The 55486-nt window shown below is 64.1% G+C and carries 56 protein-coding genes (1 of these 56 cut by a window edge); 44 read left to right on the top strand and 12 right to left on the bottom strand.

The features are described from left to right. Nucleotides 1-793 carry the 5' portion of an MBL fold metallo-hydrolase gene (locus NKG60_RS25725; protein ID WP_352867833.1) on the bottom strand. 218 nt of this gene lie to the left of the window's left edge, so the window shows 793 of its 1011 coding nt (coding positions 1-793); the start codon lies at nt 791-793; the stop codon falls past the left edge of the window. 304 nt (nt 794-1097) lie between these two features. Between NKG60_RS25725 and NKG60_RS25720 the strand changes: the two genes are divergently transcribed. Beyond that, nucleotides 1098-1637, top strand: coding sequence for a protease inhibitor Inh/omp19 family protein (locus NKG60_RS25720; RefSeq protein WP_352450179.1), 540 nt, complete (start codon nt 1098-1100; stop codon nt 1635-1637). 83 nt (nt 1638-1720) lie between these two features. Further along, entirely contained in the window at nt 1721-2923 is a 1203-nt protein-coding gene (gene zapE, locus NKG60_RS25715) for a cell division protein ZapE (RefSeq protein WP_352867837.1), read from the top strand. A 31-nt stretch (nt 2924-2954) separates the two neighbouring features. On the opposite strand, the gene NKG60_RS25710 is transcribed toward zapE, so the two are convergent. Next, nucleotides 2955-3383 carry a GNAT family N-acetyltransferase gene (locus NKG60_RS25710; protein ID WP_352867840.1) on the bottom strand — a complete coding sequence of 143 codons (429 nt, stop codon included), beginning with the start codon at nt 3381-3383 and terminating at the stop codon, nt 2955-2957. Between the two features lie 232 nt (nt 3384-3615). On the opposite strand from NKG60_RS25710, the gene mdh reads away from it, so the two are divergent. The 11 genes from mdh (at nt 3616) to lpdA (ending at nt 15298) form a co-directional block, all read left to right on the top strand. Further along, nucleotides 3616-4584, top strand: a complete 969-nt coding sequence (gene mdh / locus NKG60_RS25705; RefSeq protein WP_352668043.1) for a malate dehydrogenase — start codon at nt 3616-3618, stop codon at nt 4582-4584. Nucleotides 4585-4625: 41 nt separating this feature from the next. Next, on the top strand, nt 4626-5822 hold the full coding sequence (gene sucC / locus NKG60_RS25700; protein WP_352867844.1) for an ADP-forming succinate--CoA ligase subunit beta: 1197 nt from the start codon (nt 4626-4628) through the stop codon (nt 5820-5822). A gap of 8 nt (nt 5823-5830) precedes the next feature. Further along, nucleotides 5831-6313 carry a hypothetical protein gene (locus NKG60_RS25695; RefSeq protein ID WP_352975903.1) on the top strand — a complete coding sequence of 161 codons (483 nt, stop codon included), beginning with the start codon at nt 5831-5833 and terminating at the stop codon, nt 6311-6313. A 32-nt stretch (nt 6314-6345) separates the two neighbouring features. Next, entirely contained in the window at nt 6346-6717 is a 372-nt protein-coding gene (locus NKG60_RS25690; RefSeq protein ID WP_352975900.1) for a cupin domain-containing protein, read from the top strand. Between the two features lie 2 nt (nt 6718-6719). Then, nucleotides 6720-7217, top strand: a complete 498-nt coding sequence (locus NKG60_RS25685; RefSeq protein ID WP_352975898.1) for a DUF1579 family protein — start codon at nt 6720-6722, stop codon at nt 7215-7217. A 12-nt stretch (nt 7218-7229) separates the two neighbouring features. Further along, the gene (gene sucD / locus NKG60_RS25680; protein WP_352975897.1) at nt 7230-8132 is read left to right on the top strand and encodes a succinate--CoA ligase subunit alpha; all 903 of its coding nucleotides are present in this window, start codon (nt 7230-7232) and stop codon (nt 8130-8132) included. A gap of 125 nt (nt 8133-8257) precedes the next feature. Then, nucleotides 8258-11245, top strand: coding sequence for a 2-oxoglutarate dehydrogenase E1 component (locus NKG60_RS25675; protein ID WP_352975894.1), 2988 nt, complete (start codon nt 8258-8260; stop codon nt 11243-11245). Between the two features lie 29 nt (nt 11246-11274). Beyond that, the gene (gene odhB, locus NKG60_RS25670; RefSeq protein WP_352867858.1) at nt 11275-12570 is read left to right on the top strand and encodes a 2-oxoglutarate dehydrogenase complex dihydrolipoyllysine-residue succinyltransferase; all 1296 of its coding nucleotides are present in this window, start codon (nt 11275-11277) and stop codon (nt 12568-12570) included. A gap of 23 nt (nt 12571-12593) precedes the next feature. Then, nucleotides 12594-13121, top strand: a complete 528-nt coding sequence (locus tag NKG60_RS25665) for a hypothetical protein (protein ID WP_352867861.1) — start codon at nt 12594-12596, stop codon at nt 13119-13121. Then, nucleotides 13118-13873: an SDR family oxidoreductase gene (locus NKG60_RS25660; RefSeq protein ID WP_352867863.1), complete on the top strand. Its 756-nt coding sequence runs from the start codon at nt 13118-13120 to the stop codon at nt 13871-13873. The genes NKG60_RS25665 and NKG60_RS25660 overlap by 4 nt, the downstream gene beginning before the upstream one ends. 18 nt (nt 13874-13891) lie before the next feature. Next, nucleotides 13892-15298 (top strand): dihydrolipoyl dehydrogenase, encoded by a 1407-nt coding sequence (gene lpdA, locus NKG60_RS25655; RefSeq protein WP_352668058.1) that lies wholly within the window; start codon nt 13892-13894, stop codon nt 15296-15298. Between the two features lie 744 nt (nt 15299-16042). On the opposite strand, the gene NKG60_RS25650 is transcribed toward lpdA, so the two are convergent. Both NKG60_RS25650 and NKG60_RS25645 read right to left on the bottom strand, forming a co-directional pair. Further along, nucleotides 16043-17110, bottom strand: coding sequence for a TraB/GumN family protein (locus tag NKG60_RS25650; RefSeq protein WP_352668060.1), 1068 nt, complete (start codon nt 17108-17110; stop codon nt 16043-16045). A gap of 85 nt (nt 17111-17195) precedes the next feature. Continuing rightward, complete coding sequence (locus NKG60_RS25645; RefSeq protein ID WP_352668062.1) at nt 17196-18134, bottom strand: tyrosine recombinase XerC; 939 nt, start codon at nt 18132-18134, stop codon at nt 17196-17198. Between the two features lie 129 nt (nt 18135-18263). Here NKG60_RS25645 and rimM point away from each other — a divergent pair, with 129 nt between their 5' ends. Together rimM and trmD are read left to right on the top strand one after the other, a co-directional pair. Beyond that, nucleotides 18264-18863 carry a ribosome maturation factor RimM gene (gene rimM / locus NKG60_RS25640; protein ID WP_352668063.1) on the top strand — a complete coding sequence of 200 codons (600 nt, stop codon included), beginning with the start codon at nt 18264-18266 and terminating at the stop codon, nt 18861-18863. Continuing rightward, the gene (gene trmD, locus NKG60_RS25635; RefSeq protein WP_352668066.1) at nt 18860-19558 is read left to right on the top strand and encodes a tRNA (guanosine(37)-N1)-methyltransferase TrmD; all 699 of its coding nucleotides are present in this window, start codon (nt 18860-18862) and stop codon (nt 19556-19558) included. The genes rimM and trmD overlap by 4 nt, the downstream gene beginning before the upstream one ends. Here trmD and NKG60_RS25630 read toward each other — a convergent pair. Continuing rightward, nucleotides 19540-20292, bottom strand: coding sequence for a sulfite exporter TauE/SafE family protein (locus NKG60_RS25630; RefSeq protein WP_352668068.1), 753 nt, complete (start codon nt 20290-20292; stop codon nt 19540-19542). The two genes, trmD and NKG60_RS25630, sit on opposite strands and share 19 nt — an antisense overlap. A 368-nt stretch (nt 20293-20660) precedes the next feature. On the opposite strand from NKG60_RS25630, the gene rplS reads away from it, so the two are divergent. From rplS to leuC, 6 genes are all read left to right on the top strand, one after another. Next, nucleotides 20661-21200: a 50S ribosomal protein L19 gene (gene rplS / locus NKG60_RS25625; RefSeq protein WP_254817835.1), complete on the top strand. Its 540-nt coding sequence runs from the start codon at nt 20661-20663 to the stop codon at nt 21198-21200. Between the two features lie 263 nt (nt 21201-21463). Beyond that, a complete protein-coding gene (locus NKG60_RS25620) occupies nt 21464-22261 on the top strand; it encodes a transporter substrate-binding domain-containing protein (RefSeq protein ID WP_352468079.1) in 798 nt (265 codons plus the stop codon). 266 nt (nt 22262-22527) lie between these two features. Next, nucleotides 22528-23340 carry an amino acid ABC transporter permease gene (locus NKG60_RS25615; RefSeq protein ID WP_352867874.1) on the top strand — a complete coding sequence of 271 codons (813 nt, stop codon included), beginning with the start codon at nt 22528-22530 and terminating at the stop codon, nt 23338-23340. A gap of 50 nt (nt 23341-23390) precedes the next feature. Beyond that, entirely contained in the window at nt 23391-24026 is a 636-nt protein-coding gene (locus NKG60_RS25610) for a class I SAM-dependent DNA methyltransferase (RefSeq protein WP_352975890.1), read from the top strand. Nucleotides 24027-24275: 249 nt separating this feature from the next. Continuing rightward, nucleotides 24276-24428, top strand: a complete 153-nt coding sequence (locus NKG60_RS25605) for a hypothetical protein (protein ID WP_352867929.1) — start codon at nt 24276-24278, stop codon at nt 24426-24428. Between the two features lie 73 nt (nt 24429-24501). Next, on the top strand, nt 24502-25911 hold the full coding sequence (gene leuC, locus NKG60_RS25600) for a 3-isopropylmalate dehydratase large subunit (protein WP_352493165.1): 1410 nt from the start codon (nt 24502-24504) through the stop codon (nt 25909-25911). Between the two features lie 62 nt (nt 25912-25973). On the opposite strand, the gene NKG60_RS25595 is transcribed toward leuC, so the two are convergent. Further along, nucleotides 25974-26285: a hypothetical protein gene (locus NKG60_RS25595; protein ID WP_352493166.1), complete on the bottom strand. Its 312-nt coding sequence runs from the start codon at nt 26283-26285 to the stop codon at nt 25974-25976. Nucleotides 26286-26445: 160 nt separating this feature from the next. Here NKG60_RS25595 and NKG60_RS25590 point away from each other — a divergent pair, with 160 nt between their 5' ends. Together NKG60_RS25590 and NKG60_RS25585 are read left to right on the top strand one after the other, a co-directional pair. Then, the gene (locus NKG60_RS25590; RefSeq protein WP_352867884.1) at nt 26446-27642 is read left to right on the top strand and encodes a GGDEF domain-containing protein; all 1197 of its coding nucleotides are present in this window, start codon (nt 26446-26448) and stop codon (nt 27640-27642) included. A gap of 78 nt (nt 27643-27720) precedes the next feature. Further along, entirely contained in the window at nt 27721-28941 is a 1221-nt protein-coding gene (locus NKG60_RS25585) for a GGDEF domain-containing protein (RefSeq protein ID WP_352668077.1), read from the top strand. On the opposite strand, the gene NKG60_RS25580 is transcribed toward NKG60_RS25585, so the two are convergent. Further along, a complete protein-coding gene (locus tag NKG60_RS25580) occupies nt 28925-29284 on the bottom strand; it encodes a hypothetical protein (RefSeq protein ID WP_352668080.1) in 360 nt (119 codons plus the stop codon). The genes NKG60_RS25585 and NKG60_RS25580 overlap by 17 nt on opposite strands. A gap of 252 nt (nt 29285-29536) precedes the next feature. Here NKG60_RS25580 and NKG60_RS25575 point away from each other — a divergent pair, with 252 nt between their 5' ends. The 7 genes from NKG60_RS25575 to NKG60_RS25545 all read left to right on the top strand — a co-directional run bounded on the left by NKG60_RS25575 (nt 29537) and on the right by NKG60_RS25545 (nt 34909). After that, nucleotides 29537-29917, top strand: a complete 381-nt coding sequence (locus NKG60_RS25575) for an RAD23 family protein (RefSeq protein WP_352867888.1) — start codon at nt 29537-29539, stop codon at nt 29915-29917. A 243-nt stretch (nt 29918-30160) separates the two neighbouring features. Beyond that, nucleotides 30161-30580 carry a succinate dehydrogenase, cytochrome b556 subunit gene (gene sdhC / locus NKG60_RS25570; protein WP_292663224.1) on the top strand — a complete coding sequence of 140 codons (420 nt, stop codon included), beginning with the start codon at nt 30161-30163 and terminating at the stop codon, nt 30578-30580. A 1-nt stretch (nt 30581) separates the two neighbouring features. Next, nucleotides 30582-30977, top strand: coding sequence for a succinate dehydrogenase, hydrophobic membrane anchor protein (gene sdhD / locus NKG60_RS25565; RefSeq protein ID WP_352468070.1), 396 nt, complete (start codon nt 30582-30584; stop codon nt 30975-30977). A 3-nt stretch (nt 30978-30980) separates the two neighbouring features. Next, complete coding sequence (gene sdhA / locus NKG60_RS25560) at nt 30981-32819, top strand: succinate dehydrogenase flavoprotein subunit (protein ID WP_352668083.1); 1839 nt, start codon at nt 30981-30983, stop codon at nt 32817-32819. A 2-nt stretch (nt 32820-32821) separates the two neighbouring features. Further along, entirely contained in the window at nt 32822-33259 is a 438-nt protein-coding gene (locus NKG60_RS25555) for a DUF3052 domain-containing protein (RefSeq protein WP_352668085.1), read from the top strand. Next, the gene (locus NKG60_RS25550) at nt 33259-34038 is read left to right on the top strand and encodes a succinate dehydrogenase iron-sulfur subunit (RefSeq protein WP_292663232.1); all 780 of its coding nucleotides are present in this window, start codon (nt 33259-33261) and stop codon (nt 34036-34038) included. Before NKG60_RS25555 ends, NKG60_RS25550 begins: the two co-directional genes overlap by 1 nt. 232 nt (nt 34039-34270) lie before the next feature. Beyond that, the gene (locus NKG60_RS25545; protein WP_352975888.1) at nt 34271-34909 is read left to right on the top strand and encodes a YceH family protein; all 639 of its coding nucleotides are present in this window, start codon (nt 34271-34273) and stop codon (nt 34907-34909) included. A 252-nt stretch (nt 34910-35161) separates the two neighbouring features. Here NKG60_RS25545 and NKG60_RS25540 read toward each other — a convergent pair whose 3' ends face one another. Beyond that, on the bottom strand, nt 35162-35587 hold the full coding sequence (locus NKG60_RS25540; protein WP_352643715.1) for an OsmC family protein: 426 nt from the start codon (nt 35585-35587) through the stop codon (nt 35162-35164). Nucleotides 35588-35812: 225 nt separating this feature from the next. Between NKG60_RS25540 and NKG60_RS25535 the strand changes: the two genes are divergently transcribed. From NKG60_RS25535 to NKG60_RS25525, 3 genes are all read left to right on the top strand, one after another. Continuing rightward, a complete protein-coding gene (locus NKG60_RS25535; RefSeq protein ID WP_352668090.1) occupies nt 35813-36049 on the top strand; it encodes a hypothetical protein in 237 nt (78 codons plus the stop codon). Between the two features lie 2 nt (nt 36050-36051). Further along, entirely contained in the window at nt 36052-36408 is a 357-nt protein-coding gene (locus tag NKG60_RS25530) for a YciI family protein (RefSeq protein WP_352668092.1), read from the top strand. A 119-nt stretch (nt 36409-36527) separates the two neighbouring features. Then, nucleotides 36528-37055 carry a hypothetical protein gene (locus NKG60_RS25525; protein ID WP_352540843.1) on the top strand — a complete coding sequence of 176 codons (528 nt, stop codon included), beginning with the start codon at nt 36528-36530 and terminating at the stop codon, nt 37053-37055. A 263-nt stretch (nt 37056-37318) separates the two neighbouring features. On the opposite strand, the gene NKG60_RS25520 is transcribed toward NKG60_RS25525, so the two are convergent. Further along, nucleotides 37319-38563 (bottom strand): ubiquinone biosynthesis hydroxylase, encoded by a 1245-nt coding sequence (locus NKG60_RS25520; RefSeq protein ID WP_352668116.1) that lies wholly within the window; start codon nt 38561-38563, stop codon nt 37319-37321. Between the two features lie 100 nt (nt 38564-38663). On the opposite strand from NKG60_RS25520, the gene tesB reads away from it, so the two are divergent. The 6 genes from tesB to NKG60_RS25490 all read left to right on the top strand — a co-directional run bounded on the left by tesB (nt 38664) and on the right by NKG60_RS25490 (nt 46182). Beyond that, nucleotides 38664-39539 carry an acyl-CoA thioesterase II gene (gene tesB / locus NKG60_RS25515; RefSeq protein WP_031212697.1) on the top strand — a complete coding sequence of 292 codons (876 nt, stop codon included), beginning with the start codon at nt 38664-38666 and terminating at the stop codon, nt 39537-39539. Between the two features lie 219 nt (nt 39540-39758). Further along, on the top strand, nt 39759-40097 hold the full coding sequence (locus tag NKG60_RS25510) for a P-II family nitrogen regulator (protein WP_023679755.1): 339 nt from the start codon (nt 39759-39761) through the stop codon (nt 40095-40097). A 49-nt stretch (nt 40098-40146) separates the two neighbouring features. Further along, nucleotides 40147-41469 carry an ammonium transporter gene (locus NKG60_RS25505; protein WP_352668118.1) on the top strand — a complete coding sequence of 441 codons (1323 nt, stop codon included), beginning with the start codon at nt 40147-40149 and terminating at the stop codon, nt 41467-41469. 313 nt (nt 41470-41782) lie between these two features. Then, nucleotides 41783-44431, top strand: coding sequence for an FtsK/SpoIIIE family DNA translocase (locus NKG60_RS25500; protein WP_352668093.1), 2649 nt, complete (start codon nt 41783-41785; stop codon nt 44429-44431). 130 nt (nt 44432-44561) lie between these two features. Continuing rightward, nucleotides 44562-45245, top strand: coding sequence for an outer membrane lipoprotein carrier protein LolA (locus NKG60_RS25495; protein WP_352668094.1), 684 nt, complete (start codon nt 44562-44564; stop codon nt 45243-45245). A gap of 130 nt (nt 45246-45375) precedes the next feature. Beyond that, the gene (locus tag NKG60_RS25490; protein WP_352975885.1) at nt 45376-46182 is read left to right on the top strand and encodes an exodeoxyribonuclease III; all 807 of its coding nucleotides are present in this window, start codon (nt 45376-45378) and stop codon (nt 46180-46182) included. Between the two features lie 20 nt (nt 46183-46202). Here NKG60_RS25490 and NKG60_RS25485 read toward each other — a convergent pair whose 3' ends face one another. From NKG60_RS25485 to NKG60_RS25475, 3 genes are read right to left on the bottom strand one after another with little or no spacing between them, the layout of a single operon-like run. Continuing rightward, on the bottom strand, nt 46203-47054 hold the full coding sequence (locus tag NKG60_RS25485; protein WP_352867912.1) for a TIGR01459 family HAD-type hydrolase: 852 nt from the start codon (nt 47052-47054) through the stop codon (nt 46203-46205). Next, nucleotides 47051-48337 (bottom strand): FGGY-family carbohydrate kinase, encoded by a 1287-nt coding sequence (locus tag NKG60_RS25480; RefSeq protein WP_352867915.1) that lies wholly within the window; start codon nt 48335-48337, stop codon nt 47051-47053. The genes NKG60_RS25485 and NKG60_RS25480 overlap by 4 nt, the downstream gene beginning before the upstream one ends. Nucleotide 48338: 1 nt before the next feature. After that, nucleotides 48339-49382 carry a class II aldolase/adducin family protein gene (locus NKG60_RS25475; RefSeq protein WP_352867918.1) on the bottom strand — a complete coding sequence of 348 codons (1044 nt, stop codon included), beginning with the start codon at nt 49380-49382 and terminating at the stop codon, nt 48339-48341. Between the two features lie 227 nt (nt 49383-49609). Here NKG60_RS25475 and NKG60_RS25470 point away from each other — a divergent pair, with 227 nt between their 5' ends. The 5 genes from NKG60_RS25470 to NKG60_RS25450 all read left to right on the top strand — a co-directional run bounded on the left by NKG60_RS25470 (nt 49610) and on the right by NKG60_RS25450 (nt 55332). Then, nucleotides 49610-50389, top strand: a complete 780-nt coding sequence (locus NKG60_RS25470) for a DeoR/GlpR family DNA-binding transcription regulator (RefSeq protein ID WP_352668102.1) — start codon at nt 49610-49612, stop codon at nt 50387-50389. Then, nucleotides 50389-51768 (top strand): FGGY-family carbohydrate kinase, encoded by a 1380-nt coding sequence (locus tag NKG60_RS25465; RefSeq protein ID WP_352668104.1) that lies wholly within the window; start codon nt 50389-50391, stop codon nt 51766-51768. The genes NKG60_RS25470 and NKG60_RS25465 overlap by 1 nt, the downstream gene beginning before the upstream one ends. Next, complete coding sequence (locus NKG60_RS25460) at nt 51765-53309, top strand: sugar ABC transporter ATP-binding protein (protein ID WP_352867922.1); 1545 nt, start codon at nt 51765-51767, stop codon at nt 53307-53309. The genes NKG60_RS25465 and NKG60_RS25460 overlap by 4 nt, the downstream gene beginning before the upstream one ends. Before the next feature lie 20 nt (nt 53310-53329). Then, nucleotides 53330-54307: an ABC transporter permease subunit gene (locus tag NKG60_RS25455; protein WP_502903445.1), complete on the top strand. Its 978-nt coding sequence runs from the start codon at nt 53330-53332 to the stop codon at nt 54305-54307. An 86-nt stretch (nt 54308-54393) separates the two neighbouring features. Next, on the top strand, nt 54394-55332 hold the full coding sequence (locus NKG60_RS25450; protein ID WP_352668109.1) for an ABC transporter substrate-binding protein: 939 nt from the start codon (nt 54394-54396) through the stop codon (nt 55330-55332). Nucleotides 55333-55486 lie beyond the last annotated feature (154 nt).

The following is a 55486-nucleotide window of genomic DNA, read 5'->3' as shown; positions in this document are numbered from 1 at the left end:
CCATGAACCAGCGCGGCTCGTAGGCGCCGATCGGCAGGATGGCGAGGCGGAAGCCGCCGTGCTTTTGCGCCATCAGCCGGTAGTTGATGCCGCCGTGGAAGCCGGTATCGCCGGCGAAATAGATCTTTGCGCCGGGTGTCTCGACGACGAAACCCGCCCACAGCGCCATGCGCCGGTCGCGGGTACCGCGGGCCGACCAGTGGTGCACCGGCTCGACATGGACGGTGACGCCATCGCCAATATCGACCCGGTCGCCCCAGTCATGCGCGGAAAGCCGCATACGGGGCACGGCAGCGTCGATGATCGTGTCGTTGCCGAGCGGCGTCAGCAGCAGCGGGTCGTGTCTTGTCTTCAGGCGCTTCAGCGTGGCGAGGTCGAGATGGTCGTAATGGTTGTGGCTGACCAGCACGAGGTCGATGGGCGGCAAATGCGAAAAGGCGATGCCCGGTGGATTGACGCGTTTCGGACCGGCGAAGGAGAGCGGCGAGACGCGTCGCGACCAGACCGGGTCGGTCAGGATGTTCAGGCCGGCTGTCTGGACGAGCAGCGAGGAATGACCGACCATGGTGAGGCGCAGCGTAGAACCATCGATGCGCTCGACCGGTCTTGCCGGTGGAAACGGGCTCGGATCCGCCGCCGGCCATTTCGAGCGTTCGCGGCTCAATTGCCATTTCAACAGATCGGCAAAGCGACCCGGCGGCCGTCCGTCGGGATTGAAGAACAAGGTGCCGTCGAAATGATCGCTGGGCGGCCCGCTGTAATAGCGGTTGGCGGCTCTCTTTCTCGCGGCCAAGAAATCGGCTCCCTGCAGTTTGCTGATCGCCAAGAGATAATGCCGGAGCCGGCCCGCACAAGCATTTGAGGTGAACGCCAGGGATTTGGCGCCAGCGCGCCGTATCGCATCAACCGGAGGTGCCGGCCAAACGGCCGAGGCGTAACGCAATTCAGGCAATGTGCATTTTGCGACAAATTTACAACATTAGCGGCGCAAACCGTATTTTAACCATATCGGGTTGAAATTTCGCCACCTTCTCCATCTTGGTGAGGGGGACATTGCGCGGACGGCATCCCCAGCCGGATCCGACGGAGGTTGAAGAATGAAATTTTCGAAAACCGGCCTGCTGGCCGTATCGTTGGCCGCGCTCGTTGCGAGCGGCTGTTCAACCTCACGGTTCACATCAATGGACGAGCAGCAGCCGGCGCCGCTGGAAGCCGCGCCCGCCGGCAAGGTGACCGCAAACCAGCTGCCGCCGCCGGCGACACCCGGCCCGGCCGATCCGTCGAAGTTCCCGACCGCGCCGCAGAACACCCAGGTCGCCTCGCTGCCGCCCGACGGGACGGCGCCGGCCGGTGCGGCCGACCTTACCGCGTCAAGCGTCGCCGGTGTGTGGAAGGCAAGCGTGTCCGGCCAGAGCTGTCAGGTGGCGACGCCGCAGACCAAATTCGGGTCGGGCTACCGCGCCGGACCGCTGCATTGCCCGGCGCCGCTCGATGGCATCAAATCCTGGAACGTCGCCGGCAAACAGCTGACGCTCTTTGACGAGAACGGCGGCACGCTGGCACGGCTTTATTCCTCGGGCGGCGAGAAATTCGACGGCCAGACTTCCAACGGCCTGCCGATCTCGCTTACAAGGTAAGAGAACGGCCCCCATTGTTACGCAATTCCGGACAGAAAACCGCTACACACTTTTCTTGGGATTGCTCCGGAACGACGTGACCGATGCATCTGCGTGACGGCCTCCAGATCCATGCGACCGTCAAGCAGCGCTACGACCATCTGGTCGAGACGGGCGCCATCGGGCGCGACCCGGCGCAGGAGCGAATAGCCGCTGCGCTCGACCGGCTGATCGAAGAGATATCGGCAAAGCGGCTGGCGCAGAAATCAAGCGCGCTGGGGTGGTTGTTCGCCCGCAAGCGCGAGGTGCACGAGGCGGTCAAGGGCCTCTACATCCATGGCGGCGTCGGCCGCGGCAAGACCATGCTGATGGACATGTTCTTCGAGCTGCTCCCGGCGAGGCGCAAGCGCCGGGTGCATTTCAACGACTTCATGGCCGACGTGCAGGACCGCATCCAGAAGCACCGGCAGGCTCGCAAGAACGGCACGGCCAAGGAGGACGACCCGATCCCGCCGGTGGCGCGCGCGCTGGCCGAGCAAGCCTGGGTGCTGTGCTTCGACGAGTTCTCCGTCACCGACATCGCCGATGCGATGATCCTGTCCAGGTTGTTTTCGGCGTTGTTTGCCAATGGCGTGGTGCTGGTCGCCACCTCCAATGTCGCGCCGCAGGATCTCTACCGCGACGGCCTGAACCGCCAGTTGTTCTTGCCGTTTGTCGCTATCCTGGAGCGCCACGCGCAGGTGCTGGCGCTTGACGCCGACAAGGATTACCGCCTCGACAAGCTCAGCCGCATGCCGGTCTACGTCACCCCGGCCGATGCCGCCGCCGACCATGCGCTCGACGACGCGTGGGCGGTGATGACGCATGGCAGGCCGACGGCCGAGGCGATGCTGACGGTGAAGGGCCGGCACGTCGTGGTGCCGCGTGCTGCCGGCGAGGCGGCGCGGTTTTCGTTCGCCGATCTCTGCGAGAGGCCGCTCGGCGCCCGCGACTATCTTGCCATTGCCAGCCGTTTCTCGACCATCTTCATCGACCATGTGCCGGTGCTCGGCGAAGGCAAGCGCAACGAAGCCAAGCGCTTCATCCTGCTGGTCGATACGCTCTACGATCATCATGTACGGCTGGTGATGAGCGCCGCGGCACCGCCGGCGCAGCTCTATACGGCCAAGCGCGGCAACGAAGTCTTCGAGTTCGAGCGGACCGCATCGCGGCTGATCGAGATGCAGAGCCACGACTGGCTGGAGGACTGGGCGGAGAGGCAGAGGGCGCAGGGATCATCGGCGGAGGCACGGCAGGCTCAGGCGTGAGGGATAGTACAGAAGGGGGCGCTGCCGGCGCCTATAATCGATAAACATACATGACGAACCCCTCCGCCGGCCCATGCGGCTCTCTTCGCGACTCGTAAAGTGCGCGAGCAGCAACATTGTCCGGCTCGGTGCCGACCCACGCCTCCTCACAGCCATGCTCGCGACCGAGTGCGAACATGGCGCCGAGCATCCTCGTCGCAATGCCCTGGCGTTGAAAGGCCGGCGCCACGCCGACTTCGTCTATGTAGAGTTCGCTCACCTTGTCCGGGTGGCGGTGGACGACGGCTGCGCATTGGCCGACGACGATGCCGTCGGCGAGGGCCACGACCATGAAATGACCGGCCTCCATGAGATAGGCGGAGAGCCGATCCGGCCTGACCGGCTCGTCGAAGACTTCGTCGACGACCCGCATCACAAGGGCGTCATCGCCAGGAAACAGCCTTCTGATTTCCAGTGCCATTGTGTAGAATTCCTCTAGCCGGCTTCAGAACTTTGACGTTTACGTAAGTCCCAATGTTTCTAACCGATTGAAATTACTCACTCCAAAATAATCGTTTGAATTTTTGTGCGGCCAAGGCTATTGCGAGCGGCGAATTTCGCGGTTCCGCAGCATTCCGGCCTCTTCCTCCGACGCCGTCATCAAATCGTCAAGGATTTGGGCGCCGTCATAGTCAAAGGGAAAACATCCTGACATGGCACGCAACAAGATAGCGCTCATCGGCTCGGGCATGATCGGCGGCACCCTCGCCCACATGGTCGGCCTCAAGGATCTCGGTGACGTCGTGCTGTTCGATATCGCCGAAGGCATCCCGCAAGGCAAGGGGCTGGACATCGCGCAGTCGTCGCCGGTCGATGGGTTCGACTCCAGACTGACCGGCGTCAACGACTATGCCGGCATCGAGGGCGCCGACGTCTGCATCGTCACCGCCGGCGTGCCGCGCAAGCCCGGCATGAGCCGCGACGATCTTCTGGGCATCAATCTGAAGGTGATGGAGCAGGTCGGCGCCGGCCTCAAGAAATACGCGCCGAAAGCCTTCGTCATCTGCATCACCAATCCGCTGGACGCCATGGTCTGGGCGCTGCAGAAGTTTTCCGGCCTGCCGAAGAGCCATGTCGTCGGCATGGCCGGCGTGCTCGACAGCTCGCGCTTCCGCTATTTCCTCGCGGAAGAATTCAAAGTCTCTGTCGAGGACGTCACTGCCTTCGTGCTCGGCGGCCACGGCGATTCCATGGTGCCGATGATCCGCTATTCGACGGTTGCCGGCATCCCGCTGCCCGACCTCATCAAGATGGGCTGGACCTCGAAGGAGCGGCTCGACCAGATCGTGCAGCGTACCCGCGACGGCGGCGCCGAGATCGTCGGCCTGCTCAAGACGGGCTCTGCCTTCTACGCGCCGGCCGCCTCGGCCATCGCCATGGCCGAAGCCTATCTCAAGGACAAGAAGCGGGTGCTGCCCTGTGCGGCGTATCTTTCGGGCCAATATGGCGTCAAGAACACCTATGTCGGCGTTCCCGTGGTAATCGGCGCCGGCGGCGTCGAGCGGATCATCGAGATCGAGCTCTCGAAAAGCGAGCAGAAGATGTTCGACAGTTCGGTCGCGGCGGTGCAGGGCCTCTGCGACGCCTGCGTCAAGATCGCTCCGCATCTCGCGGCCAAGTAAGCCGGCAACCAAGCCCGCCAAGCAAGCTGGAGACATAGCGCATGAACATCCATGAATATCAGGGCAAGGCGCTGCTGAAAGGTTTTGGCGCACCCGTGGCCGAGGGCGTGCCGGTGTTCAAGGCGAACGAGGCGGAAGCCGCCGCCAAGGCGCTGCCCGGCCCGCTCTATGTGGTCAAGAGCCAGATCCATGCCGGCGGCCGCGGCAAGGGCAAGTTCAAGGAGCTCGGCCTCGATGCCAAGGGCGGCGTCAGGCTGGCGAAGTCGGTGGCCGAGGTCGTCGCCAACGCCAAGGAGATGCTCGGCCATACGCTGGTCACCAAGCAGACCGGCCCGGCCGGCAAGCAGGTCAACCGGCTCTATATCGAGGACGGCGCCGACATCGAGCGCGAACTCTATCTGTCGATCCTGGTCGACCGTTCGGTCGGGCGCGTCGCCTTCGTCGTCTCGACCGAGGGCGGCATGGACATCGAGGCGGTCGCCCACGACACGCCGGAAAAGATCATTACCGTCGCCATCGACCCGGAAAAGGGCGTGACGGCCGACGATGTGAAGAAGCTCAACGCCGCACTGAGGCTCGACGGCGACGCCGCCAAGGATGGCGCGACCCTGTTTCCGATCCTCTACAAGGCGTTTGTCGAGAAGGACATGAGCCTGCTCGAGGTCAACCCGTTGATCGTCATGAAGAGCGGCCGGCTGCGCGTGCTCGACGCAAAAGTGTCGTTCGACAACAATGCGCTGTTCCGTCACCCGGACGTGCTCGAATTGCGTGACACCACCGAAGAGGACGAGAAGGAGATCGAGGCGTCGAAATACGACCTCGCCTATGTCGCGCTCGACGGCAATATCGGCTGCATGGTCAACGGCGCCGGCCTCGCCATGGCGACGATGGACATCATCAAGCTTTATGGCGCCGAGCCCGCCAACTTCCTCGATGTCGGCGGCGGCGCGTCGAAAGAGAAGGTGACGGCGGCGTTCAAGATCATCACCAAGGATCCGGCGGTCAAAGGCATTCTGATCAACATCTTCGGCGGCATCATGAAGTGCGACATCATCGCCGAGGGCGTCATCGCCGCGGTCAAGGAGGTTGGCCTGCAGGTGCCGCTGGTGGTGCGGCTGGAAGGCACCAATGCCGAGCTCGGCAAGAAAATCATCAACGACAGCGGGCTGAACGTGGTGTCGGCCGATGACCTCGATGACGCAGCCAAGAAGATTGTCGCGGCGGTGAAGGGCGGCTGATGCGGCGCATGCTGGCCATAGCGTTCTGCGGCATGGCCTTTTGGGCCAGCGCGGCTGAGGCTGCGGATAGTTCGACGTCGCCCGCCTGGATCGGCAAGAGGGTCAATCTCTTCATGAATTTATGTCCGGCGACAGCACCCAGCTTTGGCAGGTTCGACGCCGTTGCCCGTGAGAGCGGGTTCAAGGCCGGATCCGACGGACTCCAAGTCTACAAGGCTACAGAGATCGTTGCCTCGATCAAAAATTGGAGCGGTCGCTGCGACTGCCTTGTCTCCTTCGGCACCAACGATCCAAAGCGGGCTGCCAACATGATCCTGAGAACGCTTCTGACCAAATACGGCAGCAAGTTCCAGGCCGATGATGATCCCAAGTCCCTTGGCAAATTGAGAACGTCTGGCGGCAATCTATCGGTGCAGGTCGTAACGACGCGGCGCGCCGGTAGCCAATGGATCGGTGCTGTCGTTCACGGAAACCAAAGATGCCCAGCTTGAAAACTGAACTTCATGGTCAGGGTCGCTAGGCGATGCCTCCGCGCAAGATAAACCTCGTCGAAGCGGCGGACGCGAAGATCAAAAAGGTCTTCGATCCGCACATTGCCGGTGACGTTAACGATTCCCAGGTCAAGATCGCCAAGTTCGGCGATGTCTTCGACTGGCACGCGCATGACAATGAGGATGAAGCCTTCCTGGTGCTGCGCGGCCGCATCGCCATCGACTTCCGCGACGGCACGGTGGAGCTTGGCAGCGGCGATTTCATCGTCGTGCCGCGCGCCGTCGAGCACTGTCCGCGCTCGCTGAGCGAAGAACCTGTCGTGCTGATGTTCGAGCCGGCGACGACGCTCAACACCGGCAACGCCAAGAGCGACCTCACCGTCACCGAGCTGAAGCGGCTCTGACCATGAACGCGGCACCGTTCTCCTCCCTCTCGGCCGATCACCAGCGCCTGCAGGCGCTGGTCGGTGCCTGGCGTGGCGAGGAAGAGATTTCGGGCACTCAGTGGGCCGACGCCGGTACGGCGACTTCGGAAGTGCTGGCCGAGGCGCAATTCGGCGGCCTGTTCGTGGTGCAGCGCTATCGCCAGCGCCGCGACGGCACGGTTTCGTTCGGCTCGCACAATGTGTTCGGCTTCGATCAGCAGAACAGCCTCGTCACCCTGCATCAGTTCGACTCGATGGGGTTCGTGCCGGCATCGCCCGCCACCGGCACTTGGAACGGCAGCGAGCTGGTTCTGGATCGGTCGTCGCCGCGCGACGCGGCGCGCGTGACGTATATTTTTGACGACGCCGACACCTACCGCATGCGACTGCATTTCAAACCTGCCGGCAGCGATAGCTGGCAAGACATGGTGAGCGGCGTCTACCGGCGCGTCTCGCCGTCCTCGATCAACGGTTTTTAGAAAAGGGCTCCGATGTCCATTCTCGTCGACAAGAACACCAAGGTGCTGGTGCAGGGCCTGACCGGCAAGACCGGCACGTTCCACACCGAACAGGCGCTGGCCTATCACGGCACCAAAATGGTCGGCGGCATCCACCCCAAGAAGGGCGGCGAGACCTGGACGGGCGCCAAGGGCGAGGCACTGCCGATCTTCGCCACCGTAGCCGAAGGCAAGGCCAGGACCGGTGCCAACGCCTCCGTCGTCTACGTGCCGCCGACGGGTGCTGCGGAAGCGATCCTGGAAGCGATCGAGGCCGAGATCCCGCTGATCGTCTGCATCACCGAGGGCATACCGGTGATGGACATGATCAAGGTCAAGGCGAGGCTCGACCGCTCGACATCGCGGCTTATCGGCCCCAACTGTCCCGGCGTCCTGACTCCGGACGAATGCAAGATCGGCATCATGCCCGGCAACATCTTCCGCAAGGGCTCGGTCGGCGTTGTTTCGCGCTCGGGAACGCTTACCTATGAGGCGGTGTTCCAGACCACCAATGTCGGCCTCGGCCAGACCACCGCCGTCGGCATCGGCGGCGATCCAGTCAAAGGCACGGAGTTCATCGACGTGCTGGAGATGTTCCTCGCCGACGACGAGACCAAGTCGATCATCATGATCGGCGAGATCGGCGGCTCGGCCGAGGAAGACGCCGCGCAGTTCCTCAAGGACGAGGCAAAGCGCGGCCGCAGCAAGCCGATGGCCGGCTTCATCGCCGGGCGCACCGCGCCGGCGGGCCGCACCATGGGCCATGCGGGCGCGGTCATCTCCGGCGGCAAGGGCGGCGCGGAAGACAAGATCGCGGCGATGGAATCGGCCGGCATCAAGGTTTCGCCGTCGCCAGCCCGGCTCGGCACGACGCTGGTCGAGGCGATCAAAGGTTAGGGGAGTAAGGGAGTACGGGAATAGGGGAGTAGGGAACAACACGAGGGCGTTTGCCCTACTCCCTTACTCCCTATTCCCTTACTCCCCTCCAACAAAGGAGACGAAGCAAAGGCTTCGACAGTGACATGGCAAGACAAGATCAGGCCAACGACCAGTTTTCGCTTACCTCTTTCCTCTATGGCGGCAATGCCGATTATATCGACGCGCTCTATGCCGCCTATGAGGACGATCCCGCGTCGGTCGATCCCGAATGGCAGGACTTCTTCGCGGCGCTGAAGGACGACGCCGGCGACGTGCGCAAGAATGCCAAGGGCGCGTCATGGGCCAAGCCCTCCTGGCCGATGCAGGCCAATGGCGAACTGGTCTCGGCGCTGGACGGCAATTGGGGCCTGGTCGAAAAGCACATCGAAAAGAAGGTCAAGGACAGGGCAGCCGGCAACGGCGCAGCGCTTTCCGACGCCGACGTGCATCAGGCGACGCGCGATTCCGTCCGCGCCATCATGATGATCCGCGCCTTCCGCATGCGCGGCCACCTGCACGCCAATCTCGATCCGCTCGGCATTGCCAAGCCGCTCGAGGATTACAACGAGCTGTCGCCGGAAAATTATGGCTTCACCGAAGCCGACTACGACCGGCCGATCTTCCTCGACAATGTGCTCGGGCTGGAATTCGGCACCATCCGGCAGATGCTCGACATCTTGACCCGGACCTATTGCTCGACGCTCGGCGTCGAATTCATGCATATTTCCGATCCTGAGGAGAAGGCCTGGATCCAGGCGCGCATCGAGGGTGCCGACAAGGAAATCTCCTTCACCGCCGTCGGCAAGAAGGCGATCCTGCAGAAGCTGGTCGAGGCGGAAGGCTTCGAGCAGTTCATCGACGTCAAGTACAAGGGTACCAAGCGCTTCGGCCTCGATGGCGGCGAATCGCTGATCCCGGCGCTGGAGCAGATCATCAAGCGCGGCGGCCAGCTCGGCATGAAGGAGATCGTGCTCGGCATGGCGCATCGCGGCCGGCTGAACGTGCTGTCGCAGGTGATGGCCAAGCCGCATCGCGCCATTTTCCATGAGTTCAAGGGCGGCTCGGCCGCGCCCGACGAGGTCGAAGGCTCGGGCGACGTGAAGTACCATCTCGGTGCCTCGTCGGATCGCGAGTTCGACGGCAACAAGGTGCATCTGTCGCTGACTGCCAATCCCTCGCATCTGGAAATCGTCGACCCGGTGGTGATGGGCAAGGCGCGCGCCAAGCAGGACTATCTGTTCGGTCGCAGCCGCGAGGAGATCGTTCCGCTGGAAGAGCGCGCCAAGGTGCTGCCGCTGCTGTTGCATGGCGATGCCGCCTTTGCCGGCCAGGGCGTGATTGCCGAAATCCTCGGCCTGTCGGGCCTGCGCGGCCACCGCGTCGCCGGCACGCTGCATTTCATCATCAACAACCAGATCGGCTTCACCACCAACCCGCGCTTTTCGCGCTCGTCGCCCTATCCGTCCGATGTGGCCAAGATGATCGAGGCGCCTATCTTTCACGTCAATGGCGACGATCCGGAAGCTGTGGTCCATGCGACCAAGGTGGCGATCGAATTCCGCATGAAGTTCCACAAGCCTGTCGTGGTGGACATGTTCTGTTACCGCCGCTTCGGCCACAATGAGGGCGACGAGCCCGCCTTCACCCAGCCGATCATGTATCGCAAGATCCGCAACCAGAAGACGACGGTGCAGATCTATGCCGACCGGCTGATTTCCGAAAGCCACATCACCCAGGTCGAGTTCGAAAAGATGAAGGCCGATTGGCGGGCGCATCTCGAGCAGGAATTCGAGGTCGGCCAGCATTACAAGCCGAACAAGGCGGATTGGCTGGACGGCGCGTGGTCCGGCCTGCGCTCGGCCGACAACCAGGACGAACAGCGGCGCGGCAAGACCGCCGTGCCGGTCAAGACGCTGAAGGAGATCGGCAAGAAACTGACCGAGGTGCCGAAGGATTTCGAGGCGCACAGGACGATCATCCGCTTCCTCGACAACCGCCGCCAGGCGATCGAGTCCGGTGAAGGCATCGATTGGTCGACGGCCGAGGCACTGGCCTTCGGCGCCATCCTGCTCGACGGCAATCCGATCCGGCTGTCCGGACAGGATTCGGAGCGCGGCACCTTCTCGCAGCGCCATTCCGTGCTCTATGACCAGCGCGACGAGACACGCTACATCCCGCTCAACAATCTGTCCGCGGCGCAGGCCGGTTTCGAGGTCATCAACTCGATGCTGTCGGAAGAGGCCGTGCTCGGCTTCGAATATGGCTACTCGCTGGCCGAGCCGAAGGCGCTGACGCTGTGGGAAGCGCAGTTCGGCGACTTCGCCAACGGCGCCCAGGTGGTGTTCGACCAGTTCATCTCGTCGGGCGAGCGCAAATGGCTCAGAATGTCGGGCCTCGTCTGCCTGCTGCCGCACGGCTATGAAGGCCAGGGGCCTGAGCATTCGTCGGCCCGGCTCGAGCGCTTCCTGCAGCTTTGCGCCGAAGACAACATGCAGGTCGCCAACGTCACGACGCCGGCCAATTACTTCCACATCTTGCGCCGGCAATTGAAGCGGGACTTCCGCAAGCCTCTGATCCTGATGACGCCGAAGTCGCTGCTGCGCCACAAGCGGGCGGTATCGACGCTGCCGGAGATGTCGGGCGAAAGCGCCTTTCACCGGCTGTTGTGGGACGATGCCCAGCTGCTGTCGGGCCAGGCCATCAAGCTCACCAAGGATTCGAAGATCCGCCGTGTCGTGCTCTGTTCGGGCAAGGTCTATTACGACCTCTACGAGGAGCGCGAGAAGCGCGGCATCAACGACATCTATTTGCTGCGCGTCGAGCAGCTCTATCCGTTCCCGGCCAAGGCGCTGATCACCGAACTGTCGCGCTTCCGCAATGCCGAGATGGTGTGGTGCCAGGAAGAGCCCAAGAACATGGGCGCCTGGTCGTTCATCGATCCGTATCTCGAATGGGTGCTGGCGCATATCGACGCCAAGCATCAGCGGGTGCGCTATACCGGCCGGCCGGCCGCCGCTTCGCCCGCGACCGGATTGATGTCGAAGCATCTCGCCCAGCTTGCCGCCTTGCTCGACGACGCGCTTGGTGAATAGAACAGAACCGAAAGAAACGGACAGGCACAATGGCAACCGAAATCCGCGTCCCGACACTTGGTGAATCCGTCACCGAGGCGACTATCGGCAAATGGTTCAAGAAGGTCGGCGACGCGATCACCGCCGATGAGCCGCTGGTCGAGCTCGAAACCGACAAGGTGACGGTGGAAGTGCCGGCCGCCGCCGCGGGCACGCTCGCCGAGATCGCCGTCAAGGAAGGCGAGACGGTCGGCGTCGGCGCACTGCTCGGCACGATTTCGGCAGGCGGAGCAGCCGATGCTGCCGCCGCCCCGGCAACGAAGCAGGAGGCGGTGTCGCAGGCCTCGGCTCCGACTGCGGCCTCGAGCGTCAAGCAGGCCGCCGCCGAGACGGCCAAGATCGCCGGCGACGCCGGCGCCATCGAGACACGCACCATGCCGCCGGCGCCGTCGGCGGCAAAGCTGCTGGCCGAGCACAATCTCGCGGTCGACCAGGTGTCGGGCTCGGGCAAGCGCGGCCAGGTGCTGAAAGGCGACGTGCTCGACCTGATCGCCAGGGGCGCGCCGTCGCAGCCGGCAGAAATGCCGAAGGCCGCCCCTGTACCGGCACCTGTCGCAGCGCGTGCGCCGTCCTCGGCCGACGATGCGTCGCGCGAGGAGCGCGTGCGCATGACCAAGCTGCGCCAGACCATCGCGCGCCGCCTCAAGGAAGCGCAATCGACCGCCGCCATGCTGACCACCTTCAACGAGGTCGACATGAGCGCGGTGATGGCGCTGAGGAGCAAATACAAGGACGTGTTCGAGAAGAAGCACGGGGTGAAGCTCGGCTTCATGGGCTTCTTCACCAAGGCGGTCACCCATGCGCTGAAGGAGATACCGTCGGTCAATGCCGAGATCGACGGCACCGACATCATCTTCAAGAACTACGCCCATATCGGCGTTGCCGTCGGCACCGAGAAAGGTCTCGTCGTGCCGGTTGTGCGCAATGCCGACCAGATGTCCATCGCCGAAATCGAAAAGGAAATCGGCAGGCTGGGGCTTGCGGCGCGCGACGGCAAGCTGTCGGTTGCGGATATGCAAGGCGGCACGTTCACGATTTCCAACGGTGGCGTTTACGGGTCGCTGATGTCGACGCCGATCCTCAATGCGCCGCAGTCGGGCATTTTGGGCATGCACAAGATCCAGGAGCGGCCGATGGTGGTCGGCGGCCAGATCGTCATCCGTCCGATGATGTATCTGGCGCTGTCCTACGACCACCGCATCGTCGACGGCAAGGAAGCGGTGACGTTCCTGGTGCGGGTCAAGGAAAGCCTGGAGGATCCTGAGCGGCTGGTGCTCGACCTCTAGGGGCGGCCGACGTGAGCCGGAGCATGGATCTGCGCCGCCGGATGAATTCCCCTCGTTTCCGGTCCGGTTTGTTTGTCACGATCTGCGCACTCGGCGTGCAGACGGTCTCCGCGGCCCTCGCCGCCTGTCCCATCGAGCTCGCCGTCTATGGCGAACCTGAGAACGCCGCCGAGATCGATTTCAGGCCGACCGGGGAGTCGGCCGCCGTCACCAACAGCTTCAAGATGGTGCTCGACAAGGGCGTCGTGCTCGACGGCATCGTCATGTGGACCGAGGGCGTGGCGCGGCCGCATGGCTCGCTGATGTACAAATGCCCGGCCGGCGACATCACCGGCGACGAGCTCGCCGCCTGCACCGTGTGGGAGGGCGTCATCTACACTGCCGACGACCAGGGCAATATCGCGTTGCTGCCGGGCGAAGGAAAGGATGCGCCGAAGAAGCTGATCCTTCCCGATCTGGGAGCGTCGTTGCAGATGTCGGCGGCCTATGGCGCCAACGGCTTTTCCAAGGTGCCCTGGGACGTCTTTGCCCTGAAAGGATGTCAGGAATGAGCGCGAGCGGAAAAATCCTGCTGGTGACCGGCGGCAGCCGCGGCATTGGCGCCGCTACATGCAGGCTTGCCGCCAAGGCCGGCTATCGCATTGCGGTCAATTACGTGTCGAATGCAAAAGCAGCCGAAACGGTGGTCGCCGACATCGAAGCCGCTGGCGGAGAAGCCTTCGCCGTCAAGGGCGATGTCGCCAGCGAGGGGGACGTGTTGGCCATGTTCGAGGCTGTCGATGCCCGGTTCGATCGGCTCGACGCGCTCGTCAACAATGCCGGCGTGGTCGACCAGAGCGCGCGCGTCGACGAGCTGAGCGCTGCAAGGCTGGAGCGCATGATGCGCATCAATGTGATCGCACCGATGCTTTGCGCCCGCGAGGCGGTGAAGCGCATGTCGACCAGGCATGGCGGCAAGGGCGGCGCGATCGTCAATGTTTCTTCGATCGCGGCAAGGCTTGGCGGGCCGGCTCAATATGTCGACTACGCCGCCTCGAAGGGCGCGCTCGATTCCTTCACCATCGGGCTTGCCCGCGAAGTGGCCGGCGAAGGCATTCGTGTCAATGCGGTCAGCCCGGGCATCATCGACACAGAAATTCATGCCTCCGGCGGGCAGCCGGATCGCGCCGAGAGAATGCGCAAGGTGGTGCCCATGCAGCGCGTCGGCACCGCCGAGGAAGTCGCAGCCGCAATTCTCTGGCTGCTGTCGGACGAGGCGTCCTACACAACAGGCGCCAATCTGGAAATCGGCGGCGGCCGCTAAAGCAAAAGGGACAGTATTATGGCCTATGACGTCGTTATCATCGGATCGGGACCAGGCGGCTATGTCTGCGCCATCAAGGCGGCGCAGCTCGGTCTGAAGACGGCGGTGGTCGAAAAGAACCCGACCTTCGGCGGTACCTGCCTCAACATCGGCTGCATCCCGTCGAAGGCGCTGCTGCATGCGTCCGAGATGTTTGCCGAGGCCGGCCATTCCTTCGATGCGCTCGGCGTCGAGATCGGCGCGCCCAAGCTCAACCTTGGGAAGATGATGGCGCACAAGGATGCGACGGTGACGGCCAACGTCAATGGCGTCGCCTTCCTGTTCAAGAAGAACAAGATCGACAGTTTTCGTGGCACCGGCAAGGTGGTTGCGGCCGGCAAGGTGTCGGTGACCTCCGATGACGGCAAGATCGAGGAGATCGAGACCAAGAACATCGTCATCGCCACCGGCTCCGACGTCGCCGGCATTCCCGGCGTCAAGGTCGATTTCGACGAGAAGGTGATCATCTCGTCGACCGGCGCGCTGTCGCTGGACAAGGTGCCGGGCCATCTGGTGGTGGTCGGCGGCGGTGTCATCGGTCTAGAGCTCGGCTCGGTATGGGCGCGGCTCGGCGCCAAGGTCACCGTGGTCGAGTTCCTCGACACCATCCTGGGCGGCATGGATGGCGAGGTCTCCAAACAGTTCCAGCGCATGCTGTCGAAGCAGGGCTTTGAGTTCAGGCTGGGCGCCAAGGTGACCGGCGTCGCCAAGGCCAAGAAGGGGGCGACCGTCACCTTCGAGCCGGTCAAAGGCGGAGCGGCCGAGACGATCGAGGCGGACGCGGTGCTGATTGCGACGGGACGACGGGCCTATTCGGACGCTCTCGGGCTGAAGGAGGCCGGCGTCGACGTCGATGAGCGCGGCCGGGTCAAGACCGACGGTCATCTCAGGACCAACGTGCCTGGCATCTACGCCATCGGCGATGTCATCGCCGGGCCGATGCTTGCCCACAAGGCCGAAGACGAGGGCGTGGCGGTGGCCGAAACCATCGCCGGCCAGGCCGGTCATGTGAACTATGACGTGATTCCGAGCGTCGTCTACACCACGCCGGAAATCGCCTCGGTCGGCAAGACCGAAGAAGAATTGAAGAAGGCCGGCATCGACTACAAGGCCGGAAAATTTCCGTTCAGCGCCAACGGCCGGGCGCGCGCCATGCTGCACACCGACGGCTTTGTGAAAATCCTGGCCGACAAGGCCAGTGACCGTGTGCTCGGCGTCCACATCGTCGGCTTCGGCGCCGGCGAGATGATCCACGAGGCGGCCGTGCTGATGGAGTTTGGCGGCTCGTCGGAAGACCTAGCCCGCACCTGTCACGCCCATCCGACAATGTCGGAGGCGGTAAAGGAGGCGGCATTGGCGACGTTCTTCAAGCCGATCCATATCTGAGCAAACGCGGAGAATCGCAAACCTTGGAGATTGGCTGAAACATCTGCGATTGCTCCCAAAAACAAAACGGCCCGCCTTTCAGCGGGCCGTTCATATATTAAGTCGGCAGTCTGATCACTGAGGGGCCGGTGCTGGTGCCGGCGCAGGTGCTGGTGCCGGGGCTGGCGCAGGGGCCGGAGCGGGTGCAGGTTCTGCCGGAGCCGGAGCCGGAGCGGGTGTTGCCGGAGCTGGCGCAGGAGCCGGTTCGGCCGGCTTCATCGGCTCGGCGGGTGCAGGCGCCGGGGCCGGTGTGCTGGCTGCGGGCGGTTCGGCAGGCGCAGGTGCCTCGCTACGTCTTCCAAAAACATAATAGGCGACAATTGCCAGGATAACGACGACCAGGGCAATCAGCCAGCCGCTGCCGCCGCCGCGTGGCCGTGCGGTGCCCGGCGAGGTGAATGGGTCGTTCGGATTGGGTGTGTTCGCCATAAAAGTGTCCTCCGTGGATGAAAAACATCAAGTAATAGCCATCAACGTACAATCGTTGAATCGGTTTCACATTAGGCGTTGAAAACGCCGAAAACAGGGCAATTCTGATCCGGAATCGCTTGCAGGCATGCATTTCCACCGCGAAATGGGTTCGATCGAGCCAAACCGAACCTTTTTCAGTTTCTTGGCACGAAGCGCGGCTGGTCCGCCGTCGCGCCACGAGTAAGGACTGACCCCGCCTTGGCAATGATTCGGTGTGCAACTCCGCCGTGTTGTTCAGTTGACGGCGGTCACCGTATAGCCAGTCTTGCGGAAACCCTCGACCAAGCCTTGCGCGCCGGGAAGGTGCATGGCGCCGACCGCCATGAAGACATTGCCGTGGGCGAGGATCGGCGCTGCCCGATCGACCATCACCTTGTTGCGGCTGGTGATCATGGTCTGCTCGAATTCGGCGTAACCCGATTGGTCGTCGACCTGTTCGGGGATGACGGCCCGAAACAGCGGTACGTACATGCCAGTGTCGCCACGCCGGTAAAGCACGATCATGGTTTCGTTGACGTCGTTCACCTTGTCGCCAAGCTTCAGCGTATCGACCAGCCCCTTCAGGTGAAAGGCGATCGGCAGCGAAGCCATGGCATGCAGCTGGTCGGCGATTGTCTCCAGCCCCTCGACCGATTTGCCCGAAGCCTCGGCGTCCTTGGCAAGCTTGACGTCGAGCACCGGCGCACCGCCAGCCTGGCGGGCGACTTCGCATGCAGGCAGCGCCACCGTCGCCGACAGCAACCAGGGCTTCATCTTGGCGACGGTCGCTGGCGGGATGCCACGCGCATCGAGCGCCTTGTCGACCACCGCCGCATCCTCCGGCGACAGCAGCGACGAAAGCGTCGTCTTGTCGGTGAACATCATCAGATCCGGCTCTTTCAGCAGTGTGGCCATCACCTTCTGCTTGTCGAGCACTTCGGTGGTCTCGATGACGACGGTGCCAGCCGCATCGAATGCCTTCTGCGCGGCGGGCGGCAGCGTGGTGACGCGCGGGTCGGTAACGTGCATGGTGCCGAACAGGAAAGACGGTTTTTCGCCTGATTTTTCGAGCTTCCACAGCAGGCCCTTGCCGTTCGGCGTCGCTGCCGCGTCTGCCTCGATCTTGCGGTAGGCAGCCGGGTCGTCCTTTTGCAGCGCGCTCAGCATATCGCTACCGGCGCAGGCCGGGGTCTCGGCGCGTGCCTTGCCCGCGGCGAGCAGCGCGATGATGAGGAAGGAGAGGAAAAACAGGGCGTTGAGCGCGACAAGCAGCTTCAGCGACATATGGGTCGCGCGGTCGGCGATGGCGATGAGGCGTTTCATGTTGCGGTTCTAGGCGCAAAAAGCGGCAAAACGGTTAACCGGCGCATCCAAATTGTTGCGAGATGGCCACCGATATATGCATCGATCACGCGCGCGGATGGGCTGCTTCGTAAATCTCGAGCAGCCTGGCGGTGTCGACGCCGGTGTATATCTGGGTCGTCGACAGGCTGGCATGGCCGAGCAACTCCTGGATGGTGCGCAGGTCGCCGCCGCGCCCTAGCAGGTGCGTGGCGAAGGAATGGCGCAACGCATGCGGCGTCGCTGTGTCGGGCAGGTTGAGCGCCGAGCGCAGCTTGGCCATGTCGCGCTGGACGATTGCCGGGTTCAGCGGGCCGCCGCGGGCACCGCGAAACAGCAAGCCCTTGGGATCGAGATGATAGGGACACAAGCGGCGGTATTCGGCAATCGCGCGCAGCGCCACCGGCAGCACCGGCACCAGCCGCGTCTTGCCACCCTTGCCGGTGACGCGCAGCACGGTCTCACCAGGTGAGGACAGATCGGCGCCCGACAGGCCGAGCGCCTCGGAAATGCGCAAGCCGGACCCATAGAGCAGGGTCAGCACGGCGGCGTTGCGCGCGGCGATCCACGGCTCCTCCGCCAGCTGGCCTTCCACCGAGACGACGTGTTTTGCATCGCCTGCGGTCAGTGGCTTGGGCAGCGATTTCGGCTGCCGCGGCGCGCGTAAGGCTGCCGCACCTGCCGCATTGGCGAGGCCGCGCCGCTCCAGGAAACGCAGCAGCGAGCGGATGCCAGCCAGCCCGCGTCCGAGCGTGCGGGCGCCGGCGCCCTCGGCACGGCGGGCAGCGAGAAAGCCGCGCAGATCGGCGGGGCGCAGATCGGCGATGTCGGAGATGCCGGGCGAGCCGCCGCAATGGCCGGTCAGGAAATGCAGGAACTGGCGCGTGTCGCGTTCATAAGCCTCGACGGTTTCGGGCGACAGCCGGCGTTCTCGCGCCAGCATCTTCAGCCAGGCCTCGCGCGCCGCCTGAAGATCGGGTTTCGCCGGTATGAGGAATTCCTGCATTGCGATCTTCCAGTTCCGTTCTTCCAGTTCTGGGCCATCTTCCGGCACGCGGGTTAGGAAGCGGTGAAGAGCGGCGTCATTGAAATGACGACGGGCTGGGGTTAGAGCAAGGCAAAGGATTTTCCGCAGATGAGCAAGCCGCAAAACCCCGTCCAGATGGCCGTGATCGGTGCCGCGCACGGCATCAAGGGCGAATTGCGCGTCAAGAGCTTTACCGGCGACCCACTGGCACTGGCCGATTACGGTCCGCTCTACACCAGGGATGGCCGCGCCTTCCAGATCGTCGACATCAGGCCTGCCAACACCGTGGTGGTGGTGCGGTTCAAAGGCGTCAACGATCGCAATGCCGCCGAGGCGCTTGCCGGCACCGAATTGTTCGTCGACCGTTCGGTGTTGCCGGATGAGGGCGAAGAGGATGAATTCTACCATGCCGACCTCGTCGGACTGGAGGTCAAGGATGACACCGGTGCGGTCATCGGCAAGGTCGTCGCCGTGCATAATTTCGGTGGCGGCGACATTCTCGACGTGACGCTTGCCGGGCGCAAAGGCGTGCTCATCCCGTTCACGCAGGCCGCTGTTCCAGACGTGTCGATCGCCGGCGGCTTTGTCCGTGTTGATCCAGCCGCCGCAGGGTTGGTCGAGGACGAGGACGGCGAGCCTGCCGGTGACGACGGTTTCGACCCGAAGGGCAGGCCGCGCGGGCCGAGGGACGCCGGAGGCAACCGGTGAGTTTTTCGGCTTCGGTGCTGACGCTCTATCCCGAGATGTTTCCCGGCGCGCTCGGCCTGTCGCTGGCCGGCCGCGCGCTCGAGACCGGCATTTGGTCGCTCGAAACGATCCAGATCCGCGACTTTGCCAGCGATCGTCACCGTACCGTCGATGACACACCGGCCGGCGGCGGCGCCGGCATGGTGATGCGGGCAGACGTGCTGGCCCGTGCCATCGACCATGCCTCGCCGCCCGGCGATCCGCGTCCGCGCCTGCTGATGAGCCCGCGCGGCAAGCCGCTGATGCAGCGCCGTGTGCGCGAGCTCGCCGGCGGGCCGGGTGCGGTGATCGTCTGCGGCCGCTTCGAAGGCGTCGACCAGCGGGTCATCGAATCGCGGGGGCTGGAAGAAGTCTCGATCGGCGATTTCATCCTGTCCGGCGGCGAGCCGGCGGCACTCGTGCTGCTCGACGCCGTGGTGCGCCTGCTGCCCGGCGTCATGGGCAATGCGGTATCGGGCGACGAAGAGAGCTTTGAGAACGGCCTGCTCGAACATCCGCATTATACGCGGCCGCAGGAGTTCGAGGGCCGACCGATTCCCGAAGTGCTGATTTCGGGCAATCACAGGAAGATCGCGGCCTGGCGGCGGGCCGAAGCGGAGAGGCTGACGAAAGAGCGAAGGCCCGATCTTTTAGCCGCTCAGCCCTTGTCGAAATAGTAAAAAGCCAGGAACAGGCCGACGGCGATGACGAAGCCGCGCACCGCGTTCTGCGGCACGCGCCTGGCGATCCAGACGCCGGCATAGCCGCCGAGCGCGCCACCCGGGATCATGATGATCGCCTGCAACCAGGCGATGACGCCGCCCGAGACGAAGACCAGGATAGCTATCGCCGCGATGACCACGGCCAGCATGTTCTTCAGCGCGTTCAGCCGGTGATAGTCGCCGGACTGGGTGAGACCGAGCGTCGCCAGCATCATGACGCCCATGCCGGCGCCGAAGAAGCCGCCATAGACGGCGGTGGCGAACTGCGCCAGCGACCCGACCAGCGAACCCACCGCGGCCTCATGCTCCGGCTTGGGCGCCGGCTTCAGCCATGGCCCGGCAGCGAACAATGCGGTTGCCGCCAGCAGCAGCCACGGCACCAAGGCGCGGAACGACGGGTTATCGAGCCCTAAAAGGATAAGCGCGCCAGACAGCGCACCGAGACCCGAAATGAGGCTGAGCAGCAGTGCGCCGCGCCAGAAATGCTTGATGTCGTGCCAATAGGCGAGCGTCGAGGTGATGTAGCCAGGAAACTGCGTCACCGACGATGTCGCATTGGCGACGATCGGCGGCAGGCCGGCCAGGGTCATGGCGCCAAAGGTTATGAACGTGCCGCCGCCGGCAACGGCGTTGACCGCGCCTGACAGAAAGCCGGCGAGAAAGAGCAGGACCGCGTCCAAGATTGGCATGAGGGGTGTCGTCGCTGGAGGAAAATGCTTATCTTCCGGCTTAGAAAGCTTGACGCGCGGGCGCAACCCCCTGGACCACAAGCGATCATAGGATTGCCACAGCGGGCGCCAGCCAAAAAGAAACAGCGCCAAAAAAGAAACGGCGAAGACGTGACAAAGCGCCGAAATAGCTGTATGTGCGCGCCGAACCGGAAGAAAATTTGCCAAGAGCGATCTTCTGGCCCGTCAACAATGACGGTGTAGTCGCCCCTGCCCGATGTTCTCGAACAGACGTTCCCGAACGAAGGGCATAGCCGAGCGGTCGATGCGACCGCAAGGCGAGTGTCGGACGCTCTGACTGTCGGAAGAACAAGAAGTGGATTTATGAGATGGATATCCTCCGTCAGCTCGAGGCCGAGCAGGCCGCCAAGATCGAAGCCAAGCGCAAGCTCCCCGAATTCCAGCCCGGCGACACCGTGCGCGTCCAGGTCCGCGTGACCGAAGGCACCCGCACCCGCGTCCAGGCCTATGAGGGCGTCGTCATCGCCCGCGCCGGCGCCGGCTTCCAGGAAAACTTTACCGTCCGCAAGATCTCCTACGGCGAAGGCGTGGAGCGTGTGTTCCCGGTCTATTCGCCAATGGTCGAGGGCGTCGAGATCGTGCGCCGCGGCAAGGTGCGTCGCGCCAAGCTGTACTATTTGCGTGACCGTCGCGGCAAGTCGGCCCGCATTTCGGAAAACACCGGCGTGCGCGCCCGCAAGCTCAACGACGAAGAGCGCGATGCGCTGAACGCCGAGAAGGCGCGCATCGAGGCCGAGAAAGTGGCCGCCGCCCAGGCGCTGGCCGCCGAGAAGGCCGCGCAGGACGCCGCCGAGAAGAAGGCCGCCGACGAGGCCGCCAAGGCCGCGGAAGCAGCTGCCGCCGAATAAGGCTCTTCAAGAACGTACTTTCGGAAAGGCGGCTTCGGCCGCCTTTTTGTTTCGCGAGGTGGAGCCGATTTGCCGGGCCGCCTCGGTCCGCTATCGAAACGGATCGTTCCGTAATGCCGCCGTCGAAAGCATTGGAATCCATTTTCGTGCCGAACGCCGCATCGGAGCGGCTTGCAAGGCGCCTGCGGAAAGCTAAAGTCGGCGCCGGATTTTCCTGCATGCCTCGGCCGATCGAGGCGGTTCAGTTCCTGGGGAGCATCGTCATGATCAATTCGAAACTGCTGCTGGCCGGCCTGCTGGCTTGCCTTCTCGTGCCTGTCGCGGCTCTGGCGCAAGCGCTGCCCGACCTCGGCGGCAAGAAAGTGGTGGTGGTGACTGAAAATGCCTATCCGCCGCTGCAGTTCATCGATGCCAAGACCGGCAAGCAGATCGGCTGGGAATATGACGCGATGAACGAGATCGCCAAGCGGTTGAATTTCAAGGTCGAGTACCAGAATACCTCCTGGGACGCGATGATCCAGGCGGTTTCCGACAACCAGTACAACATCGGCATGACCGGCATCACCATCAAGGACGACCGCAAGCAGAAGGTCGACTTCTCCGACCCCTATATGCGTTCGGAGCAGTTCATGCTGGTGCGCGGCGACGAGAAGCGCTTCAGCGATGCCAAGACGTTCGCCGCCTTCAAGGACGGGCTGATCGGCGCGCAGGCCGGCACCACGCCGTTCTACACCGCCGTCTACAGCGTGCTCGACGGCAACGAGCAGAACCCGCGCATCAAGCTGTTCGAGACATTCGGCGCGACGGTGCAGGCGCTGAAGGCCGGCGACGTCGACGTCGTGCTCACCGACGGCACTGCCGGCAAGGGCTATGTCGATGCGTCCAATGGCGGCCTGAAGCTGATCGGCGGCCCGCTCGGCACCGAGGATTTCGGCTTCATCTTCCCCAAGGGCTCCGACCTGGTGAAGCCGGTCAACGCGGCAATCGCCGCGCTCAAGGCCGACGGCACGCTCGACGCGCTCAACAAGAAGTGGTTCCTTGATTACAAGATGGGGCAGTAGTCTCCATTGCTACGTGCGATGCGCGATGATCGTGTGCTGAAATTCGCACGAATTTCGTTTCTTCCCACCCCCCTCTGTCCTGCCGGACATCTCCCCCGCAAGGGGGGAGATTGGCAGCTTTGGTCTCACCGCACATTCTGCAACGTTGGGGGTTGGCGAAAGCAGGCGCGACAGCCGATCTCCCCCCTTGCGGGGGAGATGGCCGGCAGGCCAGAGGGGGGTGTGACAGAACGCTGCCTTCGTGACACTGTCACCGGTACCGCTTGATGCCGTCGGCGCCCCCAGCCACCGCCAAATCCGACTTCCCCTGGTGGCTTGCCGTGGCCGTGGCGATCGCCTTGGCCGCCGCTATCTTCATCGCTGCCAGCGACCTCTATGCCCAGGTCTTCACAACCGTCGCCAAGGGCATCGGCGTCACCATCTTCGTCACTGTGGTCGCCTTCGCGCTGGCTTGCGCGATCGGGCTCGGCGTCGCGCTGATGGGCCTGTCGGACTCACGCTGGCTCAGCCAGATCGCCCGCTTCTATGTCGAGATCATCCGCGGCGTGCCGATGCTGGTGCTGTTGTTCTGGATCGCCTTTGCCGGCGCGCCGGCCTTCGTCGCGGCATGGAACGCGCTGACGGCGCCGCTGCAAAGCGCCGGCCTCTTCGGTGAGCTGCTGGTACGCGACGTGTCGCTTTTATGGCGCGCCGTCATGGCGCTGACCATCGGCTATTCCGCCTTCATCTCGGAGGTGTTCCGCGCCGGTATCCAGGCGGTCGAGAAGGGCCAGATCGAGGCGGCGAAGGCGCTCGGGCTGACGCGCACGCAGCGCTTCCGGCTCGTCATCTTTCCGCAGGCGATCCGCACCATCCTGCCGCCGCTCGGCAATGATTTCGTCGCCATGGTCAAGGATTCCTCGCTGGTCTCGGTGCTCGGCGTCGCCGACATCACCCAGATGGGCAAGATCTACGCCGCCGGCTCGTTCCGCTTCTTCGAAACCTATTCCATCGTCGCCTATATCTATCTCATGCTGACCGTCGGCTTGTCGCTGGCCCTGCGGGCGCTGGAGAAGCGGCTGCGCCACCAGAATGGGTAATAGAAGGCAGGCGAAATCGGCGCTACCATCGAGCGGACCGGGGAGGACCCATGATCATCGACAAGGCCAATGCGGCGCTGGAAGCGGTTTACACGGCCGACACGCCTGAGGCGCTCGCCAAGGCCTATGCGCAATGGGCCGCGACCTATGACGGTGAAATCGCGGCGCTCGGCTATCTCCTGCCGTTCCTGATCACCGCCTGGGTGGCGCGCCACGTGCCGCCGGGCGAAGGGCCGCTCCTCGACGCCGGCTGCGGCACCGGCCTGTCGGGGCCGTCGCTCAAGGCGCTCGGCTACCACGATATTGCCGGGCTCGACCTGTCGCAGGACATGCTGAAAATCGCCGGCAGCCGGCAGGCCTACAGCGAGCTGAAACAGGCGATGCTCGGCGGGCCATTGCCCTGGCCGGACGGGTATTTCCGCGCCTTCTTCTCGACCGGCGTGTTCACCATCAGCCACGCGCCGGCGTCGGCCCTGCATGAACTGGTACGCATCACCAGGAAGGGCGGCCACGCCATCTTCACGGTCCGTGACCAGGTGTTTGAAAGCGGCGGGTTCAAGGCTGTGCTTGGCGAACTGGAGCAGGCGAAAAAATGGCGGCCGGTCGAGGAGAGCCCATGGTTCCGCTGCTATGCGATCGCCGAGCCCGACGCGCTGGTGAAAACGTTTGTGTTCGAGGTAATTTGAGTAAGCTTGGCGGTTGCTCCTCGCCCCCGCAAAGCGGGGGAGAGGTGGCCCGGCGAAGCCGGGACGGAGAGGGGGACCACATCCGCGAAGCCAGAACCCGGTGAGGAATCGGGCGAGAGACCGGCCATATGCGAAATCTGCCAAAATGCTCCAACGCCGCGATGGCCCCTCTCCGTCCCGGCTTCGCCGGGCCACCTCTCCCCACTCCGTGGGGCGAGGAACCCAGGTTTCGCGCCACGCACCCGCCGATTGCTGAAAAGCCAAAACATTGATATGAGCAACGCCATGGAAGAGCTTTTTGGCGATCCGGCCTATAAAGGTTTCGTGCTGCAGGACAGAAAACGCCTGCCGTCGCGATTTTCCGCGCGCGTCTGCGGGGCGCTGACCAGCCGACTTAGCTAGGGCGGACTCGCCAGGCTGTTTCGCCGGGCCGACCGGCGTCCTTTTCCCTTTTTAAATCGACGGATTTACGCAAATGAGCGCACCGCGCACCCTCTATGACAAGATTTTCGACGACCATGTCGTCGACCGCCAGGACGACGGCACCTGCCTGCTCTATATCGACCGCCATCTGGTCCACGAAGTCACCAGCCCGCAGGCTTTCGAAGGCCTGCGCATGACCGGCCGCAAGGTTCGGCATCCGGAAAAGACGCTGGCCGTGGTCGACCACAATGTGTCGACCTCGCCGGAACGCAAGTTCGGCATCAAGAACGAGGAAAGCCGCATTCAGGTCGAGGCACTGGCCAAGAACGCCAAGGATTTCGGTATCGAATATTATTCCGAGAAGGATATCCGCCAGGGCATCGTCCACATCATCGGTCCCGAGCAGGGCTTTACGCTGCCCGGCATGACCATCGTCTGCGGCGACAGCCACACCTCGACGCATGGCGCGTTCGGGGCGCTGGCGCATGGCATCGGCACCTCGGAAGTCGAGCATGTGCTGGCGACGCAGACGCTGATCCAGCGCAAGGCCAAGAACATGCTGGTGCGCGTCGACGGCGCACTGCCGGAAGGCGTCACCGCCAAGGACATCATCCTCGCCATCATCGGTGAGATCGGCACGGCCGGCGGCACCGGCTATGTTATCGAATATGCCGGCGAGGCGATCCGCGCGCTGTCGATGGAAGGCCGCATGACGATCTGCAACATGTCGATCGAAGCCGGCGCGCGCGCCGGCCTGATCGCGCCCGACGAGACCACCTTCGCCTATGTCAAGGACAAGCCGCGCGCCCCCAAGGGCGAAGCCTGGGACGCCGCGCTCGCCTATTGGAAGACGCTGCAGTCCGACGAAGGCGCGCATTTCGACAAGGTGGTCGTGCTCGACGCGGCAAAACTGCCGCCGATCGTCTCCTGGGGCTCCTCGCCCGAGGACGTGGTCTCGGTGCAAGGCATCGTGCCGAACCCGGACGATATAACCGACGAGAACAAGCGCACGTCCAAGCAACGCGCACTCGATTATATGGGCCTGAAGCCGGGCACCAAGATCACCGATATCGAACTCGATCGCGTCTTCATCGGCTCCTGCACCAATGGCCGCATCGAGGATCTGCGCGCCGCCGCCAAGGTGATCGAGGGCAAGAAGGTCAACCCGCGGGTCAGTGCGATGATCGTGCCGGGCTCCGGTCTGGTCAAGGAACAGGCCGAGGCCGAAGGCCTAGACAAGATCTTTGTCGCCGCCGGCTTCGACTGGCGTGAGCCGGGCTGCTCGATGTGCCTTGCCATGAACGACGACCGGCTGAAGCCGCATGAGCGCTGCGCCTCGACCTCGAACCGCAATTTCGAAGGGCGCCAAGGCTTCAAGGGCCGCACGCATCTGGTATCGCCGGCAATGGCGGCGGCGGCAGCGATTGCCGGCCATTTCGTCGACATCCGCGAGTGGAAATAGGGCAGGGGCTCTCGCGCAGTTAGATATGAGGTGCCCGAGCCGCAATGCGGTTCGGGCATTCTTCAGCCGGGCCGCCTGACGAATTCGTGGAATCCCTCACGGCGGCCGGGTTGATCCTTTGCGACGACCAGCGCCAGTTCTCGCTCGTCGAAGAGTTTGAACCATTCGTCCCATTCGACCAGTTCATAGCCGCCGGCATTGACTGGGCGTTCGGCCTCATCCTGGTCCTGGTAGGCATGCTGGCCGAAGACCAGCCTCAGCATGGGCTGCGTTCCGGCTTCGGGCGACACGTCGACGATCGCCGGAAAGCCGGCGCGCGCCGCGGCCCATGAGCGAATTGCATCGTGATCGGTCAGCATGATCGTGTCGGCCATCGGAGCGTCTCCTGGTTGCCGTCGTGAAACGCCGCTCGCCGTTCGCGGTTCCGCCCAGCGGCCTTGTCGACGCACCCGTCGTATATTCGCTTTCGCTTAACCGCTTGTTTGGGCTTCCGCTCTAACGTCTCCTGAGGGAAGCGAGGGGAAATTACAGCGCTTGGACACCGGACTGCTCATAGCGCTGCTCAATCCAGCTATCGCCCTCACACTCGGCACGGCATTTCTCGTGCTGTGGTTCCATCAGCGTCACCGTCCCTATCTGGCTGTGCTGGCGGCGGGCTACTCGGCTTCGGCCGCAGGCTTCCTGCTCCAGTATTTCACGCTGCCGGTCGGTATGGCGCCCACCAAGCTCATCTCGATCCTGTGCTTCACCTTTGCCACCTGCTGTCTCGCCGGCGCGGTCATTGCGCGCTACGGGCGGCGCGTGCCTTACCCGGCGGTCGGCATTCTGGCCTGCGGCGGACTGGCCGCGTTCTCGTGGTTTCTTTTTGCCCGGCCGGATCTCACCTGGCGCATCCTTGCAATCAATTTCAGCTTCGGGGGCATCAGCCTGGTTGTCGCCGCCGAGTTGCGCGTGGTGCGCAACAACGGCCCGACGGAAATGATCTTGTTCGTGCTGTCGCTGCTTTCCGGCCTGAACTTCCTGGCGCGGACCCTTGCCGTCGTCATCGCGCATGGGCCGTTCACCAGCTATGAAGGGCTTTACACCTCGTCCTACTGGACGACGGCGCTGCTGTCGCATGCATTGCTGTCGCTGCTTATTGCACTTTGCCTGTTCGGCGCCGCCGCGCTGGATGTGATGAAGGCCCTGAAGACCGAAACCCTGACAGACCCGCTGTCGGGGCTGCTCAACCGCCGCGGTTTCGAAGAGCGTGCCACGGTGGTCCTGCAGCACTGTGCCACGGCGCGGTTGCCGGTTACGCTGGTGCTGGCCGATCTCGATCATTTCAAGGCACTCAACGATCAGCATGGTCACGCGGCCGGCGATCGTGTCATCGCTGACTTCGCCGCCAAGCTTCTATCGGCTGCAGGTACGGGTGGCGTTGCCGGCCGCATCGGCGGCGAGGAGTTTGCCGTGCTTTTGCCGCTCAGCGACCTTGGCGCGGCGAGACTGTTTGCCGAAACCATTCGCACGCTCTATTCGGCGGGCAGAATCGACGGGCTTCCGCCCGAGACAAGGGTGACCGCGAGCTTCGGCGTGGCCGCCCGCACTAGCGACGAAGGGCTGGACCCGCTGATGCGCCGTGCCGACGAAGCACTCTACAAAGCCAAGAGGAATGGCCGCGACAGCGTGTGCCTGTCCTATCAGCGGCCTGAAACAGTCGTCCTTCCCAATCGGACCAGTGCTGGCTGAGCGTCAGCGGCGCCGTCGAATTAACGTCTTTTTCGCGCCTCGGTGATTTGCTGTTCGGCGGGGAGTGCCAAAAACGCCATGGGCAGCGCTAATTTCATCCTGGTGATCAACCTGTTCGTTGCCGGGCTGCTGGCGGCGGCCTTCATGACGATCGCGGTCTATGACGCCGGCCGGGTGTCGGCGCGCTGGCTGGCGTTCGGCTATGTGCTCGGCATGGCTTATTTCGCGATCGAGTTCAGCATTCCTGCCTTCGACAATGCGCGTCCCGTGGTTGTCGCCGCCTTTGCCGCCTTCCTCGGCGCTACCGTCGCCTTCAATGGCGGGCTTGCCCATAAATACCGCGTTTCGCCGCCTTGGCCGCCGATGCTGTTCTTCCTGGTCTTCGCCACCCTCGCGGTCTACTTCGTCCAGGACCTGCCACGCCAATCCTTTGTGCGAATGGCGGCCTACCAGCTTCCCTATGCGGCCATGCAATTCACCGGGCTGGCGATCGTCTTGTCGTCCAGGCAAAGACGCGAGCGGCTCGACTATATGCTGATGGCTGTCCTGGCGGCCAGCACCTTGCAGTTCGCCAGCAAACCCTTCATCGCCCATGCGCTCGGCGGCTGGGGTGCCAACCCGCAATCTTATGCGCAGACCAGTTACGCGTTGGTGTCGCAGTCGATCGGCACCGTGTTCGGCCTGGCGCTTGCGCTGGTGACGCTGGCTATCCTGGTCCGCGACGTGCTCGCCGAGGCGACGTCGAAGTCGGAAACCGATACGCTTTCACGGCTGCTCAACCGTGGCGGCTTCGAGCGCCATGCCGAGATCGCACTGCGCGACGCCATGCGGCGGGCCGTTCCAGCGGCACTGGTCATTGCCGATCTCGACCATTTCAAGCGCATCAACGATACTTACGGCCACGCGTCCGGCGATCGGGTCATCGAGACCTTTGCCGGTTTTCTCCGCGATGCCGCGGCCGACCATCATGTTGCCGGCCGCATCGGCGGCGAGGAATTCGCTATTTTCCTGCCAGGGACCAATCTAGCCGCCGCCCGGCTCTTTGCCGAGGGTACGCGTAGCGCCTTCGGTGCCACGCCGATCGACTGCCTGCCCGCGGATCACCGCTGCAGCGCCAGTTTCGGCGTTGCCGAGCTTGGTCCGGGCGAAAGCTTTTCCGACCTGCTGCGGCGCGCCGACAAAGCGCTCTATCAGGCGAAGGGCAGCGGCCGCGATTGTGTGCGTGTCTCGGTGGGGTCGGCTGTTGCCCAGCCGGCAGCGGTGGCAAAAGGCGGCGTGGCCGTCAGCGGCAGGGGCTGAGCTCCGGCATTTCGCCGTCGGAGAGGCCGTACATATAGCTGCGGCCCTTGACGAAAACCGGCGGCCTGTAGCAGTCGCCGCCGCGGACATCGTCCGATTCGTTTTCGTAGATCACGTCGGGCTGGCCGGCGCTGGTGTAGGCGGACAATTCCTTGGCGAGCTTGCCCTCGCCGACGAGGATACGCTTGTAGCCGGCGGCGCTTTCGATGACGAGATTGCCGAAGGAATCGGCATAGACGCGGTCGTGGTGACGCGTCCCGGCGAGTGCTGGTGCGGCGATGCCGAGGGCGAGCGCCGCCAATAGGAACCAGGGAAGGCGCGATCCTGCTGAATTCGAATGCATGGCGTGCTGCTCCTTTGCTGAGAGGCAAGCCTCCTCGAATCAGAAATTAACCTTTTATTAACCTTTGTTAAGAGGGCAACGGCAGCCGGGGCGAGGTCTCGGAAAACATGGTTAATTTCGAGCACCCACCGGCCATCATTCGGCCATGCCGTGTTCCCACCATCGCCGGCATCGAGCGCGACTCAAAAAGCATGAAAATCCGGGGGCTTGCCGGAGCATCGCGGCGGGTTCGATGCGCGGGAGAAAAGCAGCATGAGATTACGCCGCACGTTTCGGATGGCGCTGGCCATTCCGCCGCTGCTAACCGCCGCCGCCTGCGCGCCGCAGACCAGCGCGCCCAAGCTCGGCAATACGCCCGCCGCTTCCGTGTCGCTTGCTCCCGCCGCTAGCGAACCGACGGCACGGCAGCCGCGCACTGCAACCTACAAATGCGCCGACGGTAGCGTGATGACCATCGAGAACCTCGGCACGTCGGTGCGCGTCCTCGGCCCCGACGGCACCAGCGCCGAGCTGCCGGCCTCACCGGCCAATCAGACAAGCCGCTACGGCGAGGCGCATGACGCAATCGTGATCGATGGGCGTGATGCGCTGGTGATGAAGGGCGGTGCATCACCGCTGGCCTGCAAGCGCTGATCCGCCCCTTGCGCCAGCCATATTTTTGCAGTGCAGCGACATTGTGCCGGCTCAAGGCAACAGCCCTAATCGATTGAAGCTGAAAGCCTCGCTTTCGTCAGACTAAATTACGTTTTCGAAACGGTTTTCCGGCTTTGACGCGGTGCAAAAAGAGCATTAGAAACCGGCTGTCCGAAGTCGCAACCGGAAGCGGCAATGCCGCATTTCCACCTGAGGCTCCAGAGACGCCGAACTGGGGGAGCCATGAGCAAATCACCAGCCACCCGCGAATTTGCCAGACGCGAACGGCCGCTTTCGCCGCATTTGACCGTCTATCGGCCGCCGATCACCATGACGATGTCGATCGTCCACCGCATCACCGGCGGGGCGCTCTATTTCGGCACGCTGCTGGTCGCCCTGTGGCTGATGGCGGCGGCGAGCTCGGAGGCGACCTTCAATGCTGTCAACTGGGCCTTCGGCTCGTGGCTGGGACGGCTGGTGCTGTTCGGCTACAGCTGGGCGCTGATGCACCACATGCTGGGCGGTGTGCGCCATCTTATCTGGGACACTGGGGCAGGGCTGGAAAAGCATACGGCCTCGAGGATCGCCTGGGCGACGCTGGCCGGCTCGGTCACGCTGACGCTGCTGATCTGGATTGCCGGCTACATGGCGCGGGGAGCCTGACATGAACGGCAAGAACACCGACATGCGCACGCCGCTGGCCAAGGTCCGCGGCCTCGGTTCCGCCCGCGAGGGTACCGGCCATTTCTGGCGCCAGCGGCTGACGGCCATCTCCAATATCCCGCTGGTCCTGTTCTTCGTCGGCTTCCTGATCGCACTCAACGGCGCCAGCTATCTCGAGGTGCGCGCCGCACTTGCCAATCCGTTCGTGGCACTGGTGCTGGCGCTGGTGTTGTTGTCGGTGCTCTACCACATGCGGCTCGGCATGCAGGCAATCATCGAAGACTATGTGCACGGCGAAGGCGCCAGGCTGGCGCTGCTCGCCCTCAACACATTCTTTCCCGTAGTCGTCGGCGTCGCCTCGGTCTTCGCCCTGCTTAAACTGGCATTTGGAGGCTGAGTTTTGGCCAAGGACGCTAAGAACGCCAACACGGCTTCCGCCTATAGCTATGTCGACCACAAATTCGACGTCGTGGTCGTCGGCGCCGGCGGCGCCGGCCTGCGCGCCACGCTCGGCATGGCCGAACAGGGCCTGCGCACCGCCTGCATCACCAAGGTGTTCCCGACGCGCTCGCATACGGTGGCGGCGCAGGGCGGCATTGCCGCCTCGCTCGCCAATATGGGGCCAGACAACTGGCAGTGGCATCTCTTCGACACGGTCAAGGGCTCGGATTGGCTGGGCGACACCGACGCGCAGGAATACATGGTGCGCGAGGCGCCGGCGGCGGTCTACGAGCTCGAGCATTACGGCGTTCCCTTCAGCCGCACCGAGGACGGGAAAATCTACCAGCGGCCGTTCGGCGGCATGATGATGAATTTCGGCGAGGGGCCGCCAGTGCAGCGCACCTGTGCGGCCGCCGACCGCACCGGCCACGCCATGCTGCACACGCTCTACGGCCAGTCGCTGAAGCACAATGCGCAGTTCTTCATCGAGTATTTCGCGCTCGACCTGATCATGGAGCCGGACGGAACCTGCACCGGCGTCGTCGCCTGGAACCTCGACGACGGCACCATCCATCGTTTTTCGGCCAAGATGGTGGTGCTGGCGACAGGCGGCTATGGCCGCGCCTATTTCTCGGCCACTTCGGCGCATACCTGCACCGGCGATGGCGGCGGCATGGCCGCACGCGCAGGCCTGCCGCTGCAGGACATGGAGTTCGTGCAGTTCCACCCGACCGGCATCTACGGCGCCGGCTGCCTGATCACCGAGGGCGCGCGCGGCGAGGGCGGCTATCTCGTCAATTCCGAGGGCGAGCGCTTCATGGAGCGTTACGCGCCGTCAGCCAAGGACCTGGCTTCCCGAGACGTGGTCTCGCGCTGTATGACGCTGGAGATCCGCGAGGGCCGCGGCGTCGGCCCGAAGAAGGATCACATCTTCCTGCATCTCGACCATCTCGACCCGGCCGTTCTGCACGAGAGGCTTCCCGGTATCTCGGAATCGGCAAAGATCTTTGCCGGCGTCGACCTGACCAAGGAACCGATACCGGTGCTGCCGACGGTCCACTACAATATGGGCGGCGTGCCGACCAACTACTGGGGCGAGGTGCTGAACCCGACGGCGTCGAATCCGGACCAGGTGTCACCCGGGCTGATGGCGGTCGGCGAGGCCGGCTGCGCCTCGGTGCACGGCGCCAACCGGCTGGGCTCCAACTCGCTGATTGACCTGGTGGTGTTCGGCCGCGCGGCGGCGATCCGGGCCGGCCAGGTGATCGACCGCACCTCGGCGATCCCATCGCCCAACGAGGCTTCGGTCGAAAAGATCATGGATCGCTTCGACCGGCTGCGTCACGCCAACGGCTCGACGCCGACAGCGGTTTTGCGCGAAAAGATGCAGAAGGCGATGCAGGAGGACGCAGCGGTGTTCCGCACCCAGGAATCGCTGCAAAGCGGCTGCAGGCGCATTTCGCAGCTGTGGGGCGAGCTCAAGGACGTGAAAGTGTTCGATCGCTCGATGATCTGGAACTCCGATCTGGTCGAGACGCTGGAGCTGGAAAACCTGATGGCCAACGCCATCACCACCGTCTACGGCGCCGAGGCGCGCAAGGAAAGCCGCGGCGCGCACGCGCGGGAGGACTTTTCGGCCCGCGACGACGCCAATTGGCGCAAGCACACGCTGGCCCGGCTCAACGAGGCCGGCGAGGTGGCGCTCACCTATCGGCCGGTGCACACCGAGACGCTGCTCAAGGAGGCAGACGGCGGCATCAACCCGGCCAAGATCGCGCCAAAGGCCAGGGTGTATTGATCATGGCGGTGGCGGCAGCTGGATATTCCGGCACACCCCTTCCAGCCAAGCTCGGCCTGAAGGACGGGATGATTGCCGCCTTCGTCGCCTTGCCGCCCGAACTGGACGACCTTGCCGAAGCCGTGGATTTTGCCGGGCTCGACCGGCTGGCCAACTGGTCGGCGATTTCGGGCGTTCATCAGAAATATGATGCGGTGCATGCTTTCGCCCGGCAGCGTGTCGAGATCGAGGACCGTCTTGGCGACGTCGAAGCGGCGATCAAGCGGGACGGCATGGTCTGGGTGTCATGGCCAAAGAAGGCATCGAAAGTGCCGACCGACGTCACCGAGGACGTTATCCGCGCCGAGGCGCTGAAGCTCGACCTCGTCGACGTCAAGGTCGCCGCCATAAACGAGATCTGGTCCGGGCTGAAGCTCGTCATCCGAAAGGACCTGAGGTAATGGTCGAACTCACGCTCCCGAAAAACTCGAAGATCATGGCCGGAAAAACCTGGCCGAAGCCGGAGGGCGCGACCAATCTGCGCGAATACCGTATCTACCGCTGGTCGCCGGACGATGACGAGAACCCGCGCATGGACACGTATTTCGTCGACATGGACGATTGCGGGCCGATGGTGCTCGACGCGCTGCTCTGGATCAAGAACAAGATCGACCCGACCCTGACGCTGCGCCGCTCCTGCCGCGAAGGCATTTGCGGCTCCTGTGCCATGAACATCGACGGGTCGAATACGCTGGCCTGCACCAAGGGCTGTGACGACATTTCCGGCGCGATCAAGGTCTATCCGCTGCCGCACATGGCCGTGGTCAAGGACCTGGTGCCCGACCTCACCAATTTCTACGCCCAGCACGCCTCGATCGAGCCGTGGCTGAAGACGGTATCGCCCGAGCCGGCCAAGGAGTGGCTGCAGAGCCACGAGGACCGCGAAAAGCTCGACGGGCTCTACGAGTGCATATTGTGCGCCTGCTGCTCGACCTCCTGCCCGAGCTACTGGTGGAACGGCGAGCGCTATCTCGGCCCGGCGACGCTGCTGCAGGCCTATCGCTGGCTGATCGATTCCAGGGACGAGGCGACGGGCGAGCGGCTCGACAACCTCGAAGACCCGTTCCGGCTCTACCGCTGCCACACCATCATGAACTGCGCCCAGACCTGCCCCAAGGGGCTCAACCCGGCCAAGGCGATCGCCGAGATCAAGAAGATGATGGTGGAGCGACGGGTTTAGGGTTGCGGGCGGGATTGTCTCATCCGCAGCGATCCTTCGCGCCCCCCTCTGTCCTGCCGGACATCTCCCCCACGGGTGGGGAGATTGGCTGCCATCACGGCTTTCGCCAATCTCCAAGGTTGAAGGATGACGCGGTGTCGGCGAAGCTGCCGATCTCCCTCCTTGTGGGGAAGATGTCCGGCAGGACAGAGGGGGGCGCTGTCCCGCCAGCCTCAGAAAGGATTGTAGCCCAATGAGCGATGACCTTCCCATCCTCTCTCCCATCGAAGCGCGCGTGCTCGGCTGCCTGATCGAGAAGAAGGAGCTGACGCCGGATGTCTATCCGCTGACGCTCAATGCGGCACTTGCGGCGGCCAACCAGAAAACGGCGCGCGAGCCGGTGATGTCGGTCGAACTTGGCGAGGTCAGAAGGGCGCTTGGCCAGCTCGAGCAGAAGGGCCTCGTCAGGCAGGTGTTCGCGTCGCGCGTCGAGCGCTACGAGCATGTCGTGGCGCAGCGCTTTTCCCTGACCTCGGCGCAGATCGCGCTGCTCGGCCTGTTGCTGCTGCGCGGCCCGCAGACGGCCTATGAATTGCTGGCACGAAGCGAGCGTATGGCGCGGCTGCCGTCGATCGACGAGCTTCGCGGCAACCTCGATCTGCTGATCGGCCGCCGGCCACCGTTGGTGCAGCAGATCGATCGCGGGCCAGGCCAGCGCGAAGATCGCTATGTCCATCTGCTCAGCGGGCCAGTGGAGGCGTTGGCGGCCTCGGCGCCATGGCAACCACCGGCAGCGGCGCCCGACCTCGAAGCGCGCGTGCGTGCGCTGGAGGAAGAGCTTGCGGCGCTGCGTGCACGCCTCGAGGTGCTCGCTGGCGAAAGAAGCCAATAATCATTCGAGATGTCGGAGGGACAGCGCCCCCCTCTGTCCTGCCGGACATCTCCCCCACATGGGGGGAGATTGGATGTCACGTCGGCCTTCGCCAATCTCAAACGTTGAAAGATTGCGGGACGGCGAAGCTGCCAATCTCCCCCCTCGTGGGGGAGATGTCCGGCAGGACAGAGGGGGGCGCGACGGATCGCCAGCCTCTGGAAAAGCAAAACGCCGGCTCTGGGCCGGCGTTTTCCTGGCAAAGTGGTCTGCTCACCCGAGCCTGGCGTCGAGCGATACTTTGATGGCGCCGAGCGCTTTTGAAACCGGGCATTCGGCCTTGGCCTTCTCGGCCAATTCCTTGAACTTGGCGGCATCGATGCCCGGTACCTTGCCGACCAGCGTGATCGCGCTGCCAGTGATGCCGGTGCCGGGAACCAGCGTTACCACGGCCTTGGCGTCGAGCTCGGCGGCCGGAGTGCCGTTCTCGGCGAGAAAATGCGAAAGCTGCATGGCGTAGCAGCCGGCATGGGCGGCGGCGATCAGCTCCTCCGGGTTGGTGCCGGATTTGCCGCTCTCATCCTCGAAACGCATCTTGGCTGAATAGGGCGTGCCCTTCAGCGTCCCGCTCTGGGTTTCGAGTGTGCCTTTGCCTTCCTTGAAACTGCCTTTCCAAACGGCGTTGGCGGTGCGGTCCATCAATTCCTCCTTGATTGTCGTGGCTGAGCCCGTGATCGGCATCCAGTCGACTATAGCGCGCGCGGGAGCGAAGGCCACCCGCGCTTTCGTATCGGCGGCAGCATGGTCGGGCAAAATCGCTCGGGAAAATATCGCAAAAAAATATGCGTGCAAAAAATGTCGACTTCCATCTGTCCCGGCCGTCCTGCGGGCGGCCATGAAATTGGTGGCCGGATGGAGGACCACATGAACAATCTGTTTTCTGCTCACCCGACAAGCACCAGCCACAGGGCCGGTGAACAACAAGCCGACTGGTCGCGCGTGCCGCCTTCCGGCTTCGGCCGGCTGCTTGCGGCGATTGCCATCATCGGCATTGCGGTGTCCTTTCTGGATTATGCAGCGGGGCTCGACTATGCCGCCGCCAAAGGCCCGGCCAATGTTTCCGTAGCCTCGTCCTACGGTCCAACCCAGGAATGGAGGTAAAGATGAAATACGTTTGCCTGGTCTACGGTGAAGAAAAAGATCTCTACGCAATGACGCCTGCGAGGCTAGCCAAGCTCGACGCCGATTCACTGGCCTATGACAGGTCGGTGGCGCAAAGCGGACGGCTGGTCATAGCGCAGGCGCTGCAATCGGTGAAGACGTCGAAGACCGTGCGCCGGCGCAAAGGCAAGCGGCTGGTTACCGACGGCCCCTTCGCCGAAACCAAGGAGCAGTTGCTCGGTTTTGTCATGATCGAGGCCGAGGATCTCGACGAGGCGCTGGAGATCGCCGGCGGCATTCCGCTGGCCGAAATCGGCACGATCGAGGTGCGGGCGATCTACAACGTGCCGGGGTCGTAGGGATGTCGGCGGCCGGCGACTGGCGCAGGCTGTCGGTTTCTTCAATCGGCGCAACTTTTGCGTGTTGAAGCGAAGCAATACTTCTCCTATCGTCGCCCGAGATTGGGGGATCTTGGGGCATGCATATATTGATTGCTGCAATCGGCCTGCTGGGGGCAGCGGCGTTCTGGTGGTACCGGCTGAAGACCATGAACGACGCGGCGCGTGAGGTTGCCGACGTCGTTGGCCGCGTCCAGGGCAACGTCCGCCGCAAGAAACTGCGCAAGCAGGCGGCGCTCTCGCCGCTGACGGCGATCGACGATCCGGTCGTGGCCGCCGCGACGCTGATCACCGCCATCGTTTCCGAACATGGTCCTGTGCTGCCGCAACGCGAAGCTGCCATTCGATCGGTGATCTCGGAGATTGCCGACAAAAAACAGACCGATGAAGCGGTGATCTACGCCAAATGGGCGGCATCGCAAATCGACGACGCCACGGTCGTCATCGACAAGCTGGCACCGTTCCTGCGGGAACGGCTCGACGCGGCCGAAAGGAGCGATCTGCTGCGGATGGTCAGCCGTGCGGCGGAAGCCGGCGGGCAAAACCTGCAGATTCCCGACCAGCGCATGCTGCGACTGCGCCAGAAGCTGGGCTTCGAGGTCAACTAAGTTCCCTGACACGGAAATTTGGCAGACCGCATGGCGATTAAGCCGAGACGCCTGATCGCTTCGTCATCCTGGCGCGAAGCAAGGAGCGAAGCGACGCGGCGCAGACCCCAGGATCCATGCCGTGACCTTAAGGCGTCGCGACGGTGCAGAATTCTGCTCCGCTGCATTCTTCGTCTCAGGTCACGGCATGGATCTTGGGTCTTCTCTCCGCTTCGCGTTGCTACGCCCAAGGATGACGAAGTTGGGGGAGCATCAGGGCCTGTTTAGATCGCCTCGCCTTTCAATAGTTTCGGCGTGTCGCCGGACAGACCCGACGCCTGGCGGATGAAAAAGCCCTTCAGCCGCGGCATGCGCTCGACGAGGCCGAGGCCGATGTCGCGCAAAGTGCGCAGCGGGCCGAAATCGTTGGAAAACAGCCGGTTCAGCACATCGGTGGTGATGCCCATCTGCACCGTGTCGAAACGGCGCCATTGCTGGTAGCGCTCGAGCACGTCCAGCGCGCCGATGTCCTGGCCGAGCCGGTCGGCTTCGACCACCACTTCGGCAAGTGCAGCCACGTCCTTGAAGCCGAGATTGAGGCCCTGGCCGGCGATCGGATGAATGCCGTGGGCGGCGTCGCCGGCCAAGGCGATGCGCGGCACGACGAAGGCGCGCGCAATGGTCAGCCCGAGCGGCCAGGCGCGGGGCTTGTCGGCGATATGGATTTCGCCGAGCTTGAGGCCAAAGCGGTGCTCGAGCTCATATTCCAGGACCAGGGTGTCGCCCGCGACCAGCTTTTCGGCATCCTGCGACCGTTCGACCCAGACGATTGACGAACGGTTGGTACCGTCCTTGCCCGGCTTGAGTGGCAGCGTGGCAAAGGGGCCGGCTGGCAGAAAATGCTCTTCGGCGCGGCCGTTGTGCGGCCGCTCATGCGCCACCGTGCAGACGATGCCGGACTGCCCATACTCCCATTTCACCGTCTTGATGCCGGCCATGTCGCGCAGCTTCGAGTTGACGCCGTCGGCGGCGACCAGCAGGCGCGCTTTCAGCGTCGCGCCATCGGCAAGATGCACGGTGATGCCGGCACCGTTGATGTCGAAGGCGCTGACGGCGACGCCTTCGATGATGCCGATGCCGAGTTGTTCGGCGCGCCGGCGCAAGGCGCCGTTCAAATCCTTGTTGGCGACCATATGCGCAAAGGGTTCTCCGGGCGCGATCTCGCCGTCGAAGGTGAGGAACACTGGGCGGACCGGATCGGATGTGCGTGAATCGGTGACGATCATTTCGGTAATCGCCTGTGCCTCCGGCGCGATCTCGTTCCAGACGCCGAGCTGGTCGAGCATGCGGCACGCGGCGGCGGCAATCGCCGAGGCGCGGCCGTCCTTTTGCCAGACCCCGGCGGGTGCTGCATCGACGACGGCAACGGCAAGGCTCGGCCGCGCCTGCTTCAGCGATACGGCGGCGGCCAAGCCGATATAGCCGGCGCCGGCGACCAGAACGTCGAGCGAATTCTTGCTGTCCACCATGGCAATTCCTTTCGCAGCCTGACTGTCGCCGGGCATTCCGCCCTTGACTGCCCGCTGTTCCTGTCGGAAACCGCCATGGTAATTTTGCGGCGAGGTCAAGATGACGGCAGCCATGGACGAGCTTCTCGGCATTCTCGACCTCGAGCAGCTGGAACACAATCTGTATCGTGGTCGCAGCCCCAAGCTCGACTGGCAGCGCATCTTCGGCGGCCAGACCATCGCCCAGGCGCTGGTCGCCGCGCAGCGAACGGTCGAGCCCGAGCGCCATGTGCACTCGCTGCACGGTTATTTCATGCGGCCGGGCGACACCAAGGTGCCGATCATCTACGAGGTCGACCGCATCCGTGACGGCGGCTCCTTCACCACGCGCCGCGTCGTGGCGATCCAGCACGGCCAGGCGATCTTTTCGCTGGAAGCCTCGTTCCAGCAGGATGAGGTCGGCCTGGAACATCAGGTGCCGATGCCGCAGGACGTGCCGGCGCCCGACACGTTGCTGTCGCAGCGCGAGTTGCTGGGCAAGTTCGGCGAAGCGGTGCCCGACGGCATCAAGCGCTATTGGGAGCGCGACCGGCCGATCGAGATGAAGCCGGTGATGCTGAAGCATTATACCAGCCGGGAAAAGCTCGAGCCGAAGCAGAACATCTGGATCCGCACGACCGGCCCGGTGCCGGCCGACCGCGCCACGCAGGCGGCCGTGCTCGCTTACCTCTCCGACATGACGCTGCTCGACACCTCGACCTTTGCCCATGGCCGCGCCATTTTCGATCGCGATATCCAGGCGGCCAGCCTCGACCACGCCATGTGGTTCCACCGCAGCCACCCGCTCGACGACTGGATGCTGTACACGCAAGACAGCCCGTCGACGCAAGGATCGCGCGGCTTTACCCGCGGCTCGCTGTTTGCGCGCGACGGCACCTTGATCGCCTCCGTTGCCCAAGAAGGACTCATCCGGCTGAAGCGGCCGCCTGCGGAGTAGGCATTTTTCGAAATTTGCCTATTTTTTGAGCATATGCACTGCCGCGCCTGTGAACAGGCAGTCGACAAACCTTCCCGATTTCGTTGTTTAACAACAGCTTAACACCCTGCTTCGGCAATTGGCACGGAGCTTGAATCCTAGCGGGCACTCTCCGGCTCTCATGGGGATCGGCGAAGTCGTGCAAACGCGGGGACCCGCAACAGCAAAGGGTGAAACCTTATGAAGATCGTGATGGCAATCATAAAGCCGTTCAAGCTCGACGAGGTGCGCGAGGCGCTCACCGCAGTCGGCATCCAGGGCCTGACCGTCACCGAGGTAAAAGGCTACGGACGGCAGAAGGGGCACACGGAAATCTATCGCGGGGCGGAATACGCGGTCAGCTTCCTGCCGAAGATCAAGATCGAAGTCGCGGTCGCTGTCGACATGGTCGACAAGGCCGTCGAAGCCATCACCGCGGCGGCCAAGACCGGCCAGATCGGCGACGGCAAGATCTTCGTTTTCGGCATCGACCAGGCGGTGCGCATTCGCACCGGCGAAACAGACACCGACGCGCTTTGAGCTGCGGATACGTATTCCAATGGAGAGTTCAATGAATATTCCTTCCACCTTGAAGATAACGGGACGCGCGGCCGTTTTGGGCTCGCTCGCTCTCGCTGCACTGGGCACGGTTGCTGCGTTCGCGCAGGAAGCGGCACCGGCAGCACCGGCTGCGCCTGCGCCCGCGCTCGACACCGGCAACACCGCCTGGATGCTGACCTCGACGGCGCTGGTGCTGATGATGACCATCCCGGGCCTGGCGCTGTTTTACGGCGGCATGGTGCGCAAGAAGAACGTGCTCGCCACCATCATGCAGAGCTTTGCCATCACCTGCCTGGTGACGGTGCTGTGGTTCATGTTCGGCTACTCGCTGGCCTTCTCGGATGGCGGCGGCATGAATGCCTATCTCGGCGGCTTCTCGAAATTCTTCCACAACGGCATCACCACCTCGTCGCTGTGGCTGCCGGGCGTGGCGAACATCCCTGAGTTCGTCTTCTCGATGTTCCAGATGACCTTCGCCATCATCACGCCGGCGCTGATTGCCGGCGCCTTCGCCGAACGCATGAAGTTCTCGGCGCTGCTCATCTTCATGGGCGCGTGGCTGCTGGTGGTCTACGCCCCGATCGCGCACTGGGTGTGGGGCGGCGGCTTCCTCGGCACAGCCGGCGTTCTCGATTTCGCCGGCGGCACGGTTGTGCACATCAATGCCGGTGTTGCCGGCCTGGTCTGCGCGCTGGTTCTCGGCAAACGTGAAGGCTACGGCACCACCAACATGGCGCCGCACAACCTCGTCTACTCCGTCATCGGCGCTTCGCTGCTGTGGGTTGGCTGGTTCGGCTTCAACGCCGGCTCGGAGCTGGCCGCCGACGGCCTTGCCGGTGCCGCGATGCTGAACACCCAGGTTGCCGCAGCCGCTGCGGCGCTCGCCTGGATGTTCGCCGAATGGATCGTCGCCAAGAAGCCGAGCGTTCTCGGCATCATCTCGGGCGCCGTCGCCGGCCTGGTCGCGGTGACGCCGGCTTCCGGCTTCGTCAATCCGACCGGCGCCTTCATCGTCGGCATCGTCGCCGGCGTGCTGTGCTACGTCTCGGCCGTCAAGCTCAAGCACGCGTTCGGCTATGATGACTCGCTCGATGCGTTCGGCGTGCATGGCATCGGCGGCATCATCGGTGCATTGCTGACCGGCGTGCTCGCCGATCCGGCGATCAACAGCCTCGGCTCGGGTGCTTCTGTCGGCAAGCAGCTCTACGGTATCGTCTTCACCATCCTGTGGACGGCATTCGCGAGCTTCGTGATCCTCTACATCGTCAAGGCGCTGGTCGGCCTGCGTCCCTCCACCCAGGAAGAGGTCGAAGGCCTCGACATCAGCCAGCACGGCGAAGTGGTGCCGTAAGGTTTATTGGCTGGCACCGGCGTTTTGCCGGTGCCGGGAAGATCCCGTCGTGATGCTCCCGAAAGGGCTCACGCCTTGAGGCCCGGAAACCTTCCGGGCCTCTTTTTTGTGTGCAGGCGGTCGTTATGGCTCGATCACAATCGCTTGATCAAGGTGGCTCGATCCGCCGGCGGCGTGAAACAGCTGCGCCCTTCCCTGGGACGCAGATTGCCCATGGTTAATGCGCCCTTAACCTTCCCGCCGCTAGTCTGACAGCCGAATCTGCCGTGTTGCGCGTCCGCGCCCGGCCGGGCAACGACAGACGAGGAAGAGCATGCGTTCAGGGGCTTCAGCATCGCTTGCGCTGGCCGATACGGAGCGCGGCATCCGGTCGTTCGCGAGGCGCCAGGTCGGGCGGCTGGTCGGTGCCGGGCTCTTTGCTCTGGTTGGCTTCGGCGTCGCCGCCCTTGCCACCTGGAACGTCGCCGATCCGAGCTTTTCGCACGCCACCGACAATATCGTCACCAATGCAATGGGTTATGCCGGCGCCGTCTTTTCCGACATCGCCATGCAGTTCTTCGGACTTGCCGCCGTTGCGGCGCTGGTGCCGGCGGTGATCTGGGGATTTCTGCTGTTTACCGCGCGCGGTGTCGACCGCCTGCCGAAACGGGCGCTGGCCTGGTTCGGGTTTTCGCTGCTTGGCGCAGCAATTGCCGGCTGCGTGGTGCCGCCCAAGACCTGGCCGCTGCCGACCGGCCTCGGCGGCGTCTTCGGCGATATGGTGCTCAACATTCCCGGCCTGATCATCGGCGGCTATCCGACCGGCCTCGTTGCCAGCGTGCTCGCCGTGCTCCTGGCAGCGCCGGCGCTGTGGGTATTCTTGTATGGCTCGGCGCTGATTTCACGCAAGAACGGCTTCGCCGTCCTCGAACAGCCTGCCGTGCCCGACCCGCAGGACGACCTGCTTTTCGACAATGAAGAGGACGAGGGCGACGAAGGCATATTGGCGCTTGGCGCCATCACCCACTGGTGGCTGTCGCTGCGAGCCTATCTGCGCCGCCGCGCCGCGCGCCGGCGCGAGCGCGACGATTTCGAGCCGGAGATGGAGCCGCGCCCCAGCGCCTGGCGGCGGGCGGCCGAACGGGTCGAATCGGCCGAGTTCGCCGAGGCGCGGATGAGCCCGGGCGGGCGCGCCCGCGTCGAGCCGGAATTCTTCGCCGCCATGGTCAACGACCGCAGCGCCTCGATCGACCCCGACGATGCCGACGTCTTCGACGATGAGGATGACATGGATTTTGCACCGGAGCCCGCGGGCCAACGACGCAGCGCCCCGACAGCGCAGGTTCAGAATTTCCGCTCCGATGCGGCGACGCGCGTCGCAGCGCCGGCACCCCGCCCGGCTCCGGGCGCCCGCGTCCAGCGCGAGGCGCAGACCACACTGATCGGCTCGGAAAGGTTTGAAATGCCGTCGCTGCATTTCCTGTCCGAGCCGAAGAATGTCGTGCGCGATGCCAGCCTGTCGAAGGACGCGCTGGAGCAGAATGCCCGCCTGCTCGAGGGTGTGCTGGAGGATTTCGGCGTCAAGGGCGAGATCATCCATGTGCGTCCCGGCCCGGTGGTCACGCTTTATGAACTGGAGCCGGCGCCCGGCATCAAATCGTCGCGGGTCATCGGCCTTTCCGACGACATCGCCCGCTCGATGAGCGCGATCGCCTGCCGTGTCGCCGTGGTGCCAGGCCGCAACGCCATCGGCATCGAGCTGCCGAACGCCAAACGCGAGACCGTCTATCTCAGGGAGATACTCGCCAGCCGCGATTTCGAAACGACAAAGTCCAAGCTGGCGCTGGCGCTCGGCAAGACCATCAATGGCGAGGCGGTCATCGTCGACATTGCCAAGATGCCGCACGTGCTGGTCGCCGGCACCACCGGCTCGGGCAAGTCCGTCGCCATCAACACCATGATCCTGTCGCTGCTCTACCGGCTGACGCCGCAGGACTGCCGGCTGATCATGATCGATCCAAAGATGCTGGAGCTCTCGGTCTATGACGGCATTCCGCATCTTCTGACACCGGTGGTCACCGATCCGAAGAAGGCGGTGGTGGCGCTGAAATGGACCGTGCGCGAGATGGAGGACCGCTACCGCAAGATGTCCAAGGTCGGCGTCCGCAACATCGACGGGTTCAACGCGCGCGTGCAGCAGGCCGAGAAAAAAGGCGAAAGAATCTCGCGCACCGTGCAGACCGGCTTCGACCGCCAGACCGGCGAAGCGATCTACGAGACAGAGAATCTCGACCTCGAGCCGATGCCCTACATCGTCGTCATCATCGACGAGATGGCCGATTTGATGATGGTCGCCGGCAAGGACATCGAAGGCGCGGTGCAGCGCCTGGCGCAGATGGCGCGCGCCGCCGGCATCCATGTCATCATGGCGACGCAGCGGCCGTCGGTCGATGTCATCACCGGCACTATCAAGGCGAATTTCCCGACCCGTATCTCGTTCCAGGTGACGTCGAAGATCGACAGCCGCACCATCCTGGGCGAGCAGGGCGCCGAGCAGCTGCTCGGCATGGGCGATATGCTCTACATGGCCGGCGGCGGCCGCATCCAGCGCGTGCACGGTCCCTTCGTCTCCGACGACGAGGTGGAGAAGATCGTCGCACATCTGAAGCTGCAGGGCGTGCCGGAATATCTCGACGCCATCACCGAGGACGACGACAAGGATGACGACGAGCCGTCGGGCAAAGGCAGTGGCGGCGGCGACGGCGGCAATTTCGAGGATTCCGACGATCCCTACGACCAGGCGGTTGCGGTGGTGCTGCGCGACGGCAAGGCCTCGACCAGCTACATCCAGCGCCGGCTCGGCATCGGCTACAACCGCGCCGCCTCGATCATCGAGAAGATGGAGAAGGAAGGCATTGTCGGCCCGGCCAATCATGCCGGAAAACGCGAAATCCTGGTGCCGACGGAGGACGACAAGTTCTAGAGCCCGCGCCGGCAACCTTGAACCTTTTGGCGCGTTGCAACGGACCGGCGCCGTGCGGCCCGCCAAACTTAAGCCCAACTGGGGGGCCAGACCAATATAACGAGCAAGCAATCAGATGATGGTGACCGGCATGAAAAACGCAACTCTCGCCCCAAGCAGGGATTTCGCCCCAACCCGCCGGCAGGTGCTCGGCCTCGGTCTGGTCCTGGCCGGTGCGGCGGCCGCCAATCTCGTGCCCGGCTTCCAGCTGCTGGCGGCGGCGCAAGCAGCGGTTCCGGCGACGGCGCAGAAGATCGCCGATCATTTCTCCTCGGTCAAATCGATGAGCGGCGAGTTCGTGCAGTTCGGACCCAAGGGCGAGCAGACCGGCGGCAAGTTCTTTCTGGAACGGCCGGGCAAGATCCGCTTCAATTATGATGGCGCCTCGAATTTCAGGGTGATTTCCGACGGCAAGTCGGTGGTCATCCTCAACAAGAAGCTGCGGACCTCTGACCTCTACCCGCTGTCGAAGACGCCGCTGAAGCTGCTGCTCGACGACAAGATCGATCTCTCGGGCGGACGCGTCAGAAGCGTCAAGGAAGAGGACGACCTCACCACCATCCAGCTTGCCGACAAATCGGTGTTCGGCAATTCGAAGATCACCATGATGTTCGATCCGAAATCCTATGAATTGCGGCAGTGGACCATCACCGATGCGCAAGGCAAGGATACGACGGTGATGATCTTCAACACCAAGGAGGGCGTCAGCTTCGCCCCCGACACCTTCGCCATCGACTATACGGCGAACCGCGAGCTGAACACCAAGACGCGGTAGCTTTCTACCGCTAAGGGGCCTTCCGCGTTGGTGCGGGCGGCTTGTTTTTGCGGTGCGCGGCTGGCAGTAGTTTCCGCGATTGACTTCCGTCGGAGCCATCCGGCGGATCTTGCGTTGTCCGGAACCCCACATGCCGTTTTCCATCGCTACCTGGAACATCAACTCCGTCCGGCTGCGCATGCCGATCGTCGAGCGCCTGCTGGGCGCGCAGGCGCCGGACGTGCTCTGCCTGCAGGAAACCAAGGTTCCGGACGAATTGTTTCCGGAGAAGGCGTTCCGCAAGCTCGGCTACGAGCACATCGCCTTCCATGGCCAGAAGGGCTATCACGGCGTTGCGACCATAGCGCGGCGGCCGATCGAGGTGGTCGAAAAGCGCCGCTTCTGCGACATCGACGACAGCCGACATCTGTCGGTCACCGTGAACGCCGGCGGCAAGACGATCCTGCTGCACAATTTCTACGTTCCGGCCGGCGGCGACGAGCCCGACCCGGCCGTCAACCGCAAGTTCAAGCACAAGCTCGATTTCGTTGCCGAGATGAACGCCGTGCGCGCCGAGCATGGCGAGCACTCCGGCTCGATCTTGGTCGGCGACCTCAACATCGCGCCGCTCGAGCACGATGTCTGGTCGCACAAGCAGCTCCTCAACGTCGTCAGCCATACGCCGGTCGAGACGGAAAACTTCGAGGCGATGCGGCTCGCCGGCAACTGGATCGACCTGATGCGGCTCAATGTGCCTTACGAGGAGAAACTCTACACCTGGTGGAGCTATCGCGCCCAGGATTGGCAGGCCTCAAATCGCGGCCGCCGCCTCGACCATATCTGGTCGTCGCCAAACCTGGTGTCGCATTTTGCCGGCTATGAAATCCTGCGGCCGGCGCGCGGCTGGGAACGGCCCTCGGACCATGTGCCGGTGATCGGTCGTTTCAACCTCGATTAGCTTTGTTTCGCCTTAACAACTCAGCGAAACCTGAAGCTATCCGCGATGTAGTCGGGACGGGCGTTGAGCGTGGCGAAAACGTCCTCGAGGTCAGGCGCCCCCGCCAATATGCCCGACAGGACCAGCGTCGTCGCGACGCCGACGCCGTTGCCGCCGGCGATGTCGTGCTCGACGCTGTCGCCGACGCAGACCACGCTGTCGCGCTCCGGGTGGCCCGCCAGTGCCAGCGCGGCCTCGAATATCTGCGGATTGGGCTTGCCAATGCGCGCCACGCTGCCGCCGAGGCTCTCATAGAGATCGGCGAGCCGGCCGGCGCCGAAGCGAGGGCCGACGGCAGTCAGCATGATCTTGTCGGGATTGGTGCAGAAGCATGGCACCCGGCGCGCCGCCGCCGGGCCAAGAAGCCGGCGATAATGGTCGAGGTCGTAGCGATCGCCCTCGCTGGCGGAAATCAGCACCAGTTCGGCATCGTCGCCGTCCCTGGCCAGGACGAAGGGCAGGCCGTCGACAGCCGAACGGTCATTGTCGCGGCGGATCAGCAGGCATTTTGTCTGCGGGCGCAGGGCTCCGGAGGCCGCCATTTGGTGGAAGGAGCGCCACGCCACCTCGCCGGAGGAGACAAAGTGATCCCAGCTTCCCGGTTCGAAGCCGAGCTTCAGCAGGCGGCGCTCATTGGGTTGCGCCCGCTTGCCGGAATTCGAGATCAGCACGATGGTCTTGCCGGCGCGCTTGAGTGCCGACAAGGCTTCGACAGCACCTGGATAGGCGCTGGTGCCGTCGTGCAGCACACCAAACTGGTCGAGCAGGAACACCTGATAGCGGTCGATCAGTGCGGCGATGCCGTCGAGGTGTTGAATTGCCTTGGCCGTCATAAAAGCCCCGCTGCGCTTGCGCCCATCAGCGCCAGCCGCGCCGTGCCGGCAGCGGCCTCCTCCGAAAAAGCCGGTACGAGAGCGACGCCGAGCTTGCGCTGCCGGATCGCTGTCCAGGCCGGATTGGCCGCACCGCCGCCGACGCTCCTGACCGATGTCAGCCGGGGTGCGCCGAGTTCGGCAAGCCGGCGATAGCCGAGCGCTTCGATCGCCGCAATACCCTCGAACATCGCTTTCAGATAATCGGCGTCGTCGGCGGGCCGCGGCTCGAGGCGGGGCGGCAGCGCCGGATCGGCTATGGGGAAGCGTTCGCCCGGTTCCGGCAATGGGTAATAATCGAGGCCGGTCTCGGTCGCCGGGTCGATCTTCTTGCTGAGTTCGACAATGCGGGCAACGGGGAAATGCTGGGCCAGCACCTTGCCGCCGGAATTCGAGGCGCCGCCCGCCAGGTACGTGTCACCCAGCCTATGGCTGTAGATGCCGAATTGCGGCGCCGAGATCGGCCGGTCGGAGAGGATCTTGATGGTCAGCGATGAGCCGAGCGCGGTAACGCCGTCGCCGACTGTCGTGGCGCCTGTCGCCAGGAACGAGGCGCAGCCATCCGTCGTGCCGGCAACGATAACCACGTCGCGCGGCAGGCCGAATATTTTCGCAGTGCTGGCGGTAAGCGTGCCCGTGACATCGCCCGGCCGCACGACCCCAGGCAGGAATTCCATGCGCATGCCGGTCGCCGCGATCCAGTCCGGCCAACGCCGGGCCTCGACGTCGTAGCCGGTCTTCAGGGCGTTGTTCTCGTCGCTGACATCGAAGCGGCCGGAAAACTGTCCGGCGATCCAGTCGGCCTGATGCAGCACAGTGGCGACGCCGGGCAGGTGCTGGAAAGACAGCGCCTTGGCGAGACCGGACGTCGCCCCGAGTGCAGCGCTCGTTGCCGGTGCCGCGCCGGCTATTGCAGTCAGGATAGTGTCGTCAGCGACCTTGTCGTTGTACATCAGCGGTTCGGCCAGCGGTCGCCCGGCGCGGTCGACCGGCAGCAGCGTGCCCGACGTACCGTCGACGGCGATCGAGTGCACTGCCGCGCGATCGATACATTTGAGCAGTTCCGCCAACGTCGCGCCGACCGCCTCCCACCATATGGCGGGGTCGCGGCCGTTCGGCCCAAATCGCTCGAGGGCAATAGCGGAATGCGCGGCAATGGAAAAATCCGGACGCATGGCGACGGCGCGCGCGCCGGATGTGCCGATGTCGATGCCGACGGCAAGTGGGCCAGACGAAAGCGGCATGTCAGCTGCCTCCGGCATTGAGTTTCTGGCGATATTTTTCGGCATCCCAGTTGATCAGTTCGTCATTCTCTGCCGCTGTCAGATAATTCAGCTTCGCCGCGACATCGACCCGCGCCGTCACGTCGGCGAGGCAGCGCTGCATGGCGTCGGCACCGGCGCCGGCGTCGCTGCGCATCAGCACGCCGAGGCCGGGAAACAGGATCGCCACGGGTGCGGCGCCGCAGCGCTCGATGACGCGCTTCACATCCTCGCCCGGTCTCGCCACGACCGAACCCTCGCCGAGAAAGATGACATGGTCGGGGTAGAGGCTGCCCCCTGACGCCATGCGGCAGCTTTCGGGGTCGATCGCCACCGCATGCGCTTCGACTTCGGCCGGCAGTCTGTAGGCGCTGCCGCCGGCGCGCGCCGTCAATGCCGCGATGTCCGGTTCCGCCACCTGGCGCGGCGGCCGCGCCAGCAGCCGTGTCACACGCCGCAGCAGCATGTCGGCCGCGGCGACGGTCTCGGCCGCAACGACCAGACCGTGATTGCCGAGGATCAGGATATCCACGCCTGGCCGCAGGCGCTCGGCGATGCCCTGGGCAAGCGGCAGTCCCGGCCGGCGATAGGGAACATACGCCCATTGGTGGCCGTCGAGCCGCCTGGCGGCCTCGGCCTCGCAGTCGGCCTGCACGGCCAGCGAAATGGTCTCGACGCAGTGGACATGCAAAACGATGCGCTGCCGCATCAGCGCATGCACGGTGGTCTCGATCGACGGGCGCAAGCCGCGTGGGTTGAGGGCGCCGACGGTGAAGGCCTGTGGCTGTTCGGCGGCCGGGTCGCCCCGTTCGATGGCGTCGAGCAATGGCGGGATGCCGACCGGCACCATGATGTCTGCGGTGAGCGCGTCCTTCAGCCAGGTGCCGGAGGCCTTGATCCAGAGCGTGTCGCCGGCTTTCAGCGAGGTGTTGCCGCCGGCGGCCTGGGTCAGATGCGGGTCGCTGCCGATCTCGGCCGAAAGCGACCGCAGCGCTGCCAGTTCCTGCGCATCCGCACTGATCGTCATCGAAATTCCTCCACACACCGGCCGCGTGGCCACGGCTTTGGACGTCCCGTTGCCTGGACGAAGACCGACGCTGGTATCGCAGATGCGAGTAAGTTACGTCAACAGTGATGTTATCGCGTCAAATCAGGCTTGCAATCAGCGGGGCGTTGAGTAAGTTGCACCAATTGCCGTGCAAAATGGCATGCCGTGCAAAATGCTTGGGAGGCAAGCGCATTGGGAGGTAAGGATTGAGCGACTCCGGCCGCCAGCGCCAGATCGTCGAGCTTTTGCGGGACCGGCCTTTCGCATCGGTGCGTGAGCTGCAGGAGCGGCTTGGCGTGTCGGCGGCGACGGTGCGGCGCGACATCGACAAGATCGACGAGGCCGGCGAAGCGCGCAAGGTTTATGGCGGCATCTCGGCGCTTGATGGCGCTTCGCAAGCCGGCGTCGCCTATGCAAGGCCCTATGACGAGAACCGCGACCTCGCCGTCGAGGCCAAGCGGCAGATCGCCGCTCTCGCCGCCACCATGGTGCGCGACGGCGACGCGGTCATCGTGCATGGCGGTTCGACCTGCTTCCATCTCGGCGTCAAGCTCGCCGACCGAAACATCCGGCTCTACACCAACTCGATGCCGCTCGCGGCCTATCTCAGCGACCACGGCCATTGCAGCCTGACGGTCGCCGGCGGCGAACTGCACCGCGAGCCGGGCATCATCCATTCGCTGACTCAGACGGTGCCGTTCTACGCCTCGAAGTTCTTTCTCGGCGCGCAAGGCATCGGCCAGGAAGGCCTTCTGGAATCGCATCCGCTGCTGGTCCGCTCAATCGTCGAGCTCAGCCTCTGCGCCGACCAGATCGTCGTGCTAGCCGACAGCCGCAAATTGTCGATCCACGCGCGCAACGTGGCGCTGCCGCTGTCGCGGATCGGCACGCTGGTCACCGATGACGGCCTGTCCGACGCCGATGCGCGCATGCTTGAGGATGCCGGCGTCACGGTGCGGATCGCCGCTTCCTCGGGAGGCGCCTAGTGAACATCGCCGTCCTCGATTTCGGCAAGACCAATTCGAAGCTGTTCGTCTTCGGCCAGGACGGACAGATCCTCGACGAGCGCCGCACCCAGCCGAGCTGGATCCGCAAAGACGGCTTCAGCGTGCTCGACGAGCCAGCGCTGCACGAATGGGCGGCTCGCGCCATCGATGATGCAGTCGACACGCACGGCGTGGAAGGGCTGATGGTATCCGGCCATGGCTGCACTTTCGCGTTGGTCGACGAAGCCGCGCTGACGCATCCGATCCTCGATTACGAGCAGGAACCGCCAGCTGAAATCGCCGCGCAGATCGACCGCCGCATTCCGGATTTTGCCGAGACCTTTTCGCCGCGCCTGCCGCTTGGCTTCAACTATGGCCGCCACATGTTGTGGCTGAAGCAGGTGGAGCCCGGTGCCTTCGCCGCAGCGAAATCGATCCTCGGCTACCCCCAATATTGGAGCTGGCGCCTTGGCGGCCGGCCGGTATCGGAAGTGTCGTATCTCGGCTGCCACTCGCATTTATGGGCGCCGCGCAAGCGCGATTTCAGCTCGCTGGTCGATGCCGAGGGCTGGCGCGGCCAGATGCCCGCCTTCGAGCGTGCCGGCGCGGTGATCGGCGAGCAGCGCTTCGGTCAGGCCGCGAAGCCGGTCGCCATCCATAATGGCGTGCACGACAGCAATGCCGCGCTCCATGCCTACCGCCGGCAGCAGCTCGGGCCGGTGACCGTGGTCTCGACCGGCACCTGGGTGGTCGTGCTCAATCCGGACTGTCCGCTCGATGCACTCGATGGCGAGCGCGACATGCTGGTCAATGTCGATGTCGATGGCGGCCCGGTGCCGACCATCCGCTTCATGGGCGGCCGCGAATTCGCGACGATCAGCGCCGGCTGGCAGGGCGCAATCGCGCCGTCATCGATACAACGGGTGATCGACGCCGGCATCATGGCGCTGCCGAGCTTCGCGCCCGGCGGCCCGATGCCGCACCGACGCGGCGAATTGGTCGGGCGTACGCCCAATGGCGAGGAACGCGCGGCGATGGCGCTGCTCTATGTCGCGTTGATGGTCGATCTGTGCCTCGAGCTGATCCATTCGGACAATACGGTGATCGTCGACGGCGGCCTGAACAATGGCGGGCTGCTTGCCGCGTTGCTGGCGCAGTTGCGGCCCGGGCAGGCCTTCCTTCAGGGCGCAACGCTGGAGGGCAGCGCCACCGGTGCCGCCGCACTTGCCTTCGAAAGCGTCGGACGCGAGTTTGCCACCGAGGCGCCGGAGGCGGTGCATGCGGCAAGCTTCAGCGGCCTTGCCGGTTACCGCAATGATTGGCGCGGCCTTGCCGCCGACCGGGCTGTGGTCAGCGCAGCTGCAGGAGGTGCGCGATGAGCGCCGCCGCCCGGATCGAGACGGTGCGCCAGCCGGTGCTGGAGATGCGCCATATCTCGAAGACGTTCGGTGCGATCCGCGCCTTGCACGATGTGTCGCTGACCGTTCACGCCGGCGAGCTGCACGCGCTGATGGGCGAGAACGGTGCCGGCAAGTCGACGCTGATGAAGGTGCTGTCCGGCGCCTACCGGCCGGACCCCGGCGGCGAGATCCTGATCGACGGCGTGCCGGCCGCCACCGGCGACCCGATCAAGGCGCGCGCGGCCGGCATTGCGGTCATCTATCAGGAGCTGTCGCTGGCGCCAAATCTGTCGGTGGCGCAGAACATTTTTCTCGGCAACGAACCGCGACGGTTCGGCGTCGTCGATCGCGAGCAGTGCAACCGGCGCGCCAGCGAGATCATCGCGCGGCTCGGCGTGGCCTTCTCGGCGCGCACTCCGGTCGCCAGCCTGTCGCTCGGCGAACGCCAGCTGGTCGAAATCGCCCGCGCGCTGTCGACCAATGCGCGCATCATCGTCATGGACGAGCCGACCACGTCACTGACCTCGCGCGAGACCGACCGGCTGTTCGAGGTGATCGCGACGCTGAAGGCGCAAGGCATCGCCATCATCTACATCAGCCACCGCATGGAAGAGGTCTACCAGCTCGCCGATCGCGTCAGCGTGCTGCGCGACAGCGGCTTTGTCGGCACGCTCGACCGTGCCGATCTGAACGCCTCGCGGCTGGTATCGATGATGGTCGGGCGCGATCTGTCGACCTTCTACAAGAAGGATCACCGCCCGCCGGACAGCAAGCGCGCCGTCGCGCTGTCGGTGCGCGGTATGTCGGACGGCAATCTCATCAAGAATTGTTCCTTCGACCTCCACAAGGGCGAGGTGCTGGCACTGGCCGGCCTGGTCGGTTCGGGCCGCACCGAACTGGCACGGCTGATCTTCGGCGCCGACAGGCACATATCGGGCACGCTGGAGCTCGGCGGCAAACCGATATCCATCGGTTCGCCGAGCGAGGCGCTCGATGCCGGCATCGCCTACCTAACCGAGGACCGCAAGCAACTTGGCCTGTTTCTCGACATGTCGATCTCCGACAACATCAGCATGGGCGTGCTGGCAAGGGACGCGAAGGCCGGCGGCCTGCGCGACTTCAATGCTGCCGAAAAGCGCGCCGCCAAGGCGGTGTCGGATCTCTCCATCCGCACCGGCTCAGTGCAGGCCAATGCCGGCTCGCTGTCGGGCGGCAACCAGCAGAAGGTCCTGCTCGCCCGCCTGTTGGAAACCGAGCCGCAGGTCGTCATCCTCGACGAGCCGACCCGCGGCGTCGATGTCGGGGCGAAGTCGGAGATCTACCGGCTGATCGACAACCTGGCCAAGAAAGGCATCGCCATCCTGATGATCTCCAGCGAACTGCCGGAGGTGATCGGCATCGCCGACCGCGTGCTGGTGATGCGCGACGGCACCATTGCCGGCGAGGTGACGGCGTCGAAGGGCGAGCCGCTGCGGCAGGAAGCGATCATGGAACTTGCAACGGGAGCGGCTCAGCGATGACCGACAAGGTGGCCGACACGATGAAAGCGGACGACCGGGCGGTCGGCAGGAGCACGAGGTGGCGTACCGCCATCGCCGCACTCGGCATGCTGCCGATCCTGATCCTGCTGGCGGTCGGCTTCCAGTTCATCAACCCGCGCTTTTTCACCCAGACCAATCTGCTGATCGTCATGCAGCAATCGTCGATCAACATCGTGCTGGCGGCCGGCATGACTTTCGTCATCCTGACCGGCGGCATCGACCTGTCCGTCGGCTCCATCCTTGCCGCCTCGGCGATGGTGGCGGTGATGGTGTCGCTGGTGCCCGATTGGGGACTGCTGGGCGTGCCGGCCGCCATTCTCGTCGGGCTCGGTTTCGGCGTCATCAACGGGCTGCTGATCGCCTATATCAGACTGCCGCCGTTCATCGTCACGCTTGGGTCGCTGACCGCCGTGCGCGGCGTCGCCCGCCTGCTCGGCCAGGACACCACGGTGTTCAACGCGGACCTGCCGTTCGACTTCATCGGCAACGGTTCGCTGTTAGGCATTCCGTGGCTGGTCATCATCGCGCTGGCGGTCGTCGTGCTGTCCTGGCTGGTGCTCAAGCGCACAGTGCTCGGCACCTGGATCTACGCTGTCGGCGGCAATGCCGAGGCCGCCAGGCTGACCGGCATCAAGGTGCCGCTGGTGCTGCTCTTCGTCTACGGCGTTTCCGGCCTTCTGGCCGGCCTTGGCGGCGCCATGTCGGCGGCCCGGCTCTATGCCGCCAACGGGCTGCAGCTCGGCCAGTCCTACGAGTTGGACGCGATCGCCGCGGTCATCCTCGGCGGCACCAGCTTCGTCGGCGGCGTCGGCTCGATCTGGGGCACGCTGATCGGCGGCCTGATCATCGCCGTGCTGTCCAACGGGCTCATACTCGCCGGTGTTTCGGACATCTGGCAGTACATCATCAAGGGATTGGTCATCATCGTGGCGGTCGCCCTCGACCGTTACCGGCTCCAGGCAGGAGCAAGAACGTGATGGCCCTTAGTCGCCGGCATCCAACGAGCCGGTTTCATGTGTAACGCACCGTGAGAGGCGCGGGGCATCAGGAGGAAAATAAAACAATGAAGACCATCGCTAAACTGCTCTGCGGCGTCGCCCTTGCGGCCGCCGCCATCGCGCCGGCATCGGCAAAGGATCTGAACAAGGTCGGCATCTCGGTCGGCCTGCTCGGCAACCCGTTCTTCGTCGCCACCATCAAGGGCATCGAGGACGCGGCCAAGAAGATCAACCCGAATGTGCAGGTGACCTCGGTATCGGCCGACTACGACCTCAACAAGCAGGTGTCGCAGGTCGATTCCTTCATCGCCGCCGGCGTCGACGTCATCATGCTCAACGCCGTCGATGCCAAGGCGATCGCGCCGGCGGTGAAGAAGGCGCAGGCGGCCGGCATCGTCGTTGCCGCCTTCGACGTTTCGGCGCCGGGCGCCGACGTCACCGTGATGACCAACAACGTCAAGGCCGGCGAAGAGGCGTGCCAGTATCTGGTCGATCATACTGGCGGCAAGGGCGACTACGTCATCCTCAACGGCCCGGCCTCGTCGTCGATCCTGGAGCGGGTCAAGGGGTGCAAGGACGTGCTGGCAAAACACCCCGACATCAAGATCCTTTCCGATGACCAGAACGCCGAAGGCTCACGTGACGGCGGCCTGAAAGTGTTCCAGTCGCTGCTGACCCGTTTCGACAAGATCGACGCGGTCTTCGCCATCAACGATCCGACGGCGATTGGCGCCCAGCTTGCGGCCAAGCAGCTCAACCGTTCTGAGTTCATCTTCACCGCGGTCGACGGTGCGCCCGATATCGAGAAGGAACTCGGTTCCGGCACGTCGATGATCAAGGCCTCTGCCTCGCAGGATCCCTATGTGATGGCCGGCCAGTCGCTGACGATGGCGGCTGACCTGCTTGCCGGCAAGAAGCCGGCCGAGCCGACGGTGCTGCTCGACCCGAAGCTGATCACGGCCGACAATTTGAAGGATTACAAGGGCTGGACCGCGGCTCGCTAAGCCTCCCAAGCCTGGTGGGGGGGGGGGGGGCGGGCGGGCGCGGGTTTTTGGGGGAACGGGTGGGAAAACGCGGTTTGTATATGGGGGGGGGGGGATTTACAGAGGCGCTGAAGTGGGGTGTTTGTTGTTTTTTTGTTTTGAAAAATAGGAGGGG

The organism is Mesorhizobium sp. M1428 (assembly GCF_040317515.1).
Classification (GTDB): Bacteria; Pseudomonadota; Alphaproteobacteria; order Rhizobiales; family Rhizobiaceae; genus Mesorhizobium.
This window is presented reverse-complemented; position numbering and strand designations above follow the sequence as displayed.

Excerpts from the sequence above, each read along its gene's own strand:
- NKG60_RS25630 (WP_352668068.1), bottom strand. The coding sequence starts at position 20,292 with ATGCCAATCTTGGACGCGGTCCTGCTCTTTCTCGCCGGCTTTCTGTCA.
- odhB (WP_352867858.1), top strand. The coding sequence starts at position 11,275 with ATGGCAACCGAAATCCGCGTCCCGACACTTGGTGAATCCGTCACCGAG.
- sdhC (WP_292663224.1), top strand. The coding sequence starts at position 30,161 with ATGAGCAAATCACCAGCCACCCGCGAATTTGCCAGACGCGAACGGCCG.
- sucD (WP_352975897.1), top strand. The coding sequence starts at position 7,230 with ATGTCCATTCTCGTCGACAAGAACACCAAGGTGCTGGTGCAGGGCCTG.
- sucC (WP_352867844.1), top strand. The coding sequence starts at position 4,626 with ATGAACATCCATGAATATCAGGGCAAGGCGCTGCTGAAAGGTTTTGGC.
- NKG60_RS25455 (WP_502903445.1), top strand. The coding sequence starts at position 53,330 with ATGAAAGCGGACGACCGGGCGGTCGGCAGGAGCACGAGGTGGCGTACC.
- NKG60_RS25555 (WP_352668085.1), top strand. The coding sequence starts at position 32,822 with ATGGCGGTGGCGGCAGCTGGATATTCCGGCACACCCCTTCCAGCCAAG.
- tesB (WP_031212697.1), top strand. The coding sequence starts at position 38,664 with ATGACGGCAGCCATGGACGAGCTTCTCGGCATTCTCGACCTCGAGCAG.
- rplS (WP_254817835.1), top strand. The coding sequence starts at position 20,661 with ATGGATATCCTCCGTCAGCTCGAGGCCGAGCAGGCCGCCAAGATCGAA.
- NKG60_RS25585 (WP_352668077.1), top strand. The coding sequence starts at position 27,721 with ATGGGCAGCGCTAATTTCATCCTGGTGATCAACCTGTTCGTTGCCGGG.
- NKG60_RS25520 (WP_352668116.1), bottom strand. The coding sequence starts at position 38,563 with ATGGTGGACAGCAAGAATTCGCTCGACGTTCTGGTCGCCGGCGCCGGC.
- NKG60_RS25685 (WP_352975898.1), top strand. The coding sequence starts at position 6,720 with ATGAACGCGGCACCGTTCTCCTCCCTCTCGGCCGATCACCAGCGCCTG.
- NKG60_RS25460 (WP_352867922.1), top strand. The coding sequence starts at position 51,765 with ATGAGCGCCGCCGCCCGGATCGAGACGGTGCGCCAGCCGGTGCTGGAG.
- NKG60_RS25450 (WP_352668109.1), top strand. The coding sequence starts at position 54,394 with ATGAAGACCATCGCTAAACTGCTCTGCGGCGTCGCCCTTGCGGCCGCC.
- NKG60_RS25720 (WP_352450179.1), top strand. The coding sequence starts at position 1,098 with ATGAAATTTTCGAAAACCGGCCTGCTGGCCGTATCGTTGGCCGCGCTC.
- NKG60_RS25510 (WP_023679755.1), top strand. The coding sequence starts at position 39,759 with ATGAAGATCGTGATGGCAATCATAAAGCCGTTCAAGCTCGACGAGGTG.
- NKG60_RS25675 (WP_352975894.1), top strand. The coding sequence starts at position 8,258 with ATGGCAAGACAAGATCAGGCCAACGACCAGTTTTCGCTTACCTCTTTC.
- NKG60_RS25615 (WP_352867874.1), top strand. The coding sequence starts at position 22,528 with ATGCCGTCGGCGCCCCCAGCCACCGCCAAATCCGACTTCCCCTGGTGG.
- NKG60_RS25535 (WP_352668090.1), top strand. The coding sequence starts at position 35,813 with ATGAACAATCTGTTTTCTGCTCACCCGACAAGCACCAGCCACAGGGCC.
- NKG60_RS25660 (WP_352867863.1), top strand. The coding sequence starts at position 13,118 with ATGAGCGCGAGCGGAAAAATCCTGCTGGTGACCGGCGGCAGCCGCGGC.
- NKG60_RS25475 (WP_352867918.1), bottom strand. The coding sequence starts at position 49,382 with ATGACGATCAGTGCGGATGCGCAGGAACTGGCAGCGCTGCGGTCGCTT.
- NKG60_RS25495 (WP_352668094.1), top strand. The coding sequence starts at position 44,562 with ATGAAAAACGCAACTCTCGCCCCAAGCAGGGATTTCGCCCCAACCCGC.
- NKG60_RS25620 (WP_352468079.1), top strand. The coding sequence starts at position 21,464 with ATGATCAATTCGAAACTGCTGCTGGCCGGCCTGCTGGCTTGCCTTCTC.
- zapE (WP_352867837.1), top strand. The coding sequence starts at position 1,721 with ATGCATCTGCGTGACGGCCTCCAGATCCATGCGACCGTCAAGCAGCGC.
- NKG60_RS25530 (WP_352668092.1), top strand. The coding sequence starts at position 36,052 with ATGAAATACGTTTGCCTGGTCTACGGTGAAGAAAAAGATCTCTACGCA.
- NKG60_RS25645 (WP_352668062.1), bottom strand. The coding sequence starts at position 18,134 with ATGCAGGAATTCCTCATACCGGCGAAACCCGATCTTCAGGCGGCGCGC.
- NKG60_RS25695 (WP_352975903.1), top strand. The coding sequence starts at position 5,831 with ATGCTGGCCATAGCGTTCTGCGGCATGGCCTTTTGGGCCAGCGCGGCT.
- NKG60_RS25580 (WP_352668080.1), bottom strand. The coding sequence starts at position 29,284 with ATGCATTCGAATTCAGCAGGATCGCGCCTTCCCTGGTTCCTATTGGCG.
- NKG60_RS25480 (WP_352867915.1), bottom strand. The coding sequence starts at position 48,337 with ATGCCGCTTTCGTCTGGCCCACTTGCCGTCGGCATCGACATCGGCACA.
- leuC (WP_352493165.1), top strand. The coding sequence starts at position 24,502 with ATGAGCGCACCGCGCACCCTCTATGACAAGATTTTCGACGACCATGTC.
- NKG60_RS25500 (WP_352668093.1), top strand. The coding sequence starts at position 41,783 with ATGCGTTCAGGGGCTTCAGCATCGCTTGCGCTGGCCGATACGGAGCGC.
- NKG60_RS25525 (WP_352540843.1), top strand. The coding sequence starts at position 36,528 with ATGCATATATTGATTGCTGCAATCGGCCTGCTGGGGGCAGCGGCGTTC.
- NKG60_RS25650 (WP_352668060.1), bottom strand. The coding sequence starts at position 17,110 with ATGAAACGCCTCATCGCCATCGCCGACCGCGCGACCCATATGTCGCTG.
- sdhD (WP_352468070.1), top strand. The coding sequence starts at position 30,582 with ATGAACGGCAAGAACACCGACATGCGCACGCCGCTGGCCAAGGTCCGC.
- NKG60_RS25490 (WP_352975885.1), top strand. The coding sequence starts at position 45,376 with ATGCCGTTTTCCATCGCTACCTGGAACATCAACTCCGTCCGGCTGCGC.
- NKG60_RS25550 (WP_292663232.1), top strand. The coding sequence starts at position 33,259 with ATGGTCGAACTCACGCTCCCGAAAAACTCGAAGATCATGGCCGGAAAA.
- lpdA (WP_352668058.1), top strand. The coding sequence starts at position 13,892 with ATGGCCTATGACGTCGTTATCATCGGATCGGGACCAGGCGGCTATGTC.
- NKG60_RS25485 (WP_352867912.1), bottom strand. The coding sequence starts at position 47,054 with ATGACGGCCAAGGCAATTCAACACCTCGACGGCATCGCCGCACTGATC.
- NKG60_RS25595 (WP_352493166.1), bottom strand. The coding sequence starts at position 26,285 with ATGGCCGACACGATCATGCTGACCGATCACGATGCAATTCGCTCATGG.
- NKG60_RS25690 (WP_352975900.1), top strand. The coding sequence starts at position 6,346 with ATGCCTCCGCGCAAGATAAACCTCGTCGAAGCGGCGGACGCGAAGATC.
- rimM (WP_352668063.1), top strand. The coding sequence starts at position 18,264 with ATGAGCAAGCCGCAAAACCCCGTCCAGATGGCCGTGATCGGTGCCGCG.
- NKG60_RS25610 (WP_352975890.1), top strand. The coding sequence starts at position 23,391 with ATGATCATCGACAAGGCCAATGCGGCGCTGGAAGCGGTTTACACGGCC.
- NKG60_RS25540 (WP_352643715.1), bottom strand. The coding sequence starts at position 35,587 with ATGGACCGCACCGCCAACGCCGTTTGGAAAGGCAGTTTCAAGGAAGGC.
- NKG60_RS25545 (WP_352975888.1), top strand. The coding sequence starts at position 34,271 with ATGAGCGATGACCTTCCCATCCTCTCTCCCATCGAAGCGCGCGTGCTC.
- mdh (WP_352668043.1), top strand. The coding sequence starts at position 3,616 with ATGGCACGCAACAAGATAGCGCTCATCGGCTCGGGCATGATCGGCGGC.
- NKG60_RS25710 (WP_352867840.1), bottom strand. The coding sequence starts at position 3,383 with ATGGCACTGGAAATCAGAAGGCTGTTTCCTGGCGATGACGCCCTTGTG.
- NKG60_RS25575 (WP_352867888.1), top strand. The coding sequence starts at position 29,537 with ATGAGATTACGCCGCACGTTTCGGATGGCGCTGGCCATTCCGCCGCTG.
- NKG60_RS25665 (WP_352867861.1), top strand. The coding sequence starts at position 12,594 with ATGGATCTGCGCCGCCGGATGAATTCCCCTCGTTTCCGGTCCGGTTTG.